Raw genomic sequence first — 57,671 nt, 5'->3', positions numbered from 1 at the left:
CTTGTCCTGTTACCCAAATTGCACCTATAATTTTGGTGTTAAATTCAGCGGTATAAACTGTGGTATATTGCTGTAGATCTTGTTCAAGTTGCTGCATAGCATCTTGCCCATCGCCAAACTCTGGGCTGGTATCGTAAAGTCGCTCTAGCTGGGTACGAATCCCTAGATTATCTAGGGAACTGTAAGCATGTACGCTAATAGGCATTGATTAACCCTCCTGAGCAAACTATGATGCTGTCACTTTTTCGTCACAGCGAAATATTGGTTTTTAATTCAATCATTTTTGACGTTTTTTGAGGAACGTGTCCATGACGCAACGTATCAGTGAAGTGGTAAGAAATACCAACGAAACAAAAATTCGAGTTCGTCTCAATCTCGATGGTACTGGTCAAGGCACACTCAACACTGGAGTTCCATTTTTAGACCATATGATTGATCAAATCAAGCGCCATGGTCTATTTGATATCGATATTCATTGCGATGGTGATCTAGAAATTGATGATCATCACACCGTTGAAGATTGTGGAATCACCTTGGGGCAAGCTTTTGCGCAAGCTTTGGGTGATAAAAAAGGCTTACGTCGCTATGGTCATTTTTATGCACCACTTGATGAAGCACTTTCTCGTGTTGTAGTAGACCTATCTGGTCGTCCGGGTTTATTTATGGATATTCCATTTACTCGTGCGCGTATAGGAACTTTTGATGTGGACTTGTTTTCGGAATTTTTCCAAGGTTTCGTCAACCATGCATTACTGACATTGCATATTGACAATCTCAAAGGCAAAAATAGTCATCACCAGATTGAAAGCGTGTTCAAAGCAATGGCACGTGCTTTGCGTATGGCATGTGAAATTGATCCACGTGCAGAAAACAGTATTGCTTCGACCAAAGGTAGTTTGTAATGACCCGTATTGCTTTACTCGATTATGGTATGGGTAATTTGCACTCTGCGGCGAAAGCCTTAGAACACGTTGGTGCTACTGTTGATGTGACGAATGATCCTAAATTAATTGCCAAAGCGGATAAAATTGTTTTCCCTGGTGTGGGTGCAATGCGTGATTGCATGCAAGGTATGCATGAAGCAGGCATTGATGAGGTCGTCCGTCAAGCTGCCTTCAACAAACCTGTTTTAGCGATTTGTGTCGGTATGCAAGCCCTACTACAAAGCTCTGAAGAAAATGGTGGTGTCGATGCTTTGGGAATTTTTGATGGTGTTGTTAAACACTTCCCAGAAATTCCAAATTTGAAAGTACCACACATGGGTTGGAATCAAGTGCATCAACTTGATCCAAGTCATCCAATGTGGAACAACATTGAACAAGATGCGCGCTTCTATTTCGTACATAGCTACTATGTAGAACCAAAAGATGCTGCTATTACTGCGGCAACTTGTGATTATGGAGTGAATTTTTGCACTGCGATTCATAAAGACAATTTGTTTGCAACGCAGTTCCATCCTGAAAAAAGTCATACCGCTGGGTTACAGCTGTTAAAGAACTTTGTGGAATGGAAAATTTAATCACTTGAATGAATTTAGTTTCTGAAAATAAAGCCAATTTTAAATTGGCTTTATTTTTTAATTTTCTTTTTATTTATTTCTAATTACTTTTTGCATATCATGCAAACGTTTTGAATAAAAATCAAACAGCACATCGTTTCAAAATTAATTTTAAAAATCAGTGACTACAGGAAAATAATATGTCATCTCATTTTCAAACCAATGATTCAGGTTTTAGTGCAAATGGTCGTTTCGGCAGACTGTCTTACTTAGGCTGGAATATGTTACTTATGGTCTTCGTATTCATTTTAGGTATTATCGCAGCATTTCTAGTCCCTACTTTTAGCAGCTCATCAACAGGCTCATCGTTGTATGTATTCGGTGGACTCTTTATCATTGTTTATATTGCAATGATCTACTTTAGCTTCGTTTTTTCAATTCGTCGTTTGCATGACCGCAATCAAACTGGTTGGTTATCACTTGTAATGCTTGTTCCATTGATCAATTTTTTATTTTTTATTTATTTAAGTTGTGCAAAAGGTGATGAAAACACAAATAATTATGGGTTGCCTCGTATTACTCAAGGTTGGGAAAAGGTTTTAGCTTGGATTTATATTATCGTCTTCCCAATCAGTATTTTAGCAATTGCAGCAACAGCAATTCCTGCATATCAAAGCTATATAGAGAAAAGTCAGCAAATGCAAATTGAACAGCAGCTTAATCAAGCTGAATAAGTTCAAATAAAAGCCAAGTTTCCAAACTTGGCTTTTTCATTTCAATAAAAACGTTTAAGCTCAAACCAAAGTTTTGAGTTTCGTTATAATGGAAATGCCACAGCAAACAACGCTTTTAAGCAAAGAATACATCCGTGCATTACCCGCATTTCAAAACTTAGATACCGATAAGATTTTAGTGATTCAAACACCACAACAATGCTTATCTATTCAAAATGAACTCTATCAAACACCTATTTTTGGTTTTGATACTGAGTCTAAACCTACTTTCAAGGTCGGAGAAAAATCGACTGGACCGCATCTTATTCAGCTTGCAACACTTGAAAAAGCTTATTTATTTCAAGTTACTCCAGAAATCTTAGTATTTTTAAAGCCTATTTTAGAAAATGAACATCAACTTAAAGTTGGTTTTGGCTTAAAAAATGATCTGAGTAGTTTCCGCCGTAAAGGGATTGAACCAAAATCACTGATTGAACTTTCCAAAAGTTTTTCGAGTTTTGGTTACAACGCTCAAGTCGGTGTACAAACAGCAATTGCCCTGCTCTTCCAACGCTATTTTGTCAAAAGTAAAAAAATCAGCACTTCAAACTGGTCTGTCAAACAGCTCAGTCCTCAGCAAATCAATTATGCTGCAGCAGATGCTTATGCCGCATTGTTGATATGCCAACAGCTATATCATCAGAAAATATTGTCCACTCAAATTCAACAACAAATTGCAAGAATACTTGAAGGTTCAACAGACAAGGCTTAGCGATTGATCAATACTTTGCTAATATGTAGCCAATTTAAACTTTATGATGATGCAAGGAGCGAAAGCATGCTAATCATCCCTGCAATTGACCTGAAAGATGGCAAATGTGTCCGTTTAAAACAAGGCCGTATGGAAGACGATACCGTTTTCTCTGATGATCCTGTGGCAACTGCACAACATTGGGTTGATGAAGGCGCACGTCGTTTACATTTAGTTGATTTGAATGGTGCTTTCGCAGGTACACCAATTCATAAACCCGTGGTTGAAGCAATTGCTCGCGCGCAACCAGAGCTTCCAATCCAAATTGGCGGCGGTATCCGTTCGCTTGAAACGATTGAACATTATTTAGAAGCAGGCGTATCTTTTGTTATTATCGGCACCAAAGCCGTACAAGAACCTGAATTTGTTGAAGAAGCATGTAAGCGTTTTGCAGGTCACATCATTGTCGGTATCGATGCCATCAATGGTATGGTTGCTACCGATGGTTGGGCCAATGTCACTGACGTTAAAGCAACTGATCTTGCCAAACGTTTTGCTGATGCAGGTGTATCTAGCATTGTATACACTGATATTGCACGTGATGGCATGATGCAAGGTGTCAATGTTGAACAAACTGTTCAATTAGCACAATACTCTGGCTTGCCTGTGATCGCATCTGGTGGTGTGACCAACCTTGATGATGTTCGTAACTTAAAAGGTCAAAAAGGCATTTTAGGTGCAATTACTGGTCGTGCAATTTATGAAGGCACATTGAGCCTTCGCGAAGCACAACTGTTGTTAGATGAACAATCACTTTAGTCATTCACAGCTCTAGCAATTTAAATAATAGCTAGAGCTTTTTTAGCTTAAATGTTATCCTTGCTTCGATTTTCGTCTCGACTCTCAATTTTATAATGACACTTACGCCACCCTAGTTTTTACAGTCCCCTCGTGTAAATAACTCATCACTGTCTAGTGATGTGGTGTAGTCGTGTGTTTTTATATATCACATCACTAGCCTTTAAAATATTTTTCAAAAAATAGGCTATTTCTATGTTTTCCAATATAAGAGAACAATGGTTCTCTAACATCCGGGCCGATGTATTGGCTGGTCTCGTGGTGGGATTGGCGCTGATTCCCGAAGCAATTGCATTTTCAATTATCGCGGGAGTTGACCCTAAAGTCGGTTTATATGCTTCATTTTGTATTGCAGTCGTTATTTCATTTGTTGGCGGTCGTCCTGCAATGATTTCAGCAGCGACGGGTGCAATGGCTTTGGTGATGGCGAGTCTGGTAAAGGAGCACGGCTTACAATATCTACTTGCTGCAACGCTTTTAACAGGCGTATTGCAAATTTTGGCAGGTTATCTAAAACTCGCAAAACTCATGCGCTTTGTCTCAAAATCTGTGGTGATCGGCTTTGTTAATGCGCTCGCTATCCTCATTTTTATGGCGCAATTGCCTGAATTGGTTCATGTGACATGGCATGTGTATGCACTGGTTGGATTAGGCTTGGCAATCATCTATTTATTTCCACTCCTACCTAAAATTGGAAAAATCCTGCCGTCCCCCTTGGTCTGTATCATTGCCATTACATTGATAGCAATCAGTTTAGGTGTTGATATTCGTACCGTAGGCGACATGGGTGCATTACCAGATACATTGCCTGTATTTTTACTGCCTGATATTCCTTTAAATCTTGAAACCTTAACAATAATCTTACCTTATTCAATTGCATTAGCGGCAGTCGGCCTACTTGAGTCAATGATGACAGCCACCATTATTGATGAAATGACGGATACGCCAAGTGATAAATTCCAAGAATGCAAAGGTCAAGGCATTGCCAATATCGCATCTAGTTTCATGGGCGGAATGGCGGGCTGCGCCATGATTGGTCAATCAATGATTAATGTAAAATCTGGTGGTCTGACTCGTTTATCAACTTTTTCAGCAGGCGTATTTTTGCTGATCTTAGTCGTCTTTATTAGTGACTGGTTAAAAGTCATCCCTATGGCAGCTTTGGTTGCTGTGATGATTATGGTTTCAATTAGCACATTTGAATGGAAATCTTTGACCAACTTTAAAGCCAATCCCAAAACGAGCAATGTGGTTATGCTTGCCACTGTTATTGTCGTGGTTGCAACCCATAACTTGGCACTTGGAGTACTCACAGGTGTATTACTTTCTGCTTTATTCCTCGCTAATAAATTAGAGAACGACATTCGTGTTGAAAGCTATTTTGAAAATAACGCCCGTGTTTATGATCTGAAAGGACAAATCTTTTTTAGTTCATCAGAAAAATTCATGCCGAGTTTTAATTTTCAAGAATCTGTATCTGAAGTGATTATTGATTTAACTCATTCACATATTTGGGATGTGACTTCAGTGGCAATGCTCGATTCTGTCGTGAATAAATTTCAAAGGAATGGAATCAACGTCACCGTACGTGGATTAAATGAAGCCAGCTCAATCATGATTGATAAATATGGAACGCATAGTAAACATCAGTTTGAAATGATTTAGCTCAACAGACTGTCAGAATTAAGCAGATAAAAGAGCCAGACATTAATGTTTGGCTCTTTTGACATCAATAAATCACATTACGAATAAAGCGAAGTATGCCTGTACCTTGATTGCTATAGCGATAGGTTGAAGAACTATCAAATAAAAATGATGTACCCGCTACAACCAAATGTGTTCCAGAAATTAATTCAAGACTGAGTTCACCTTCAATCACATAGATCAATTCCTGCCACCCTTGTTGATCAGGTTCAGCAACATAAGTCTCTCCACTAGCCAAGGACCATGTCCATAATTCGACTTGACTGCATGCAGCTACGGATGCATGTAAAGTCGCTTGGCTTTCAATATGATCCCCCTGCCATGCTAAAGTCTTTACGATGGCCGAATCTGCAAGCTCTGGTACAGTGACAAGCTGCTTAAAATTCACACTCAAAGCATGAGCAATTGCATCAAGTTTGGTCAAACTAATATTTACCATCCCTGTTTCTAAAGACGCAATGGTACGTCGACTCACGCCAGCCCGTTCTGCAAGCTCTTGCTGACTCAATTGGTGCTGGTTTCGATAAAATCGAATATTCTGCCCTACATATTGCAGTACCGCATCAGGTTGATTCATGCAACTTCACTCTCATTTGGTAGTGCGCAATATATTGCACAAATGCATAAATTAATGCAACATGTGCAGTATATTGCACTTTGATTTGGAATTTGGTTTTGATAGCGTTCTCTCAATCGCCTAGAGCAGCACAATTTGCATTGATTTTTATTACCATGATTTGGGGCGGAACTTTTTTGGCAGTGCAATATGCACTTAATTTTAGTAGCCCAATGTTCTTTGTCGGTTGCCGTTTTGCTGTTGCAGCTTTGGCAATCTTTTTAATCTCGATTCGATCTATTCGTGGATTAACTTTAAAAGAAGTGATGGCAGGGACAGCAATCGGTGTAGTGATAGCGATTGGTTATGGAACTCAAACAATTGCTTTACAAAGTATTCTGAGCAGTGAATCTGCATTTCTGACCGCTCTTTATGTTCCTCTCGTCCCAGTTTTAATGTGGGCTATTTTTCAGAAGCGCCCTTCTTTAATGACATGGATCGGCACAGCACTGGCTTTTATTGGTTTAGTTCTTCTGACTGGCAATGGTATTTCCACAATCAGTTTAAGCTACGGACAAACGCTGACGTTAATTTGTGCTTTTGTGATCGCGCTTGAAATTATTTTAATTGGCTACTTTGCAGGAAAAGTGAATTTAAGACGAGTTACGGTTATTCAATTAGCCGTTGCTTCTTTATTATCATTTTGCAGTATGCCCTTAGTCGGTGAACATTCGATACCCGCATTTTCATGGCAATTACTTGTTGTAGCGCTTGGTTTAGGTCTGGCGAGTGCACTGATTCAATTTGTGATGAATTGGGCACAGAGAATGGTCGATCCGACCCGAGCAGCGATTATATATGCAGGCGAACCTGTTTGGGCAGGTGTATTTGGACGCATTGCAGGTGAACGACTACCTTTATTAGCCCTATTGGGTGGATGTCTCGTTGTGCTTGGCGTTTTAGTGAGTGAGTTGAAACTAAAAATACTCAACCAGTCACCAAAGAATAAAGATGCTTAAATTAGGGTCTGTTGACATTTGCTGTGCAAAAAAATAGCGAGAAAGTAAAATTCAATCGCCAAACCAAATTTACTCCTCGCTATGACTCGTACAATGCTGAATGATCAACACTGGTTAAAGCTGAAATCTATTGTCCACAATTTGGGGATCTACCTCAAACATAATCTTCGAAATTTTATTGAAGCCATTCTCTATAGAATTAGAACAGGTTGTCCTTGGCGAGATTTACCTGAATCTTTTGGTAAGTCCAACACCATATTTAAACGATTCACCAGGTGGTCTAAAGATAATAAGCTACTAAAAATATTTAAATTATTATCAAAACATGCTGATCTAGAATGGGTGTTTATTGATGCTAGCCATATTCGAGCACATCAACATGCTACAGGACTCAAGGATCAAGCTATTTCAAGAAGCATCGGTGGAAACAGTACTAAAATCCATTTAGCTGTGGATTCAAATGGGAACCCAATCCAATTTCTCATTCATGATGGCACCACCCATGATGTGAGTGTTGCACCTGCATTAGTCGATAGCATTGATTTAAAAGATACCGATGTGCTTTGTGCAGATAAAGGATATGACTCAGAATTATTGAGAGAGCAGATAGAAAAAACAGCGACTAAAGCAAATATTCCAAAGAAATCCAATACACGATCGAACAATGATTATATGGACTGGCACTTATATAAAATCAGGCACTTAGTGGAGAATACCTTTGCTAGACTCAAGCAATTTAGGGGAATTGCAACACGTTATGACAAGCTAAAGCGGAACTACGAAAATTCAGTTGCTTTAGCCTGTATATTTATTTGGCTACCGCTATGAAATGTCAACACACCCTAATCTTTTTTTGTTGAAGGCTCATTCTTCTTTAATAACATCTGCGGTTGATAATACTCAACTTTTGGCATTGGGTCATAGAATGGATGTAACAATGCTTTCCATTCTTGATAAGCCTCCGACTTTCTAAAGCCTTCTGTATGATCTTCGATACAATCCCAAAATATCATCAGGATATAGCGATGATCATCTTGAACATTTTTGATCAGTTGAACGGCGTTTAATCCCGCCATCGGATAAATAATCGCTTTGGCTTTTTGAAATGCTGCCTCAAATGCCTGACTTTGATTGGGTTTAATTGTTAAATGCACATGCTCAATAATCATGATCCAACCTGCTTGAGTTAGACGTTTAAATTCTATATTTTTATAAATAAATCAATTTTTTATTAGGGTCTGTTGACATTTGCTGTGCAAAAAAATAGCGAGAAAGTAAAATTCAATCGCCAAACCAAATTTACTCCTCGCTATGACTCGTACAATGCTGAATGATCAACACTGGTTAAAGCTGAAATCTATTGTCCACAATTTGGGGATCTACCTCAAACATAATCTTCGAAATTTTATTGAAGCCATTCTCTATAGAATTAGAACAGGTTGTCCTTGGCGAGATTTACCTGAATCTTTTGGTAAGTCCAACACCATATTTAAACGATTCACCAGGTGGTCTAAAGATAATAAGCTACTAAAAATATTTAAATTATTATCAAAACATGCTGATCTAGAATGGGTGTTTATTGATGCTAGCCATATTCGAGCACATCAACATGCTACAGGACTCAAGGATCAAGCTATTTCAAGAAGCATCGGTGGAAACAGTACTAAAATCCATTTAGCTGTGGATTCAAATGGGAACCCAATCCAATTTCTCATTCATGATGGCACCACCCATGATGTGAGTGTTGCACCTGCATTAGTCGATAGCATTGATTTAAAAGATACCGATGTGCTTTGTGCAGATAAAGGATATGACTCAGAATTATTGAGAGAGCAGATAGAAAAAACAGCGACTAAAGCAAATATTCCAAAGAAATCCAATACACGATCGAACAATGATTATATGGACTGGCACTTATATAAAATCAGGCACTTAGTGGAGAATACCTTTGCTAGACTCAAGCAATTTAGGGGAATTGCAACACGTTATGACAAGCTAAAGCGGAACTACGAAAATTCAGTTGCTTTAGCCTGTATATTTATTTGGCTACCGCTATGAAATGTCAACACACCCTAATCAAATGAACCGATATTTAAATTCTATTTAGAAATGCGGATGAGCTATTCATCCGCATTCTAGTCATCTTATTGATACATAGGTTTATTGTCATTGAGAGCAATCAAGCCACGTATTGCACGATAAACAATCCAAATCCATGCAATAAAGATGACTGCAACACAGAAAACGGTTCCTGATAATGCAACACCCGCAAAGGCATTCGGATTATCTCCAGTAAAGAACAAAAAGAAAAATGGAATGAATGCGATAATATTCCAAGCGAGATACCACCAAAAGGTACGAATTTGCCAAGTAAAATGACTTTCAAAAATCGAGCCTTGTACATCACTGCGTTTTACATAGTTGATAATCAAAGCAATGATTGCCAATAGACCACCGGAAAAAATCGCAATGATATAAAGCACATACAGTACCAAAGTCAAAGTACGATTTGGATCTTGATCAACGGAATAATTCATTTTTATTTAATCTCCAGAAACAAACTCCCTCAATTAATAAAACACATTGAGTGGAGAAATTAACCAACATATCAATAATATATGGAAGACTATGGTACAGAAATAAATCTTACGAAACGGTTGTTTTTGTGTTTTATGTCTCAGTTTTTGCTGGGCAAGCCAACCACCGCACCATCCACCCAAAGAATCTACAATATGCAAAGTCTGCTCTGGAATGCGTCGATTTCCCAATTGTGCTGCCTCTTTATCTTGAGCATACAGCCAATAACTCAGAACATTCATTAAACTCACAAATAACAAGGTATAAGGAGGTAATAGCTTGCTAAAACCAGCAATCAGCATAAAAACTGCATAAATCGCAATCGCAATTTTCATTGCAGACCAGCTTTTGGCTTGCTTGGGAGTTGCTGGTTTCGCTTTATGCTCAATGACTTGGGATGCTTTTAAATAGCTTGCTTGCTGTGCACGATAACGACCACGTTCATCCAAAATGACCAAATACTCTAAAGCACAACCGACGATAGGACGAGGTCCCGTACGAGCAAAGTCTTTGATATGGATAAAAACACGCTCCTTATACATATCATTGGGTTGAATAAAGCCATAACCTTTATCATCAAACCATTCTACTAAACGACCTTGATCTCGCATCTCTTTTCCTTAAGCTGTGATTCGTTGTAAACGATCTTGTAGCATCATTCGCATTTCTAACGGATCTTTCTGTGAAATATCCTCACCAGTGCGACCTTGTTCTGCATTTTTCTGAGCGACTTGCAAACGCATACTCCAAAAGCGACACGTAGCCATCGCTAAGAAGATATTTAAACAAGCCAATTCATCATCTGTTAGCTGACGAATAGTTTGGTATGCAGCAAGAAAAGCATCGGCTTTGGCTTGATCTAAATGGGCTTGTGGATAAGCGGTACAAAAGTCATTGATACTAATCGCAATATCAAATAAAAACTCATCTTGATTTAACTCATAAAAATCAAGAATACCTTGTAATTGATCGCCCTCAAACAGCGTATTGTCTCTAAATAAATCAGAATGAATAAAGCCTATTGGACGATTTGGATGCTGTTGCGTAATGTGTGCAAACTGTTGAAACACTTGATCCAATAAAGATTGATCATCTTCATTCATGTTTGGTCTTAGTTGCTCTGCTACATCTGACCAGTACTGATGATTACGATTAAAATCACGCTCTAAAGGAAAATCTTTTAAAGCCAAATGCATTTTTGCTTGTGCTTGAGCAATCGCTTTTATTTGTACTAATGTTGCTTCTTCAGGATGCTCACCCATTAACCGAGGCGCGATTTGTGCAGGTTTATCAGCTATCGTATGAATTGCCTGACCTTGATACTTTAGTGGCACTGCCACAGGCACATCTGCCTCACCTAAGCAATCCAGCACAGGTACTAATTCACCTGCCCCTTCCGCATCTAACTCTTCAAACACTGTTAACACATATTGTTTCTGTGATTGATCCACCAAAAAATAGTTGGTGTTTTGGATACCGCCTTGGATTGGAATTAGATCAATCACTGCTAAACCATAAGGCTCAGCAAAGGCTTGAACTTCTTCTAAACTCAACGGGGTATAAACCGACATGGAAAACCTGCAAAAAATAGCTGTGAAGTTTGATAGAATACCTGTTCCCTCCATGAAGGTGTAGCACCCCTTTCTTTATTGGCGATTTTTTGGAATATTTTATGCTCGCAAAACGTATTATCCCTTGCTTAGATGTTGATAATGGTCGAGTCGTCAAAGGCGTTCAATTTCTTGATATTCGTGACGCAGGTGACCCAGTAGAAGTTGCCCGTCGTTATAACGAACAAGGTGCCGATGAAATTACCTTTTTAGATATTACTGCTACCCATCATGGACGCGACACCACTTACCGTACTGTTGAGCGTATGGCAGAAAGCGTTTTCGTTCCTCTCACCGTTGGTGGTGGTGTGCGTAAAGTTGAAGATATTCGTTTATTATTGAATGCAGGCGCAGACAAAGTTAGCATCAACTCAGCAGCGGTATTTACTCCTGAGTTTGTGCAAGAAGCCTCTCAACGTTTTGGCGCACAATGTATCGTGGTTGCAATCGATGCGAAAAAAACAGGTGAGAATAAGTGGGAAATTTTCACCCACGGTGGACGTAAGCCAACAGGTATTGATGCAATAGAATGGGCAGTGAAAATGGCTGACTTCGGTGCAGGTGAACTGTTGATTACCAGTATGGATGCCGATGGAACCAAAGCAGGTTATGACATTGCCTTGATGCGTCAGATCAATGACCGTGTAAATATCCCGACCATTGCTTCAGGTGGCGTTGGTAATTTACAACATTTAGCCGATGGTATTTTAAAAGGCGGTGCAGATGCTGTACTTGCCGCTTCTATTTTCCACTTTGGTCAACATAGCATTCCAGAAGCTAAACAGTATCTTGCTGCACAAGGCATTGAAATGCGTTTGTAAACAGAATGACAGGTGTAACTAGATTCTAGGTTACACCTGTGTTCTTAATAGAAGAAAAAAAATGAATGAAACTTTAGTTTGGATTGTTCTTTTCGGTTGTCTAGGCCTGATTATCTATTGGCTCAAACATCAGGAATCTGTTTTTCTCAGTGTTGTAATTTCTCTTATAAGTGTTCCCAGTATCATTTTTTTATACGTTTATGCTCATCAAATTTACTATTATTTTGCAGTGAATAACCCCAAGCAAGAACACCACTGTGGAATTTTTAATCAATACCAAAGCATTGAGCATTATTCAAGGAATGGTAATTGGACTCAAATCCTATATGAATTTAAAACAGAACAAGGACAGATTTTTGTTTTTGCACGTAATCGTGCTGTTGCTAAAAATTTGCCAATCATGGCTCAAATTCAACCTAATCAGAAAATATGCTTCCAGTATTCACCCAATTTTAAAGATAGTAATACACGCTATCTTTTGACAGGTTTGAGTTTACAAAACGAATAGACAAAAAAATACCTTGCTAGGCAAGGTATGGAAACTGCGTTTGTACAACGCTAGAGGGTAAACATGAATTTTGAGCATCAAAAATGCTTGAACCAAAATAGCCATAAAGTGATCAAAAATATTGACATTAAAAACCGATTTTATTGACAATTCACGACATAGCTTTTTATGCATCGTCGTAAATTGTCAAAACAGTTGTACTTTATGGACACACTTCACATTTAAGCTTTTATGCAACCGACTCTTGTTGCTGTTCGTCTTCTACTTGTGCTGCCACAAGTTTAGGCTTTTGCTCAACCCACTTTGCAGGAAAGACTGATTCAATCGCTTGCGTCAAAACTTTAGATAAAGCTCTAGGTAAAGGAAGACCTAGTGGATTGGCTTCTTTTAAATCAGCCGAAGATACAACGCGTGTACCCATAACATAATCAAACCATGGTCGGGTCACACACCAGTTGGCATCTTGATTCGAATTCATATGATGATCATAGTGCCAAGGAATAGTACGTCTCGCCCAATCAGGCTCAAGATGTGCACGGCGGTGTACATAATAATAATTGCCCGCACTATACAGTGCTGCCAAAGACATCCCTTTTGAAATTGGATAAAACGCTACACTTGCAACACCTGCTACGACAGCCAATGACATGATTTCATTACGCGTACGCCAGTGTTCCACCCCTTCAACATAACAGTCATCTGAGAATTCTTGTTTACGAACTTCGCGGTGATGTGCCCAATGAGATTCCATGCTTTTTGGCACAGGACTGTAACGAGGTTGTCCTGGACGATGAACACCATGCAAAATGTATTTATGTGCAAACCATTCAAATGCATTCGCTACAGCCAAACCTGCGATTAAACCCTTCAACATGGTTCTCTCCAAAAGTATCCTTATTTTTATTTAAGATATAAATTTTTGTAGGCGAAGTATTGACGATACGATATATTTATATTGACAAAACACGACAAGAATAGGAATACACAAGATGTCTCAACTCAAGAACTATATTGGCTCTGTTTTTGGTGGTTTGGGGCATTTATTAAAAGCTTACTGTGAAGCTGAACATATTGCTGTTCCTGAACAATTACAGCTCGTTCAAAACCAAGAGCGCTTTGACTATGTCATTTGGCGCGATCTGCTTGAAGACCTTAATCGGTTACATCCTAAAACGGGTTTAGGTTTAGAAATTGCAGAATATGTACAACCCAAACACTTAGGTATTATTGCTTACCTCGCACTATCTTGTGAAAATTTAGGCGAAGCTTTGGCACGTTATCATGATTTTCATCGCTTGATTTATGATGGCAGTCCTTTAGTCGTTGAATTTAACGAACCATATGTTTCGATCCGCTGGGAAGCACCTGAACCCCACCCAACACAACTCACTGATGAAATTGCAATTGCGCTCATGGTGCAGTTTCTTAAGTTATTTATGTCTGGCGAGACCATTCATTTACACGAAGTTCATTTCGTCAATATCGCGCCGAAAAACATCAGTGTTTATGAGCAATATTTCCATTGCAAAGTTCGTTTTGAACAACCGAGAACTCAGCTCTTATTACCTGTAGCAGAAGCTTTTAAACCATTAAAAACAGGTGATCACACCCTACAGCAATTGTTATTACAACAAGCACAAGCCCTATTAGATAAGCTTCCAAATTCGACCCAGCTCGACCAACGGTTACAGCATGCGATTTTGACTGGACTGCAAAAGAACCAATATCAAATCGACTTCATAGCAGAAAAACTAGGACTTTCGGTTCGGCAGTTACAACGCCATCTTCAACAACAAAACACCACCTTTCAGGAACGCGTACAACAAGTGCGTTTTATGTTAGCAACCGAATATCTAAAAGATCCGCATCTAAGCCTACAAGAAATTGCCCTATTGCTGTGTTATTCAGAACAGAGTGCTTTTCAGCGTGCCTTCAAACTTTGGACCGATGTCACCCCTCAACAATGGCGAAAGAACAACACAATTTACAATTCTTAATAAAACTAAAGTTAAACTTACTGTTTCACAACTGTTGATTATTTTTACAGCATTTATACAAGATCATAGATCCTGTGTGAACTAATTCACATTTTCTTCACAGGTCATCAGAAAATCCATAATAAATTTTTTGGATATTTTTTAGTTTTTTATAAATGTTTTGGTGATAAAAATGAATAAATATTTAGCAGAGTTTCTAGGTACCTTTTGGCTTGTCTTTGGTGGTTGTGGCAGTGCAGTGCTTGCCGCTGCTTTTCCAGAACTTGGGATTGGTTTCTTAGGTGTTGCATTTGCATTTGGTTTAACCGTACTAACGGGTGCCTACGCATTCGGTCATATTTCTGGCGCACATTTCAACCCCGCAGTCAGTGTAGGCTTATGGGTAGGTGGTCGTTTAGAAGCAAAAGATTTAGCCCCATATATTATTTCTCAAGTGGTCGGTGCAACTTTTGCGGCATTTGTTCTCTATATTATTGTACAGGGTCAAGCAGGATTTACAGGAACAGGAGGTTTTGCTACGAATGGTTATGGTGAGCTTTCGCCCAATCATTTTTCCATCGCTTCTGCATTTTTAATTGAAGTTGTACTCACAGCCATATTCTTGATAATTATCTTATTATCAACGCATAGAAATGCACCTGCTGGTTTTGCTCCGATTGCTATTGGTTTAACACTCACTGTTATTCACTTAATCAGTATTCCTGTCACCAATACCTCCGTAAACCCTGCTCGTAGTACTGGTGTTGCCTTTTTTGCAGAGACCGCAGCACTAAGCCAATTATGGCTATTTTGGGTTGCTCCCATTTTAGGTGCTGTCATTGGTGCGATTATTTATAAAGTCGTCGCAACCGAAAAAGACTAAACGTTTAAAATAAAAAACAGCCTTCCATGGGCTGTTTTTTTATGAATTATAGAAATGGATTCTCAATTTCCTGTTCAGGCTTTCGTTCGATTTGTGCAGGTAATTCTTCTTTTTCTAAAGCGATCACCACGTCATTGATAAACTGCTGTAAAGCTTTTGCTGTTTTCAAACCTGCTTGATCTTTAGTGATTTGTAAATTGCCATATAAACTCACACAATCAAGCTGATTTTCCAACGTCAAATCATATATTGCTGAGGACTCATTGCCATTTTCAAAAGGTTTAAACATTTTTTCCTCTAATTGTTCTAGTATTCATCACAACATGAGCCAAACATGATCACTTTGCAAGGTACTCTACATTATCTCAACATTTGTAAAAAATACTGAACCAAAGCATCAACCAATTGCTTAATTAAAGCCTGCTTAGTTTCTTCATCAATTTGTGGAAATTTGCTTTCTGCTGGCTGTGATTGTCCTGAACTAAATTGTTTTTGTTGCGTTTGAATCGCTTCATTTGTGGCTTCTTCAGCACACTGACTCTGACCATCCCAATGCGAATAGCTAATGTCTTTATTTGCTTTCACATGTTGTGAGGATAATGGCAGATGATAGATATTACGCTTCTGTTGTTCAGTGAGTTGTGGGAACAAGTTAATTCCTAACTTTTCTTCTAAATAACACACACTGACGACTTTAACTTGCTGCGAATTATCATTCGGCGCGTAATAAGCACCAATAATCCCCTGCTTAGGGAGATAAACTGCTTTGTAGACGGCTGTTGGAACGATCACGCCACTACCAATCGTTTTTAATCGTTTACCTTCAAAAATAGGACCTGTGAGCACATAAGCATCTTTATGATGTTTCGTTACCACTGCTCGAACAGCTTCTTCTAATTTACGCCATACTTCCTGATTATTTTTAGGAGCTTGTGGAACCATATTGGCAAGAGAAAAACTATCATATTGCGCTGCGGTATTGTTCATATCACCATTCGGTGCCATATGCCCGCGATCATATCCAGAGCCTCGATAATCTGATAATAATGCTCGATGCGCTTGCTGTACGCGAGTTTCCTCATGGAAATTATCTTCGCGTTTAATCTTTATGCTTAAACGTTCAGGTGTTAGATATTCTGCCGTCCATAAAGGTGTTTTTGATACACCTGAATACATCACGTTAAAATCGTTAAAACATAAGGCATAGTTATTATTTTTTAGACTTTCTTTATTCAATAATGGCGGAACATCACGATAAAACTGTTTTAAGCAACCGCTATTACTTGATTGTAATGGAATGAATTTAGAGATTTTTTCATTACCAAATGCGATCGCAAAACTTCCTGTCGCAATCAAAGCTAAAATAATTTTCCCAAAATTTTGGCTTAAAAGAGTAAAAGGAGACTTACTCTTTCTGGTTGTTCTCTTCGCCATAACTACATCAAAATCAATATGAACGCGCAGCTTAACAACTCAAAAGTCCACTGTATATTGCGTTTCAGCCTAGAACGACATTTTATGTCGCAATTCTGTTCAATTAAACACCCACTCGTAAAAATGGCGCTCTAGAGCGCCATTTAGAATGATGTGTGCTACTGCTAAATTTCTATTTGACTACCCAATTCCACGACACGGTTGGTTGGAATTTGATAGAAATCGCTGACAGGACTGGTATTCCGCTGCATCGAAATAAATAGTTTTTCACGCCACGGCGACATCCCATCACCCACTGTATGCACAATACGGTCTCTTGAAATAAAGAAACTCATTTGCATCATATCAAATTCAAAATCTAGCTCTTTATAAGCTTGTTCCAAAGCATTCGGAATATTCGGTTGATCCTTAAAACCATAGTAGACAAAGATGCGATAGAAATGATCCTCAAGTTTTTCTACTTTTAATCGGTCAGCCGCGGCAACATAAGGAATATCTTGCGTATATACCGTGAGCATCACATTACGATCATGCAGCACTTTATTATGTTTAATATTATGCAACATCGCATGTGGAACAATATTTGGAGTACCTGTTAAAAAGATGGCTTCACCAGGAACAAAATGTGTCTCTTTGCTCATGCCAATGCTTTTTATGAATAACTCGATCGGTAATGCATTGGTTTCCATACGGTTATATACAATTTCACGCCCACGTTTCCATGTCATCAAAATCGTATAAACCACGACACCAATTAAAATTGGCACCCATCCACCCGCTAAGATTTTAAGCGATGTTGATGCAACAAAAACTAAATCAAGGAATAAGAATGGTATCGTAAATAATGCGACTTTCCACCACGCCCAACGCCAAACCCCATAGGCTAATGTTGAGATTAAAATCGTACCGCATAACATGGTCATAGTTACCGCGACACCATATGCACTCGCAAGCTCGGCACTACTTTCAAAAAGTAAAATCAGAATCACCACAGAGATAAATAATACCCAATTAATAAAAGGTAAATAAATCTGCCCTTGCTCTACGTCTGATGTATGGTGAACTGTCAATCGGGGTAAATAGCGCAATTGAATTGCCTGATTAGCAACTGAAAATACGCCTGTAATCACGGCTTGCGAGGCAATCACTGCCGCAGCTGTAGCCAATCCAATCATTGGAAACAAAGCCCATTCTGGAACTAAGATATAGAATGGATTTTCAATCGCTTGAGGATTACGCAATAACAATGCACCCTGACCTGCATAATTCAACAATAGACATGGCAATACAATAATGAACCACGCCAATTTAATTGGCATACGTCCAAAGTGCCCCATATCAGCATATAGCGCCTCACCACCTGTCATCGTCAGTACAACAGCACCCATGGTGATAAAAGCAATGGCTGGTTGTTCAAACACGAAATTCAGTGCCCAGTAAGGATTAATCATCATCAATACGTATGGTGTTTGGATAATACTCCACAGACCAATCAAGCCGATAGAAATAAACCAAAGCAAGGTAATTGGACCAAAGAATTTCCCCATTGTCGCTGTACCATGTCGCTGTACCATAAACAATGCGGTTAAAATTCCTAAGGCAATTGGAACCAACCATTGATCTAAAGCCGGTGTAATTAGACTCAAACCTTCAATCGCAGAAAGTACAGAAATTGCAGGTGTAATGATGCCATCGCCAAAAAATAAGGATGCGCCAATAAATCCAAGTGCAATCAGATAGATCTTATTTTTATCTGAAAAAACTGTAGAACGGAGATTTAACGCCAACAGCGATATGATCCCCCCTTCACCATTGTTATCAGCTCGCATAATGACGGAAACATATTTATAGCTGATACTCAAATTCATACACCAAAAAATCAGTGACAATATACCTAAAACAGATGCTTCGTTAATTGGCATATGCCCCGTTCTGAAACACTCACGTATGGCATACAATGGACTTGTTCCAATGTCTCCAAAGACCACCCCTAAGGCTGCCAGTGTCATGACTGGCAATGCGGCTTTTTTTGCAGTGCTTTGCATATTTTGTCTTCAAAATAGAACGTTATATGCCGCAATATTATCACTAGCTAGAAAGTTTTTCTGCAAATCTGTTTGACTACAACTTGGCATGATACTTTTTTTTAGTTACTATCGCACACCTTGGTGAGGTGTCCGAGTGGCTGAAGGAGCACGCCTGGAAAGTGTGTAAACGTTTATAGCGTTTCGAGGGTTCGAATCCCTCTCTCACCGCCAAATATACTTTCTATGATATCTCATAGAGTCCTAAAAGCTTAAATCTAAAGGGTTTAAGCTTTTTTTATTGCCTTATGCTTTCCAATAAATACTATTGAATCCTGAGATAGTTGGGGGTATAACTGGGGGTAAAATAATTTACCCCTATTTTTTTACCCCCAAATTTCTACGGAATGAACGACAATGCTTACAGATGCGCAAGTCAGAAAGATCAAACCATTAGAAAAAAAGACCAAATATGCTGATGAAAAAGGCATGTATTTAGAAGTTACACCATCAGGTGGTATGCATTGGCGTATGAAATTTCGTCTGAATGGGAAAGAAAATATTTTTAGTATTGGTACATATCCTGAGACTACACTGGCTCAAGCAAGAAGAATTCGTGACGAAGCTCGCTTACAGATAAAAGATGGCATTAATCCGAATGAAGTAAAAAAACAAAAAAAATTACAGGCAGATGAAAGTACACTCTTTAAAGTACTAGCAATGCAATGGATGCAAGATCGTAAAGATGCGATTACTGAAGGCACTTACTTACGTGATTTATCTGTTTTTGAAAAAGATCTCTTCCCTGCTCTAGGCGATATACCAATTGATCAAATTAAAGGGAAAGACATATTAGCTTGTGCCAAAAAAATTGAAGAGCGTGGCGCATTGGAAATGGCAAAACGCTCCATTCCTTTAACTGGTCGAATTTTTCGCTATGCAATACGTAAAGACATTATTGAGAATGATCCGACCCCTCATCTACAGGAGGCATTAAAGCCACGTAAAGTAAAGCATATGGCTCGTTTGGATATTTCTGAGTTCCCACCATTTTTAGAGCGTATGGATCGTTATCACGGCAGTATTTTGGTTAAAACAGCATTACAACTAATGACATTAACATTTGTGAGAACTGCTGAACTAATCAACATGGAGTGGAATGAGATTGATTTTGATAATCATTTATGGAGGATACCTGCATACAAAATGAAAATGGCTCTACCTCATATTGTTCCTTTATCAAGACAAGCCGTTGAGTTAATTGAGGGACTAAAACCAATCACAGGTAACAAGCAATTCGTTTTTTATAATCACAGTAAAGCCAAACCATTAAGTAATAATGCTCTTTTAAGTGCCATTCGAACAATGGGTTATATGGGAAAAATGACTGGACATGGTTTCCGAGGACTTGCATCTACAACCTTACATGAGCAAGGTTATATGCATGATGCGATTGAAATTCAATTAGCGCACACCGTTGGAAACTCGGTTTCTCAGGCTTATAACCATGCACAACACTTAGAATATCGAATAAAGATGATGCAGGAATGGTCTGACTTTATTGATGGGTTGAGAAATAAAATTAAAGGCTGATTATCAAGATTATGGAGTTAAAGAACTTTCTACTTGAATAAATTTATAGGATACCCTACAATCGAAATAATGCAGGATATCCTACATTATTTGATATAAAAATTTAAAAGGGTCCCTTTTATGGTAAAAACTAGAACTGAAATTAATCAAGAGAGCAATGAACGTCGTGGAATAGTTAACAAAGCATTTAAGTTACATCAAAGTACAGTTGACGCTATTCGCAACTTTGCTGATGATTCAGAAAAGTCGCAAGCTCAACTTGTAACTAATGCGTTTGATGGATTTTATACTCCATTACCTTCAGGTTATGAAAATGAAGATGGTAAATATGTTTCAGCAGATGTCTATATATATCATCCGTATAGCTTAGAAACTTGGCTTATTATCACCAACGTAAGTGAGGAATATGATGAAGAAAGAGAAATTGATTTTTATCAAATTAACTTTGAGGACATGATTAATTACTTTATTAGCCAGCATTTGCCAGGTCTTCATATCAATCATATCAAGATTTTCTACACCCCAATACTCGGCTCAGGTGAGTTCTACAGACCAGATTTCTCTAAATTAAAACAGGAAATGTATAAAGAATCCGTATCTTTCTTTTTTGACCTATTCCATGAAATGCCAACCCTATTCCGATACAAAAATCTTGAAATGGTTCCGATGTCGAAAGATTCAAAAGAATTTGATAAATTAGTAAAGCTCTATTGATTCTCTAAGACATATCATCGCTTTCAATTAATATAAAAAGAGAGCTTACTAAGGTAGCAACCTCTCTTTATTAAAATGCTAAAACTTGTGATTTATCAAAGAATATGCTGTCCTAATTCTCAAAGCTAGCATATTTGTGAATTTTTCAAAATAAACTCTTTTAAAAAGGCAGCAACTTTCACATTGACTTTGAAAGGGGGTATCGCCTTCCCATCCCCCTGCTCAAAATATTGCTTTGCTTTTGTCTTATCTATAGTATTCAATAACGCATCAAAGCGTGCAAATTCATTGATATTATTTTCATTGACATGCGCGCTGATCAACTGTCTTAGTTTGGACTCATCTAAACCAAAAGAGGTCGAGATAGCATGTATTTCATCTTCTTTGGCTTTAAATTGATACTCTGTAATATAGTCTCTAAATGACTTAGCTTCTTGCAATTTCACGTCACCACGTTGAACGTCGTGTAGAAAGATATTCGCAATTCTTTGCTCATCATGCGTTAAAGCTGCAAAACTCTTATGCAGTTCATTTAATGCTTCTTCAACCGAGATTGTCTTTTCACCGTCATGCAATGCCTTTAAATATTTGGTGAAGCGACTGTTCATGTAATCTGAATCAATTTTATCGGTATCAATTTCAGTCAAATAACCGTCTATCTCAAATGGAACACTGCCCCCACCGCCACCACTTCCACCTTCAGCAAATAATTCCTTATAACGTAAAGCAAGAATAAGGTATGTTTGCTCATCTATTGCAAACTGAAATGGTAGTTTACTCGCATCATTGTCGTCAAAGTGATATGTCAGTGTGTTCCACTTAAAGCCTTGGATTTTTGCAGCTTCTAGATGCTCATTGAATTGTTTAAATAATTTTGCAAACTGACCACAAGCCTCTTTGTCTTCAGGTAACTTTTCAAAGTTTTCGATACCCGCATTTTTAAACAATTGCTCTATATCAATAAAAATAGAATTTAATTTATTTAGGTTGTCTTGCAGTTTATCTACAAATAAAGCCAAAGGTTTATCGCCTGAATACAACTTAACTGCTGCATCAATATTACGTTTCATCGTATGCGGACGTCGGTAATATCGAATGATACCAAACGGTTTATCTTTACCAAATAAGCGGTTGGTACGTGAGAATGCTTGAATCAAGTTTGCATACTCAAGCATCTTATCCAAGTACAAAGTATTGACCCATTTAGAGTCAAAACCTGTTAGCATTTGATCCACAACAATCAATAGATCAAGCTGTTTTTCAGGGGTATATTCTACACGCTTATACAATTCTTTATGCGCTAAACGGTCAGCAATATCACGCTTCATTTTGGCGTGGGTAGCTAAACTGAACTCCATGCCATAATGATTGTTATAGTCGCTAATGATCTCAACTAAGCCATCCTCTTTAAATTTAGCATTTTCATTATTATCAATATTTGGATCAAACAGTGCCGTAATTTTTAACTCAGGCTTAATTTTTTTAAATAAACGATAATATTCAATCGCTTCAGCAATACTACTGGTCGCAAAAATTCCATGAAATTTATTATTTTGGCTATATTGAATCCAGTTCTCTAAAATATCCTCAACCACTTTCTTTTGGTGCGCTGGACGAAGATACTGCGCTGTTGGCAAGTAATCTTCAATTCCTCTGACATAGTTATTGGATTTGTCCCAATGACCAGCCATAGACACCTGACTTTTATCCATAAAACGTGAATAAATTTCTTTCTTTTTAGGGTCAGCCAAAGCTTCTTGGACCGTCTTTGCTTTTGCTTCATCTAAAGCAATAAATTCTCTTAACTTTGAGTCTTTATAAGTTGAAATCAGGTAAGGATCAAAACCGAGTACGTTTTTATCTCGAATACCATCTGCAATACTGTAACGGTGCAACTCATGACCGAATACTGTCGCTGTGGTATTCATATTCTTTTCGTTTTCGTCTTGAATCGGTGTCCCTGTAAAACCAAAGAAGACTGCCTGAGGAAAGGTTTCTTTAATGGTAATGAGCATATCACCAAAGGTCGAACGGTGTGCTTCATCTACAATAATAGCGATGCGCTTTTTCTGCATCTGCTCAATATCATGGGCTTTGAGTCCACCCTCTTCTTGCTTGATATTACTCATTTTTTGAATTGAGCTAACAATCAGAACTTCGTTCGGATTGGTACTTTTAAGTTTGCTAATCAGCGCATGAGTATTTTCAGTGGATTGTACAAAGTCGTCCGTGTCTGCAAAGTTATTATATTGTTCTAATGACTGCGTACCGAGTTCAATACGATCCATGAGGAAAATGACTTTATCAGCATCTTTAGAGGTGGCGATGAGGTAGGCTGATTTAAAACTGGTCATGGTTTTACCCGAACCAGTGGTATGCCAGATATAACCACCTAAACGATCTCTTCCATCCCACTCGATACGTGCTACACGGTCGGAAATAGCGCGGACTGCAAAGTACTGGTAACTACGCATAACCTTTAACACGCCATCAGTTTTATCCGCTACGGTATAGAAACCTATGAGCTGATGTGCCATCGGAATAGACAGCAAATGCGCAGCAATGTCTTTCCAATAATTCATTGGTTCGTTGTTAAAATCTGCCCAGTTAAAATAGTAGTCTGAATTAAATTTGCCTTCAGGCCCAGGATTAGCAAAGTATTTGGTTTCTTCAGGGTTCATCGCCACAAAGATTTGTACCAATGAAAATAGTCCTGAGAAAATGCCTGAACGAGCATAGTTTTCGATTTGATGTGCTGCCTGACTGATAGGGACGCCTGAGCGTTTCAATTCGATATGAAAAAGTGGCATACCATTGATCAGCAACATAATGTCGCCACGTCGGTCGTTTAAAATCGGTGAAGACGTTGGGAATTTGGGTTGTTGTACGATTTGGTAACGGCTTTCGCCTGCCGCAATTTGTTGTCGGTCATAGATGCTGAGGCTGATTTCTTTACCCAAGTGTGCTGCATCATTAGGATTATCTCGTTTGATGGAAACGGTTTTACCATTAATAAAGCCATTGAGTGCCAACGGTGTACGCAAGTTTTTGATTTGTTCGAGTATTTGCGCCATTTCAGAGTCAGTAAGTGGCTGACCATTCAGCCGATCTATACCGCTGTTATTTTCAAATAAAATTTTTGCCCAGTTGTTGATTAAATCCTGTTCCGTTGGATTTTTTAGAACCGTACTTTCCCATCCCTTGTTAAAAAGAGTTTCGATAAATGCCTGTTCAAATGCTGCTTCGTTCTTAAATGTCATGGTCTATTTGCTTTTATTAAGTCAATTTATAAAAAGTCTCCCTTTCTAAAAGGTGAGCCGCGATTAAAGCGGCGCAAGGGAGAGATTCAAACAAACATCTTTTCTAAAAATGCCTGTTTTAAGTTTTTTAAGGCCTGAAGCTGTTGCTGTTGTAGAGCAAGTGTTTCTTCAATTTGTTTGAAGAATTGACCGATTTTTAATTGCTCACCAATACTAGGAAGCTCTACAATAGTTTCACCAACTTCTTGTTGTCCAATTGTAGTCATTGTCGTACTTTTTCCACCTAAAATTAATTGAGTTCTAACTTTTGATGACTTCAAACAAAAATTTAAAAAAATCGGATCAATTAACTCTAAATTTGGACTTAACTTAATTAAATGACCATCATAAGTTATGTCATTACTTTGACCCAAATATACATTTGAAAATGCGATTCCTTCTTTGACTAAAGAAGAACGAGTAAAAAAAACATCTCCATATTTAACTTTATTCTGTTCAAATTCTTTACGGTCTAAATCCAACAGAGTTAATTTTTTTTCATCTATAGATGTTTCTATATACATATCTAGAACATTAATTAACTTATAACCCTTTCCTACTTTGTTCTGATCATTAAAAACACCATTGTTTAATTGTTGATTTTGAGCAAGACTAAAAATACTACAACTATCCCAATCCCCATTAAACCCTCTTAAACGAATTTCAGGCTGCTTACTTCCTTCTTTGGGAAACATTTTTTCCAACATCGCCTTTTTTAGGTTTTGTGTTTGGCTAAGTTTCTTTTCATGTAAAGCAATGGACTGGTCTAGGTTTTGGAAAAATTTGCCAATTTGGATTTGTTCAGTTAAAACAGGAATATGAATAATTTTACCTTCCATTTCACCTTTAGTTACATGAATCATTGTTGAACCATTTGTATTATTGGTTAAACTGATTTCATCGGCTTTTAAAAAATGAAATGTAAATAGTTTATCTAACTTTTTAGATAATTCGACCTTCCAAATATGATAGTGATAAATTACTTTTTCACCTTTCCAAATATAAGGTGAAAAAATGGTCGACCATGTATAAAGTAAATCTCCGTCTTCTGCATAATACTTTTCACCAAGCTCTAAATCTGAATAATACCAATGGCTATTTGTATTAAAATTTCCAACACGTAGTACAGGATATTTTCCTTTTTTAAGCAACTCCTCTTGGCTATAAGCTCGACCATTTATAAAAGTTGTTATATCTCCGAGGATATTTTTTTTCCAATTAAGATCAAACTCTTTAAACCTAATTTCAGGACATTTTTGCTTTTCCACATTACGCCCCTTTTAACAACGTTTGAAACTGAGCTAAACCTTGCATATCAAAATCATCACCTGTTAAGTCATCAATCAGACTCGCAAGACTATGCTCTGCCTCTGTCAGCTTTTGCGTGGTTTCGGTATAGGTCACTGCATACTTATCCGCCAAAGCCTGTACCACATCAGTCAAATGCTCAATCACTTCATTTGGTAATGCTAAAATTGCAGAAACAATCGGTTGTACCCACTTCACTTCCAACAATTCTAAAACCTGTGAATCTTGCAAGGCTTCAATCGTGGCTTTAGTCAACAAATGTAAAGCATTGGCATCGGCTTTAATCTCAGCTTTCAGTTCTTTTTCCTGTGCAAGCAAATCTTCAACTTGGAACAACTTAGCTTCCAAAGAATCTTCAGCAAAAGTAAAATTGGCTTGTAAGGTTTTTAAATAGGCTTTGACTTTACCTACTGCATAAGTACCATTTTTATTGGCTTCAATATTTGTCCACTGTACTTCAGGATGTGCCTGTACAAACTGTTCCTGCTCAGGCTTTTTCGCTTTATTCGCAAGTAATTCTAACAATTCATTGATCGCACGAATTTCAGGCGTTTCAATATCTTCAAAAGCCTGTTTCAATGCTTTGGTAATTTCTGCGGTTACAAAAGCGTCATTGGCATCGTTCAATAAAGTGTCTTTTTCTTCCTCAGACAACGAATCCATGATCGCTTCGATTTCAGCACTGGCTTCAGTTAAAGCACGTTCTTTACTTTGTAAAGCGGTGAGTTCATCAATGAGTAAATGCTGTTGTACCAAGTCAAATGGCAACACATAACCCACCCATCCGTCTTGAACTTCCTGCTCTTTACCATCTTTCTTCTTAATGACGATATTAGGATTTACAATCTTTGCAGCCGCTAAACCTTCAGACTGAATAATCTCTAAGTCCCCTGCGATGCTTTGCCATTGATCATCCAAGGCTTGATAGGCTTGATACTTGTCAACTAGAGGAATATTTTCCAGACGCTTGAAAATATCCTGACTTAAAACATTTTCCTGTTGTCCAATATGCAAAGTCTGCATCTTGCCAATCAACTCAGCTTTTAAATAATCATGGAAATTAGCAAAAGCCGTATTAAATTGCGTTTTAAATGTTTGAACATTGGCATGCTGATAAATAGCGTTACTGATTTCTGTCGTGGCTAAATCGACATAAGGCGTGTCGCTGTCAGTAAATAAGTCTTGGCGTAACTGCGGGAATGCCTTCCAATACTCGACATGCACATCAATTTCTTTTTTCGGGATACCACCAAACATGGTGGCATAAATATCCCATGTTTCAGCCGTTGCAGAAGAGTCCACATAACGAGGAATATTTAAGTTGTAGCCTTGCTCACGAATTTCTTCCAAGCTAACCAATTTAGAAAATTGCTCAATATCTTTACGCTGTACCACAGTATCAACAATTTTCTTAATATTCGATGCTTGTAGATGGTTATTTTTACCAACTTTCACAAAGCCTTTGGATGCATCAACAATAAGTACATCACTGCTTTGGCGACGCTGTTTTAAAATAATAATAACCGTTGGAATACCTGTACCAAAGAAAATATTGGCAGGTAAACCGATGATTGCATCAATATGCTTATTTTCAAGCAAGTTTTTACGAATACGTTCTTCTTCACCACCACGGAACAATACGCCATGTGGCAGAACAATCGCCATGATGCCATTAGGTTTTAAGTGATAAAGATCATGCAGTAAGAACGCATAGTCTGCTTTAGTTTTAGGTGCTAAACCAAAACGAGCATAACGTGGATCAGATTCTTTATTTACTGAATCCCATGCTTGTGAGTAAGGTGGATTAGATACCACTGCATCGACATACAACGGCTCGTAGGTATTGATCGGATCATTGTCATCAAAATACGGCCAATCATCCTCTAAGGTATCGGCATTACGAGCCACAATATTGGCAGGGAGAATACCACGCATCACCAAGTTCATACGGGTCAAGTTATAGGTATTTTCCTTTAACTCTTGTGCGTAATATTTGATTTTATTTTCATCTTTGACATGTTTGGCAACTGAACTACCAATGTTAATCAGTAATGACCCCGACCCACTGGTTGGGTCATAAATTTTGATTTCTTGCTGATCTTTTAAATGATGCGCAATGATTTCAGACATCAACACCGATACTTCATGCGGTGTATAAAACTCACCAGCTTTCTTACCTGCATTTGCAGCAAACGAACCAATTAAATATTCATAAATAAAACCAAGAACATCATAGTCTTGTTTATTATTCATCGGAATAACTTTGATCAATTGCAATAAATCACTGATGGCTTTGGTTTGACTGTTTGAGTTATCACCCAATTTACTTAAACCTGTTTCCAGTGTTTTAAAAATGCCATCGAATACTTTTTTATGTGATGGGCTGATTAGACGTGCAAAAGCAGAAAGCCCATCACGAACATTAGCAACGTTAAAATCATTGCCTTTTTTCAACCATGTTGAAAACAGGTTGTCATAGGCAATAAAATAACCTATACCATCTTTAATAAATTCAACAGTTTCAGGATCTTCTTCTGTGAGTGCTTCAATATCAGCCTGACTAAAATCGTTAGCTTTTAAAAATGCTTGCTCTTTGTCTGATAAAAACTTGTAAAACATGAACCCTAAGATATAGTCTTTATATTCATTTGCCTCAATTTTTGAGCGCATCTTATTTGCTGAGTCCCAAATTTTGGAAGCGAGTTGTTGCTTGTTCATAGGTTGTCTACAGTTAATTAAAATTGACCAAAAATAAACCAAAACTCTTTAGCATGAGTGCTCAGTACCATTGTCAGGAGCTTTAGTCTGTGACATTCTCACTAATTTGATCAAGGTTCTCAACTTATAGTTTTTATTTTTACCGTATCAACAAAAAACAGATCAAAAATCAATACGAATATCTAAACAGCAATGTCGTATGCGGTAAGGATCACCTGACCGATGATGAGTATGCTGAGAATAAAAAATTGAACTCGTATCTTCATCAAACTTTGAATCAAAATTTACTAATCTATTATTTGGATCTTTTGCCAATTCTTTTAGATGAGCATCCCAACTTTGCATCACATCTTTAACTGAATACTGTGTCTTGTTCAAATAAATGAGCACACCACCACTTTCAAATTTTCCTCCACTTGAGTAATCATTTATCAACTGATACAAGCCTTTTTGATGGTATCTGTTTCCATCGTACAATTTGGCTTCACCGATCCATTTAAATTTTTTTGACTGATTTTGTACTAAGATATCAACGTGACCCTTATTATTCGGATCATGTGAAGATACAAAACCTTTTGCATCAAGGTGATCAACTATCCTACAAGAAATATCATCTTCTAACTTTTTTTGTAATAAAACTATATGTTTCTTTAACTCATCAACATCCTTAATATTTTTTTCAGCAGATTCGCATAAATCTTTAAAAGTACTAACTACAGAATTTTTATTAAGGCTAGAATAGATACGCTCAGCAGCCTCATTCAAGACTTCTTCGAGCAACTCTAGAAATTCATCGTACTTTTTTACATTTCGAATTTTATATAACTGCAACACAAAAGGATCTTTCATACTAATACGTGTCATTTTTATGATCCAAAAAATTCTGTGTTACACCGAAAAAAGATATGACCTCATCATAAAACTGTTCTTCAGTTAAATCCTCACCAGTAAAGGGATGTGAAAAAATATTTGACTCAATCATGGTGTTTACTTTATCAAATCTTACTGGAACATATCTTGCTTCTACTTCTCTCCACGCAGAGAAACCTTGCTCAAGAATGTCAATATCCTCTCGTGTCAAATAAAAAACACTCGAAACAAAATCTTCATCACTAACACTACGATCCACTTTCTCACGCAGCTCATCAAAGCTAAAAGTGACCTCCAGATCTCTTCCAGCAACAATTAAATAATCTAATAAAAAAAGACAACTTAACTTTATATCAGAGTATTCAGAGAACTTCCGACTTTCAATTACTTGATGAAAATAGCTATCTCTTAATAAAGATTTCATGTGACTGTTCTGTTCACTAAGATCTTATCGATGATGAATATATAATCATCATAAGATTTGATATCAAAAATATGTGCTTCATATAAACTCTTTTCCCCTGATATAGCTTTATTAAAATAACGATAATGCACACCTGTATAAACTTGAGGCCATGTATTGGTAATTCGCTCAAAACGCTTACTTATCCGATATGGACGAATTTTACCTCCTAAGGCTTCTTCAGCAGCTTTACCTCTAAGATGATATTCAGCTTTACGAATATCACGAGCTCTATCTCTTAAAGTCTCATGATGATTATTTTTTGAGGTAGAAAATGATGCTTTTGTAACCTCTCCTTCCTCATTATCATAAAAGTTTTGAAGCGTAGTATAAAGATTCAAGAATTGTGCTTTTTCTGGAACACGACAATTAGTGACGCCCAATTTACGAAAAGCCTTATTAATACTTACTCTTAAATTCTGGAAAAACTTATCAACGGCATTTGCCAAAACAATACTACCGAGATCTAGTTGTAAAATTAAACGTTTATTTTTAATATCAATAGCCAAGGCATCAAAACATGTTATTTTTACAGGGCGGTAACCTATTATTCGACTGTACTGACCCAATACATCTTCTGCTAAATTACCTAAGTCACTCATAGTCAACTCCTTACGTTCGGAAACCTCACGGACTATTTTAAAGTTATAGAGAATTAGGTTCTCAGTAACTTCATGACAAGTGTCTGCTGTGTATTCTGTTCCCTCAAAAGAAGTACTGTCACTATAAACTTTAATAAAAGCATTAATGAATTCGTGAATATCATCGTCAGTAAGATGGTTAAAAACCATAATTAATTTATTATCATAGCGAATATGATTTTCTAAAAGTGTTGATATCTTTTCTTCTATTTGTGAAGCTTTTGTATCACTACATCTTATAGCTTCGCTAGTTAGCGCCCCCCATCTATGAGCGACATCAACCCCAGCCCTTTCAAATATATCTTCAACAATATCAAGATCTATCCGTCGCCCCTCACAAAATTTAATTTTATCTACTAAACTCCTACGTGGATGCTCATTGTTTTCATCTATTTTAATAGCTAATTGTGCTGTCATTTTTCAACTTTTTAAAATATAACTTTTGTTAAATTAATATACTTTCACAAAAAAAAATAGCTTAATTCGACTAAATACTAGATGCGAAAAATAAACTATCTCCAAATTAGAAGCCAAAGCCCTACTTTAAAGATAGTTTCAAAGCCCCATTACTCTCGTTCTTCCATCTTAGACTCAATCCATTGATGGATTTCCCAAGCAGACCAACCAATACGCATTTCTGTTAAACGTATAGGTTGAGGAAATGTCGGATCATAATATTTGGATTTCTTGTTTATCATCTCATAGATTTTTGATTTGCTTAGCGCCGTAAATTCAACGACATGCTTAATGTTAATGATTTGATTCATCTGAAAAGTTTGACCTTTGAACGCATTCATGAAGTTTTTCTCCTAATCATTGATGCGAGCGGCAATTCGCTCAAATCATAGAGCGCTTTGTAAGAAAAAACTTTTGGCTTTCCTCCAATCAATTTAGAGCCTGCACCGACTGCTGCAACCCTTTCTGAATATCCTGAACATGTTTCAGATCATGCGTTTGCTGATGCCTTTCTGATTTGGATTCATCCGTGTAAAATTCCTCCACGATATCCAAACCTTCTTCTGCTCCCACCTCAAAACTGGCATTGCCATAGCCCTGTCTTGCCACATGATCCAACGCCTCCTGATAAAATCCTGCCGCCTTGCTTTGTTCATCTATCTGTTTGGCTGAAGTAATTGCTTCCTGCAAATTAATACCATCCCGTAAAGTTAAATCCACGTAATAGATTGGGGTACGGTAGCTTTGTGTTGTGCTCTTTCCTCTTAAAGTCAGTTGTAAAGGCAAACATGATAGTAAATCACCTGAAGCCGCATGGTAATAACTCAATCGTGCAGCCAAAGTTCGAATGCTATTAAAACCTGTGGTTCTAAAAATGAAGGTTCCTAACTCGTCCGATTCATCTAAGTTGACGTAAAGCCTGCCGTAGGGTTTGCACAGCCCACCTTTTGCCAGTGGACATAAGTCAGGTGATGGACATGGATGTTGTTCAACCCCGTTTTGTCCAAGGCGCTGACAAGTTTCGCCATTACCTGAGCAGATTAAGCGTCCTGTTTGTCGGTCAAATAGGCTGTACTCAGCGCGTAAGCTGAGTTCAGGATCATTAAAGATCATACGCACTGGAATCGTTCTAAGCTTTTGGTTTTGATTGGGTGCTTTGGCACGTAGCTGTTCATCCAGTGGATGTTTAATCCAGCCATCCTTATTCTGAATCTGACTGGTGATGGTAAATTGGTCGTCTTTTTCAGGGATGCGTTTGCCATTCTTTTCCACGATCTTGCCAATGCTGATACGACCAAGTACAGGTGGTGTAATTGCTAGACCTTTAATCATGTTGAAATCCTCTTTGGTAGTTTTTGACTGATGCCCCTTTCATATGAGTAAGAAGCAATCTTTTTTTGAAATGCATATAAATCTCGCAAGGCAGTCCATTTGCTCTCTATAGGTACGTTTCTTCAACGTGCTTATAGGGAGCGGGGGCTGTTTTGCGCTTTTTTGATGAATTGGGGATTGAGTGGGGTAGGTAAATAGGCTTGAGTAGGTTGAAAATGTTTGGTCAGTTGAGTTCGTCTGCTTAGGCTAATTTATTTGGACTGATCATCATCTGCATAAATCTGAAAACGCCGTGTGCCCTGCTTGTTTTGCGGGAACTGTTGTAAAAACTCAGGATGCTGTTGCAATAGAGCTTTACTGTCTAAGCTGACCGAGTCTTTTGATCTTTTCCAAGTGACTGACCCTGTTTTAAAAGTTGCTCGTTCAGCATCTTGCATCTTGGCTTGGATTTGATGTTTCAGTTGATCAAAGCTCGCTTGATGCTGCTCAATCAAATGACGTTGTTGCAGTAATTGCTCAAAGTCTTGATTGGCTTTTTGGTCTTTAGATAAATCCGTACTGCTCAGCGGTACATGAACTGGATATAACAGTTGTAAGGCTTTGGCTGCTGATTCCGAAGCATCCACATCAGGCGGTACATCTTTTTCCACACATTCCCAGAAATAACGTTCAGCATCTACGATGTATTTGATCACCGTTTCACTGCGCGTCACTTTAAAGATTCGGGTTTCATGTCCACAGATCAAGGCACAGATATGTGCTGCCTGTTTACCTGTGACTGCCAGTTGATGTTGTACTTGGCAAAGAACATACAGCGGTACGCCATCTCGCCATAACTTTGCGCCGTATTCACCTACGGTTTTGCATTCCAAGATTTGAACTTCGTCATTGCCCACAACGGCATAATCAAGATTAGCCAACATAAAATGTTTGTCTTCATCAGGATGCTGCAACACGGCATTGACGCGACGGACTTTGTGGTTAGTGTGCATGCTGTAGTACTGCGCTACCAACGGTTCCAACTGCTTGCCCCAATATAAAGGTGCGTGTCCTGCACTTTCGTCTTCAATGTTTTGTTGTATTCGACCTGTCTTGATCATCCACAGTTCAAGCATCGACATATACGGATTGAGTCCACATGCGGTGGCTGCATCACTGCTGCCAATTCCCTGTTTCCGAACTTCCAACCATTGTTGGTAATTCAACTGTTTAGTGTTGGCGAGACGTTTTGCTGAAGGTAGTTGAGTGGTTTTCTTTGGCGTTTTCTTAGTTCGTGTTCCGACTTCAGCTTTATGTTCTGTCTCGATCTTGATGGGATAAGGTTGTAAGGGTGGATGGTTAAGTGTGTTCTGAATTTGGGTATGACTATTCATTGTAAAAGTTCCTGTATAGCTAAAATCGTTAAGTTAAATTTTGGGCATAAAAAAACCACGTCGGGGTAGACGTGGCGAAAGCGTGAATGACTATGTCAGGGCATCAATATGTGATTAATGCCCTTTTCATTTAAGACTAACTTTTAGCAATATTATTGAGTAGTTCAGGTTCAAGCATAAAAAACTCTCGACCAAAGTTTTCTAATGGAATATTGGAAACATTTATTTGATATTCAATGTCTCCATTAAAGAAGCTTTGTGACTTTTGTATAGATCGTTCCCAACCAAAGGTTGTGCCACATTGCACCAATAAATACTGATAGACCTTTGCATCATTAATTTTTAATAGGAACGCATTATCAGCTAATTGCTGAATCGAGACATTTTCGGAATATTGCACATCAATCATGATCTACCTCCTAGAATGAATGACCAAGTGAAGTATAGTTATCATTAAAGATAATTGGTTTTATTTCAACCAATTTTTAATATTTATTTATAACTATGAATAACTTAAGTCATATTTTTAACATATATAACCACATCCGTTTTGATGTGGCGAAAAGTGTCACTTGGTCGATTGGCTGCTTACGATGGCTTAGGCTAATACTTCTAACGGACCATTCGTAAGGCTTGCTCAAGTCCTCGTTGTTTAATCGCTGCACCCGCTCCAAACCATGCAGAATCTAAACGATGATCTGTACTCATCGCTCGACGCTCATGGTCACAGAACTCGGTAATCGAGCACAGTAATCCATAGGCCGTGTCTTTGGCTGAAGTCAGTTCTGCACCTCGTCCATGTCCGTTAAACATGGTCATGACTTTCGACATGGCTCGTCCATTCGGTTCAGTTTTGGATGAATTTGTTTGATTTGGCATGGCGGCATTACGGTAAAACTGGATGATGCTTTCATCCTGCTCAGCCATACTCAGATTAGTATTGTTGAATACAGCATCAAAATAAGCAGCGGCTTCCTGTTGTGTCACCTTACGCTGACTGAGTTGCTTCATTTCATACATGTGTTCATCCCATGCACGGACTGAAATACCGAGTTGTTGTTTGACTTTCTCGGCATCGAACTTGGTGCTATGCGGAACTTTAACTACACCTGCACTGGTATTTTGTCCTTTGAGGGCAATGGCTAAAGTGTTATTACACACCACACGGATAGAGGTAAATTGAGCTGTCGTTGCCAATGTGCCATCACAGGCTGTTGCTAAAAGAATGTAGCCATTGCTGACATCTTTGCCTTTTAAGGCAGATGTCTGTCCTGTTTTAGCCAAAGCCCAGAATTTCTTGCCACCTTTGAGCACCCCTGCGGTTTCCAGCTCAAAGCCTGATTGTTCAGTCAGATCACGATAGAAGTGTAAAATTTCCATCGGTTGTACTTCCTGAAAGCGTTGGCTCACAACTGATAACGGTACATGGGTATCAGAACGATAAAGTACCCGCTGTTCTTCAAAGGGCATAATCATGTTTTGCCCGCGTTGGTTTTGCGCCATATAACTGACATCGGAAGATTCAATCCGCCAGTCCATGCCTGCCTGCTGTGCCCAAACTTCTATAGGTTGATTCGGTGTCAATTGATTGCCTAAACCATGCCAAGGGGTTTGTCCAACGAATGCCATTGTTTCAACTAAATGTGCCATAAGATGTATCCTTTATTCTGATTTGAATGATGTCTTGCTCAGTATTTATGTGTGCTGATGCTTGATCGGGTTTGATCTGCCAGTACTAAAATCACACCACCTAATGCAGCCCCTGCCACGCCACCGAGCATCGGTGAAAAGCCGATGGACTTGGCAAGGTTCATACCCAGCACTGCCAAAGTCGTCGGTGCGCTGGCAAGGCTGAGTTGCAGTGGTTGTGGTTCTCTAAAGCGAGGGCTATACGGTTCTTCTTCTGTGTCCAAATACGACATGGTGTTTCTCCAATGTTTAAGAAATGAATGTTTAAAACGCCTTGATTGAGATCATCAATTCAATGCTTGGCGTTGCTTCATTTCCGTAATATGTATTTGAAATAATTTGGAATCGTATGCCTGTTCATTTTTTACTGAGTTGTACAAATCAGCAGGACAAATCGAATTGACCTATGAAATCGTTATGATTATGATGAGCTTGCTGACCTACATCGTCAGTCGGTTTTAGCAGACCGTATCCTAAGTGCACTAAAAGATTCGTTCTTTTGGTGTGAACCCTCGTGCTCCCTCTGCGGTAGAACGGGAGGGGGACACCTTCGGGTGTGCTGATTCTTAGGTTCAGTCTGCTAACCCCTTTTCGTTCTGCCACCATTATTTAGCAGTAATTGGTAGAACTTCTTAAATACCTAAGGAGTCAATCATGACTGTTTTCTTTATTTCTCAGTATTCCCCGCCCTTGCCTATTTATTCTGGCGCGTCCTTTGATCGACTCGATCTTTTGATTCGGTAAATTCATTTCGTCATACAGCCGCTTTGTTGTTATTTGGGCATGTCTCTACTGCCAATCTTCAATGATGGATATGCATCGTTGATAACTGACCACGCCTAATTATCTGCAATTCAGTCTGTACGCATTCTAAAAAATCATAAACAACAAGAATCAGGAATACATTTGAATGAACAATCGAATCCACGCATTTATAAAATGCAGTGCTGTTGCAGCCTGTCTATCATTGTCTAGCCTGAGCCATGCTGATGTGAAAAGCATGAATCAGTTTTATAACAATCCAGCCAGTGCTCCCAAAGTCACACGTTGTAAAGGTGATGTGTATTGCAACGCCTTTTATGCACTGTCTAAACAATGGCAAGTCATTCCCAAGAATTACAAATTAAGTGGTTATCAACTCATAAGCTTTATTGAAGACAATGACGGTGAAGGTTTAAGCCGTGGCTTTGCCCCACCGCAACAAGATCGTGCTTATCAGATTCTAGAAGCGGGTGAAAAAGTCTTTAATGAAAAAGCTCGTAATGATGCTGATCGACTGGTGTATGTCAAAGGACTCGCGGTACTTCATTACATCGATCGTGGTCAAAACAGCAAATAATAAAAAGGAAGCTATTTATGAATTATTCAATTAAAACTTTGCTGCAAGGAACTGCGGTCGCAAGTTGTACGCTATTTACAAGTTTAAGTCATGCGGATATGAGTCAAGTCATGGCACTGATCAACGATCCTGCAACTGCACCAGCGGTGCGTCGTTGTGACAACAATCCAAACTGTAATGCCTTTGTCGCAATCAGTAAGCAGTGGCAAGTGATTCCGAAAGACGATCCATTACGCTATTACATTTACAGTGGTGATTTGAATGCCTTGATCATCGAAGGCAAAGATTTGCATGATCCTAAATTGCAAGAAATCGATGATTTGGCGTATCAGATCTTTGACTACAATGCGGAGAATTTTAATGACAGGTGGCTGTACATCAAAGGCTTAACTGTACTGAAGTACGTTCAGCGTATGCAATCAACACAGTAATCAGCCCTCCGACTTGATACCGCCATTATTGATTTAATAGGACTCCACGCCATGAAGAGACTCATACTCGCGGCTGTAATTATAGCTAGCCTCACTGCATGTAATAAAAAGCCTGTTGAAGAATCTGCTGCTGCAAGCGATATCGCCAACACTGATTTATCAGAACTGAAAACACAAGAAAGTAGCAATCAACCCGACTGGCCTTTGGATGCAGCCAAAGAGCAAAAAGCAGAAGCTGCTGCGATTGCTCATGATCAATATGACCCAGACAGTATTTATACAGGCGCGAATAATATTGCCATTCCCCCACCACAACTTAAGAAGAGACTTCGACCTGGCGAATCCGTTGAAGTGAAATTCCGACCTGTAGATTCATATCCAATTTTTAAAGTCATCGCCAGTACAGCCAACAATACCACTCGCTTAAGAGTCGTTTCTGAAGTTGAAGACGTGATCGACAAAGTTGAAATGAATCATGGCGAATGCACCATTCAGCGAATTGAACCAAATACAGTGAAGTTTCCAAAATTGATGTACTACGGTGCAGTCTTCGATCTAGTACTCAACCACTGTACCTCAGAACAAATTCAGCAGGTTGATCTTTACACCACGCGTGGCAAATTGGCTTACACGCCAATTGTTGAAGAATAGCTGATACAGGAATTAATCATGAAAACACGTTTACTGATTTTAATGTGCAGCTCAATCGTATTATTCGGCTGTAACAAGAACAATGCATCTCAATCCAACCAAAATTCAGCTGAAAATACTCTAACTGCAAGTGAAACAGCTCAGATTGATGCCGATCGTCAACAATTAATGGATGAACTGGCAGAGTATAAAGACAATCCAAATCTACAGCCTGTGCAACTGAAATTAGCCAATGCCTATTATGAAATGCTCAAAACAGGTGCTGGTGATCTAGACGAGATTCGTGCTTTTATTAGTGAACTTCAAGAAACTGAACAAGCTGTGGTCGAACAAGCAGCCCAACCAACTGACTCAGCTAATGAACAATTTGAAATTCGACTCACCGCAAAGCCGTTGCCTGATGCTACAGCACATTATGCGGCAACCATTATTAATCGACTTGAAGTGATCTCGCTCAATGATACGAGTACGGCAATCACGTCGGTGAAAGTCAATCGAGGCAATTGCCCTGTAGGTGGTGGTGAAAATTACAAGAATATGCAGTACGGCACTGTTGCTGAAATCATTATTCGCTGTGATGCCAGTCAAGTTCGTGAAGTCACTTTAAGTACAGCCAAGGGTGAATATACTTTTGATATGAATGGACAGTAATCAGTAAGAGAAGTACTGGCTTGTCGTACTTCTCTGTATTACATTTCAATCATCGTAATGATTTTAAGGTACGTAAATGTCTTGAATTGAGTACTCAAATACGCCATCTGTTTCAAATACCCTGATAGACAGAATTAAATCGCTACGCCCTTCTCGTTCTGTAAACAAATCAAGAATGACATCCCAACAAAATCCCATCCATAATGCTTGTGAAGTTACCCAAGTTTCATCAGGCAAACTCACCAAAGTTTCACCATAATCAGTGATATTTTCTGCAATCTCTTGAAGATTTTCTAATTCAATATTTTGAACACCTTCAATACGACTAATAGCTGATAAATCATTATTTTTAAAGGCTTCCACAATTCTAATAAGTGTCTCTCTCCAAACAGTAGGCACTTGGGTTGCAGTCTCATCATCATATACAACAGGAATATCTGTGGCCATTATCGAATACCATTTATATTTTTTGAATTATAACAACTATCCATATCGATACTAAAATTCTCCACTACGATTAGCATATGATACTTTAATGATATATATTAATAATCAAATAGTTGCAAGGAGCGTTTAAAGTGAAATTCTTCTTTCTTTTAAACTGTGCTACAGACTTTTATGGCAATAAAGATCAAACCTAAGATTGTTTTTAAGATCTAAAAGTAAATAAATTAAGGGAAACCAATGACACATTCTCTAACAGCAAAAGAACAATCTTTGGCGAAAATTTTTAGTGACGATTATGTATTTACAATACCTGGTTATCAAAGACCTTATTCATGGGGCAAAGAGCAAGCCCAAGAACTTTTAGATGATTTGTTAGGGGCATTATCATTAACCACTTCAGATATAAGTAAGGCTGCTCCCTACTTTTTGGGTAGTATTGTACTAATCAAAGCTGAAAACTCGCCAGAAGCAACTGTAGTTGATGGTCAACAACGTTTGACAACACTAACCTTATTACTATCTGCTGTTCGTGCTGTAGTAGAAAACCCTGACGTTCAGGCTGGGATAACAAAGCGTATCTATGAACATGGTGATGTGGTATCTAATACTCAAGCACGCTATCGTTTGTCTTTACGTGATAGAGACCGTGATTTTTTCCGCCAACATGTACAGCATGAAAAAAGTCTAATAAATTTACTTGAACACAATAGTCCTCTACCTGACGCACAAGCTCGCTTAAAAGCGAACGCACAAATATTTGTGGAAAGATTAAGTCAATTGTCACAGCCTGAACTAGTCAAACTTGTTCAATTCATCATCACTCGTTGCTACTTAGTCACAGTAGCCACTCCTGATCTTGATTCGGCATATCGCATCTTTGGTGTTATGAATAGCCGCGGAATGGATTTGAGCGCAACTGATATTCTTAAGGCAGAAGCAATTGGTGGCATTAATCCCTCATTACGAGAGATTTATACAAATAAATGGGAAGAAGAAGAAGAAAACCTGGGACGACATGCATTTGGTGAATTATTTAGCCATATTCGTATGGTTTATCGTAAAGCCAAACCTCAAGGAACTTTACTTAAAGAATTCAAAGACCATGTAACACTTTTTAGTGATCCACAAACTTTTATAGATAGTGTTCTCTTACCTATGGCTCTGGCTTTCAGCCAAATTAATGGTGCAGATTACGTAAGTAACAAACATGCTGAACAAGTAAACAAGCATCTACATTGGTTGAATCGTTTAGAATTCAAAGATTGGGTACCACCATCGCTTGTTTATTTAGCAAAGTATCGGGAAGAACCCGATATGATTAAATCATTCTTTAGTGACATGGAACGCTTAGCTTTTTCAATGCTTGTACGCAAAGTAGGTGTTAATGATCGTATTGAACGTTTCTCATCGCTTACAAAATCAATTGAGCAAAATGCTGATCTAACCGATATCAAATCGCCCCTCCAATTAACTCTACCTGAACAATACGATACGTACTCCATGCTAAATGGAGCTCTGTATGATACCCATGCACCTCGAGCATTAGCACTTTTACTTTTAAGATTAGACCACCTTCTATCAGATGGAAGTGCATCTTATCAATATGATGTTGTGTCTGTTGAACATGTTATGCCTCAACAACCAGCACCAAATAGCCAATGGAGCCAATGGGTACCAGATAAGTCGATATATCAAGAATGGGTACATCGACTTGGTAATCTAGCTTTATTAAGTCGCCGTAAAAATAGCTCAGCCAGCAACCGTGATTTCACATGGAAAAAAACAACATATTTTACTAGAGGTGGAGTCAGTAGTTTTGCTCTAACAACGCAAGTACTGCAACATTCAGAATGGTCAACTACTGTCATGCAAAAGCGGCAAAATGATATGTTGCAGGCATTTGAAACTCATTGGAAATTACAAGATCGTAAAAGCAAAACTGAGTTAGCAGAAGCGAGACTACATGAACTTGGACTATCATCTCTTACTTACTTTGAACTAGAAAGCGCTAAACACGGTCTTAGCGCAGTTGCATTTGAAAATGGTACTGTATTCACCGTTCAAGAAGGTTCACAGGCAAAATTAGATTGGACAGGACAACCCCATTCTTACATGACCTTACGGGAGGAGCTACTTCAAAAAGGTTTACTCATAATGTCTGATGATAAATCTCATTTTTTATTTACTAAAGATATTGACTTTAATAGTCCTAGTGCAGCATCTGCAACAGTATTGGGACGTACAGATAATGGGCGTAATTCATGGCGCATACAAGGAACATCTATAAGCTATGCTGCATGGCAAGAAAATCTACCTAAAGACCAAAAAGTCACAGGTCAAAATGAAAATGCTTAGGATTAATTATCCAATAGTGAATGTATTAGATGAGTGATTTAAACCTTCAAAAATTTAAGGAAGCATTAGCTTCCTTAAAATTTCCAAGCCCCCGCCAAAAAACTTTTTTAGAAATAATTGATTTACATCGTATTGAGTCCGTTAGCTCCAAAGTCTTAGCTTATTTATTAGATAGCGAGGCTAATCATGGACTAGGAAACTTGGGGCTATTAGCGTTAATACGAGCTGCAAAAATAAAAAATAAACGTATACCCAAAAGCCTAAAAGTCAGTACTGAGTATCCTTGCGATGGGAACAAAGGACGAATCGATATCGTTGTTGAGATGCAAGATCAACTAATTATTATCGAGAACAAAATAGCTCACTCTTTAAATAACCCTTTTGATTTATATGTAAGACAGTGTATTAAAGACTTCAGGCATATCAACCCCGACCAAAGGCTTTACATATTAATGGGGAATCACCTTCCTAAAAATTTACCAAAACCTTTCATGTTTGTTAGTCATTCAGATTTTGGAAAGGCCCTTGTCTCACTCATGCATAAAAATGAGAATACTCTGCTGCAAGATAATTATTACTCTACCTTTATTTTGGACTATATTACAGCTATGGAAAGTATGAATAAAAAATCCGTCAGCACAGAAGAACAAAATCTCCTAGAGTTTTGCGTAGATAATTATGAAATTTTGGAAACATTAGATTCCCAACGAGAAGTAATCCGCCAACATGCAAAAAAAATGCTTATAGAAACAATTGAGCATTTAGATGCAACAATAGCTGGAAATCTTTTTCCAAGTAGCAATTTGAAGTTATATAAAAGTGATTATTGGCGGTGGTTAGGGGCCTACAGTATTTCTATTCCAATTAAAACCAAAGGTATTCGGTACTATATTTACCTTTCAATTGAATGGTACTTGAAAGATGCTTATGTAGTTATAGAATTCTGGAAACGATCACCAGAATATCAGGTAGCTTCTGATGATGTTATAAATATGCTAAAAGATAAGGGATTTAAAAATATTATGCTTAATGAGCGTAATGAAGTTACTCTCTATCAACACCCTACTAAAAATCTAAATGTGGAAAAATTTGCTAAGGAAATTAGTAAAATACACAATCGTATCATGCAAGAAATAGTGTGAACTTACACTATCTTTCATGTAAAAGCTAAATTGTAAGTATCAATTAAGAGAAGTCATTTCTTCACACATGACTTCTTTTCCTCATTAATAAACGACGATTCCCTTTCTCATACTGAGCAACACCAAACGTCCGCATACCAGGTATTTTAGACCTCAAATACTGAAATTCCTTTTCAGGATTGACCAAGTACTTAGCTGCATTAATTGCATTAGCAACCTGCTGAGGATTGTTACGATGAATCATACCAATACCCAGTGTGCCCTCTCGCTCAAACTTCTTAATGTATTCAGTATCATGGCAATTAAAGTACATGCCTGTACTCCCTGTGATTTCCAACCAAGCATCACCAATCAACTTAGCTAAACCAAAACCTTGTTGATGTTTATGCCCATCATAGATCAATAGAATATGTGCATGTAGACCTTTGGTAGCACCTTCTTCCAGTGCCCATGCATAACCTTGTAGGTCACTAAAACACCCGTCCTGATTGGCTAAACGCTGTCTAAAGGTATCCATGTGTTGCTGAAAGACACTGACATCAACTTGATACTGCTGTTCTTTTAAATAGCCCAAATCAACACGAACAAACAATAGCTTGGAATAGTGCTCAGTTAAATCTGTTAGGTATTGCTGTATACGTTTCTGATTTCTTTTTTCTTGATTTTGATGGCGTGTCATGAAATCCTGCATATCTTGTAGACTCTCATAAAACATGATCTTGAGGTATGAAATATCCTCATGGTTGAAATGAATAATCTGATCATAGGACTGAGGCATTAGGATTGTATCTATTTTAGCAATGACATTCATAAAGCCTTGAATACTTGGTACATAGCTTAAATTATTCTGATTTAACACTTTAAATGCTGGTACTAAATCAGCCAAAGCATACTTTAAGTCCTCATTATCAATCTGATCGTTATAGACCTGATGCACTAAATGATCAATAGCTGTTAATACACTAGATGGATTGAGTGGTACTTTATCGAAATTTATCATGAACTTCACTACGACAATTGAATCATAGTAAATAGACTCGTGTGATAATTTACTTATGTCAGATTTATATGAATAAAGATATAATTCTAGTCTATTGATTAATATAAATAATCTTAGATATATACTAAGGATATATATAGACTTATAAATGAATATTAGATTAGTGATATGTTCATTTCATAATATTAATAACCTGTTCATTTGAGCACATAGACCCACGATGTCGTGGCGGCAGCCCCATCACCGAATCCACCTTAGCTAAGACAAAATTGGAAATTATCCAGTAAGCTAGAGTTACGTATCTCTCAGCTACTTTGACTTGATTACTGAACCTTTAGAAAACAACTTTTTCTTTTGAATGTTAGATGCAAGAAAATAATGCCTAAAGGTAAAATAAGGGACAATATTATGATAAATATCTTGCTTGAGTCTGTGATCAGATGCCTCCACTGCAACGAAATATTGCGTTAACGAAGATGTTGCAAGAGATAAGACCGCATCCTGTTTAACACAAGGATTAGCATCTTGAATATGCCACTGTAGTTTTTGTAATTTATTTTCAATAAATTCTTTCCACTGGTTATCTAGCTGGAAGATGAAATCTTTACCCCCATAACTTTTATGGTATTGCAAGATAAAAATTACATCTACAACTGGCAACCCATCACTATCTAGCAACCAAACCAAGAAATATCCTTTCAAGCCTTTTAAAATAGCCTTCGAACGATAGATTCGTAAGAAATCAGTGAGGTTTTTAGAGAAAAAATCTAAATTAGTTATGGTCGTACAATAAAACTGAGCACGAGTGATAAAACTGTCTTCTTTAAATAGGTTCTTTACATACTTCTGCGTATTTAAAGTCTGGTTGATAAAGTATGAAATATTCTTATCTACGGTTGGAGAAGTGTTTTTCAGGATTTGATCACTTGGACCATACGCTATTGTTCGAACAGAAAATACTCCCTTTTCATCTCTAAAAACACTTTTTTTCAGAATGTCATTAAAAAATGCCAATTTTTTCAAATTAAGTAAAATACTATGAGCTTCGTCTTGACCAACTATATTTTTAGTGATGAGAATCGTATTCCATAAATCACTGTAGAAAAGTTGATTCAACACCCCGCCTCGCATGTTGTTATAAAAATCTATACTTCCAATAGAAACAGTCTTTTGTTTAAAGTATTTATATAAAAATAAAAGTTGATTACCTAAACGGGTCACTCTTATTTGATTTTTCTTTTTCGTCGTTGCTGCGACATCAAATCTAAAAAAGGGTTCATTAGAGTGCTTAAGTGAATCGATAAAAATTTCCAAATACTGCAAAACACGCTTAGCATCTAAATCAAAATTTGGGATATTGATCTCATTAACAAAGACATTAAGATATTGATGCTTTTGTATTAAGGCTTCTGGTAAATGCTCGACTTTCCAAACTGCTTTGGAATCGCTACTATAATTTTGTAGAGCATGATATTGAATCAATTGTTCTTGATCTATATTGCTCCCTATAAATTGAAGATCAATATTCCATTCATGACTATGTATGTGATTAATCTTTAAAGCATACTGATCCTGAACAATAGGATTTAAACCAATATAGAAATCATATAAGTAATAGTATCCTACGTGCCAATGGCAAAAAGCTTGTAATTTTTCTAGAGTATCGATTGTACCTGATGTTTTCATACCAGCCACAGAATCTATAGGTATACTCCTATCATGCATTTCTGCAAGGGTATTGGCGATCACTGGTTTTAATTGATTTTCTATAACTTGTTTTGTTATGCCAGCTTCCTTAGGATAGACCAAAATGCAGCTATAATTCAGACCATATCGCCCATCATCTTCAAGCTTAAAAAACCCTTTTACCAATCGCTGATCATCATGCAAGCTTAACTGAACTCTTTCCAGAATAGGTTTAATATTATTGATGAATCGATCATAACCTTCCTCCCCACGATGATCATTCGGGAAATGAATTTCTATGTTCAACACTTCCAGCAGAGCATAGCGATGAAACAATTTTTCCATCTCTAGATAAGCTTTTTCGATATTCAGGATTACTATATTTTCCCTTGTTTTCCCAGCATGATTAAAGCTGTTATTCATTTCCATAGAAAATGATGATTGCAAAAAATCAGGAAGATGCTCTAAAGAAAAATTACCATCCTGATAAATTCGATACTTTTTAAAATATTCTCTCAGAAATTCATAACCGTCATATCGAATTGAATCAACAAGGTTGTTTTGCCGACAAAAAAAGTGATTTATCACATTTTTCTCATCGGAGGAAAATGACTTAAATGCATCAACCCATCCATTTCTACCAACCCAATATTCCAACCTAAGATCGTAAAATTTTTCTATCTCTCGAATTTTTTCTATAAATTTTATCTGTTCAAGCGGAAGCGAGTACTGCTCCCATAAACTTTCCCGCACACCCACAAGATGTGTATTATATTTATATCTCAATAATGAAAAAAAAGAATAATCGCTAATAATTTTATTTTTATCTAAAATCATATCAAGAGCCATATATTTTATAGTGTATAAATTATAAATAAAAACTATTATTCATGATATCAAAATTATTAATTAAGTACTTAAATCTATTAATTAAGCTTTTATTAAATATAAATCAAAACCAAATATAGATCAATTTTCAATCAATTTTTACTATTTCATCTACACGAACTGAAAATATCCCACTTGAATAAAAATTATGAGTCAAAGATATAAAAAATATGTCATTAAAAAATATGGTGCATGAAAGACAGATAACCTTTCTCAATCAAGAAAAATTACTTTCTTTTTACTTTAATTTTTTATATTAATTTATTCACGAATTAAAATTATCTAGACAAGTACTCAAAGCAATGTTTTCTGTACAATAGAGATTTTGAGCTAACTAAATAGCTTAAGACTTTATTGGGTATACAAAGAACATTTATAAGAATTTCTTATTTAAATTTTAATGATTAGTTATTTTACATGTATGTTTATAAAATTAAAAAATGTATTGAAAGAAAGACCCTATAACAACACCTCACTTTTACAGATTAATATTTAGCCGTTTTATTGGTTTTTTGGTATGTCATTTTACTATTTCACAACAGCAGAGACACTGATCCTCCCATTGCTCCTTAAACGATTTTCAGGAAAATAAACCTCCTGACAAGGCTTGCCTCATAGAGCTAATAATAAACAGCAATTCATTTACACCTAGCATCCTAATCACACTTAGAACATCGACACATCCTAACTCTTATGTCGATGTTTTTTATTTTTATCGACATGACGCCCTATTCATGTTTATGCTATCGACATAACTTATTCTCATGTCGATTTTTTCAATTCGCATCGACATAACAATAAATAATGGAAGAAATACGATGACCCAATGGCAAGCAACTGAACCGTATAACGATCTGCCCCCTTTACCGCCAGAACAGGATGTAGAGACCAAGACAGTACTCAAGTTATGTATTGAAGCTAGAGCAGCCTTGGCTGAATTAAAGCAGGCAGGTGAACTCATTCCGAATCAAACAATCCTAATTAATATCATCCCATTGTTAGAGGCAAAGGACAGTTCTGAAATTGAGAATATTATCACCACAACAGATAAGCTATTCCAACATGCACAAGGCCCTGACGATCAAGCAGATCATGCCACTAAAGAAGCTCTAAGATACAGAACAGCACTATATCAAGGCGTACAGTCCATTCAGGAACGCCCTTTAAATACACGTACCGCTATCGGGATATGTCAGACGATTAAAGGTGTGGATTTGGATATCCGTGCAACTACAGGCACAGCGTTAAAAAATAGCTATACAGGAGCAGTCATCTACACACCACCTGATAGGCAGGAAACGATCCGTAACTTATTATCCAACTTAGATCAGTTCCTACATTACAATGAAGACATAGATCCGTTAATCAAGATGGCAGTGGCTCATTACCAATTTGAAGCGATTCACCCTTTTGTTGACGGTAATGGACGTACAGGGCGGATTCTTAATATTCTGTATTTGATGGATCAACAACTACTGACTTTGCCTATTCTTTATCTGAGTCGTTTTATCATTCAAAATAAAGCTAAATACTACGAACTGCTATTAAGTGTGACTACACAAGAAAATTGGCAAGAATGGATTTTATTCATGCTACAAGCAGTGAAGAATAGTAGTGAGTGGACAATCGCCAAAATCAAAGCAATCCGAAACTTGCATGAACATAGCATCGAATACATTAAAAACCATGCTGAAAAGATTTACTCAAGAGAATTGGTCGATGTGATTTTTGAACAACCCTATTGCCGTATTTCTAACCTAGTCGAAAAAGACATAGCTAAAAGACAGGCTGCATCCACCTATCTAAAAAAATTAGTTGAGTTAGGGGTACTGGAAGAAATCGCTGTCGGCAAAGAAAAATTATTTCTACATCCAAAGTTGTTGCATCTGCTAACGAGTGATGAAAACCAGTTTAGCCTTTACAGTGATCAATAAGCGAAACCTCTGATGTTTTATCTTAATAGCAGTAAAATGAATCAAGGCTTCCATGTTATAGTAAGAACAATAGCTATATAGCTAAAGAAGTACCCTCATACAGCTGGGGGTATAACTGGGGGTAAAACATAAAAAATGTTTTCTAATTTTAATTAATTATCATACACTTAAATTAAAAAGTTTACTCCCTCTCTCGCCAAATATACTTTCTATGATATCTCATAGAGTCCTAAAAGCTTAAATCTAAAGGGTTTAGGCTTTTTTTATTGCCTTATGTTTTCCAATTGACCCTATTGGATCCTGAAGTAGTTGGGGGTAAAATAATTTACCCTTATTTTTTACTCCCCAATTTCGATAAAATTAGCTTCAAACTTTAAGTTGAAGGCTATTTAAAAACATTGATTGATTGGAATTTACTACGATCAATTCGAGTAGAATTGATAAAAAATCAACAATCAAATTGAAATTATCTATTTGCTCACTTTTTCGCTTGTTTTTTAAATTAGATTCTGTAAAATTCTCGCCACGTTGCCGGCATAGCTCAGTTGGTAGAGCAACTGACTTGTAATCAGTAGGTCCACAGTTCGAATCCGTGTGCCGGCACCATCAAATTCAAAAAAGGTTTAAACTTTCAGGTTTAAGCCTTTTTTATTGCCTAGTTTTTCACTGCACTAATTTGAATATAACGAACTAAACCATCTTGGTAGAGTTTTCGGCATAGCTTCGCTGTCATTTCGATTTTTATTTGCGGCAAGTCAAAACGTTTCTGCTCAATTGTTCTGTTTTCAATATATGTCGCAAAACCATTTAAAACAGGTTCGGAAAAATCTTGAATTTCAACCTCAGCATATCCTTGTTCCGATAGGGTTCGCGTCAGTTGTTGCTCATTCATTAAATTTTGCCAATTCACATCAGCACTTTTGAGCAAATAACGGTATTGTTGTTTTTTAAACTTTGAACAATCTTGCCAAGTATCTGACCACATTAAATAATGAAAGGTCAAATGACCTTTTGAATTCAAAACTGGAGATACTGAACTGAGAAATGAATTTAAATCACTGTGATATGCCGCATCAACACATAGTACTGCATCAAATGAATTTAAAAGTTTCAGTGCTTTTAAATTTAAAAAAGATTCGCAATAACTATGTATCTCAGGTAATTGTGTTTGAATCCGTTTTACACAATTCGGTTGTAATTCAACCGCACTGAGTTGTTCGATAGAATAGTGATTTATCCAATGTAATAAGCTGGCACCTTGACCACATCCAATGTCTAGAACACGATCATTTTTTTTTAATTGCGCTGAAATTGCAATTTGATCTGCAAGACTTTGGCAAGCCAAACGATAATCATGATGTTGGTCTTGCCAATATCCTAAATTACTCCAAGCAAGTAAAGAATCATCACCGAGACGTGTTGCATCAATTGCATACTTATGTCCGAAAACTTTTTCAATCCATCCTTGCTTGGGGTTAGGCATTTTTAATAACCAAGTTCAGGAGCGACATTTACTTTTGGTTTAAGTCCCACAAATGGCACTGAAGCTCCTAAAATTTCAGAGATGTGCATGGCTGAAGTTACCGCTGATTCTAAAATTGGCAAACCATCACATGACCATGAACCACAATAGAACACCTTACGATTTTGTTCCAAATGTCGTTCTTGTATTTTCTTATTCAACGCAACAGTTTCGATATCAACCACTGCCCGAGTAAGGTTAACTTTAGAAATAATTTTCTTTGGATCAATATCAATTACAGGACACCATGTTTGGAATACGGCATTTTTACCGACCAATGAAGGTTCTACAGCATTAATCCACACCGTAAACTGTTGTCGTGTGAATTTACGATCCATCATATAACTGAGTACCGCCCAATCTTTACGGCGTTGCGGCATCACAATTGGATCGGTATGAATGACTAAATCACCTTGTTCAAATCTAAATTTCTTTAACAAGGCAATATCTTCAGCGAACTGAGGCTGTTTCAAGAAATTTTCAATTGCAGGAGTCGGTGTCGCTATCACGACTCGATCAAACAACTGACTCTCACCTTGTTCATTGGCAACTAAAATTTTATCGCCTTGTTCTTCGACTTTTTGAACAGGTGAGCCACTATGAATTTCAATACCTTCAATCAAACGATTGACTAAAGCTGGTGTACCGCCTTTCATACGAAGTAGCGCTTCACCTTCAGTTAACTGGCGAATAAATTCTAATAATGGTTTTGCTGGCCACTCACCTATGGTTTTAGGATGACATGTGCAAATCGTATAGAGTACAGGCATCACCGTTCCATGCCAAAATACTTCCTCAATATGATATTGATTCATAAATTCAGCCAAGGTGATATCTTGATTGTCTGATTTAAAGAATTGATGCACAGCCGTTTTGAGTTGCAACATCCCTTTGACTAGACGCCAACCATATTGTTGAATGCCTTTGCGATTGTTAATAATCGGAAAATTACCAATACGACTACGCGATGTAGTTAACCATGTATCTGTTTTATCTTCAAATAACCAACTGCATGCCATGAAGGTACGCACTGGAAAAGTTTCTATGCCTAAATAACTGGCCAAACTGAGCGTGTTTTTCCAAAGTTTAGGATTCATCACACGTAAAGGTGCATCAATTATGCCACCATCAAAATCGATACTGTGACTATCCATGCCTCGTCCAGCGAGTGCTTCGAATATCGTTACTTTATGTCCTGCATCATGTAGGATTCTGGCTGAGGCAAGTCCTGCCATTCCACTGCCGATAATTGCAATATCCAAAATTATGTCCCATCAGTTGATGATTTTTCTTGATTATGACTGATAGTTAACTCAAACACCGTATTAAAAAATACCAGATTCAGCATTTAAGTCAGACTTTTGTCGTAACACCCCTGTTCATTTATTGTTACATTTTATCACAACTTGTTTTTTTAGCTTAACTCAATGAAATTATTATATTTAGTATCGTAAATCCAACAATACTATACAGAACATTCTATATTTTTTCATTTTTAGGGTGTTAAGGGCTTTGCAAAGTAAAAAAATCGCGCTATTCTGATTACACAACAATGAGAACCGAGTCACATAATAAACTGTATAATAATAAGTGACCTAATATTAAAAAAATCAATAGAGGAACCTTACAGCGAAACCCCATAACTTTAAAGGAGTTATGGGGTTTCTTATATAAATAAATGATTTTTAATGAATTAGCCTTGCACTACACCAAACTTACCACTATTGAAATCATGTACTGCTTCAACAATTTCAGCTTTGCTATTCATTACAAACGGTCCATAACCTTCGATTGGTTCATTTAAAGGCTGACCAGTTAAAATCAGGAATTTACTGTCTTGTTCGGCTTTAACATTAAAGTCAATTTCTTCACGACTTAACACCACCAAACTTGGAGCTTCTATCCGCTGGTTATCATTCAAAATCACCTCACCAGAGAGCACGACCAATAATGTGGTATGTCCTTCAGTCACATAAAATGTGTGGGCCTGACCTGCCACAATTTTGCCATCCCAAACATTGACTGGACTAAACGTTGTAGCTGCACCCACTGTATCTTGATATTGACCAGCAATCACACGTAATTCACTACCAACATCATCTAAGTCAATGCTTTGAATTTGAGTTGATTCAATTGCTTGATATTTTGCAGGCGTCATTTTTGAATGCGCTGGCAAATTGACCCAGAGTTGAACCATTTCAAACAAACCACCATCATGAGCAAACTCAGGCGAATGAAATTCTTGGTGCAAAATACCACCACCCGCAGTCATCCATTGCACATCACCTGCTTTAATCGTACCACCGCCACCCGCTGAGTCTTTGTGTGTTACTTCACCTTGATAAGCAATTGTAACTGTCTCAAAACCACGATGTGGATGTGTTCCTACGCCATGTTGCGCATTGGTTGGCTCAAAGCGATAAGGTGCTGCATAATCCAACAATAAAAATGGACTAATTGTTTGCCCTAAACGATCATAAGAGAATAAGTTATAAACAGGAAAACCATCGCCAACCCAATGCATGTGTTTGTTTTGGTACACACCAACAACTTTCTTCATTTTGTTTCTCCTCTACGGTAGAAATTCTTTTCTTGAGCTTATTCTACGCTTCGGTAAGCAACACTTATAGAGATGGATTGGCAACACATTATTCTATATATAGGACAATGAAGCATTTTTAATACAACTGATATCTATAATTTGGCTATCATCCTATTTTTAATATTGTTTATCTCATTTTTTGTACTTCTGACCTTTAAATTTTTTCTTTAGCATTATTTCAAATAACACTTCCCATGAAGTAACGATTAATAAATTTTTTCCACAAACCACAAGGATATATTCATGGCTCAAAATTACATTCGCTTAGACAAAGACAATGCCGCTGTTTTACTGGTTGATCATCAAACTGGATTGCTTTCTTTGGTTCGCGACATCGACCCAGATAAATTTAAAAATAATGTGTTAGCGCTTGCAGATGCTGCGAAATATTTTAATTTACCGACAATCTTAACAACAAGTTTTGAAAATGGTCCAAACGGTCCACTTGTTCCTGAACTTAAAGAAATGTTCCCCGATGCACCTTATATTGCGCGTCCAGGTCAAATCAATGCATGGGACAATGAAGACTTTGTTAAAGCAGTCAAAGCAACAGGCAAAAAACAATTGATTATTGCAGGTGTTGTGACAGAGGTTTGCGTTGCTTTTCCTGCACTATCGGCACTTGCAGAAGAATTTGAAGTTTTTGTCATTACCGATGCCTCAGGTACATTTAATGCGTTAACCCGTGATGCAGCTTGGGATCGCATGTCTCAAGCAGGCGCTCAATTAATGACGTGGTTTGGTATGGCGTGTGAGTTACATCGTGACTGGCGTAATGATATCGAAGGCTTGGGTGCATTATTCTCAAATCATATTCCTGATTATCGCAACCTGATCAATAGCTATAATCAAAACACTGCACAAAAATAAATCGTTCACTGAAGATTAGAAAAGTTAATGCTATTCTAATCTTCATCTGAATATAGGACTAAAGCTGCCTTGATGAACTCATTTGATGATTTTCATTATTTTTATCTCGTGGTGAAACACGGTGGTTTTAGTGCTGCCAGTGAAGCAGAAAATATCAGTAAATCTAAATTGAGCCGTCGTATTATTGAGCTTGAAAATAAATTTAATGTGAATCTCATCCAACGAACCACACGGCATTTTAAAGTAACTGAACTGGGACAAGAGTTCTATGACGAATGTTGTAAAGTGATTGCTCAAGTTGAATGTGCAGAAAATGTATTACTCAAACAGAAAAGCGAACCGCAAGGTTTAGTCAAAGTTAGCTGTCCACCGTTGATGATGCATTTTCAAATTCGCAAATTATTAAATCAATTTTTAAAAACTTACCCTAAAGTTGAAATTGCCTTGGAGTTGACCAGTCGGCGTGTTGACGTGTTACATGATGATATTGATATTGCAATACGTACCAGTTTTGAACCCAACGAAGACTCTAGTTTAATCATACGCGATGTGATTCAAACTGAACATTGTTTGGTCGCTGCACCTGAACTTTTACAGGGTAAACAAATCACACACTACTCTGAATTATCAGGTTATCCAAGTGTAGCTTTAGGGATTCAAAAAAACCAATATATATGGCATTTATGTGGTGTCAATCATGATGAAACGGTCGATGTGCCTTATTCGCCGCGAGTACGAAGCAACGATTTGGCTGGTGTTTATTATGCTGTCAGTGATGGTTTGGGTATCGCAGATTTGCCCTATTTAACGGTTCAAGCTGACATTGAAAAAGGAAAGCTGATCCATATTTTGCCCGAATGGAAGTCTAATCGAGGTACAGTGCAATTAGTCTATGCCTCGCGCAAAGGACAGCGTCTAGTGGTTGAAAAATTGCTTGAAATGCTGATTGAAAATTTAAGACGTTTGCCTGAAAGCCATCACGGCTATAGCCCGACCTAACAAATAAAAAACGATCATGAATGGGCATGATCGTTTTTTATTAAACAGATTTGAGTGTTCAACCACCCAAGATTTACTCAGATAAATCCATACACAAGTACTTCATTTCGAGATATTCATCGATACCAAACTTTGAGCCTTCACGGCCTAAGCCTGATTGTTTAACACCGCCGAATGGCGCAACTTCATTTGAAATTGCTCCCGTGTTAATTCCAACCATGCCGTATTCAAGCGCCTCGCCCACTCGCCATTGACGAGCTGCGCTTTGAGTAAACACATACGCCGCCAAACCAAATTCAGTGTCATTTGCCATTGCCACTGCGTCATCTTCAGTTTTGAAACGGAATAACGGCGCAAGTGGACCAAAGGTTTCCTCTTTTGACACTTTCATATCTTGAGTAACATTGGTGAGTACTGTTGGTTCAAAGAAAGTACCACCTAACACTGAACGCTGACCACCAATACGGACTGTCGCGCCTTTTGCAGTCGCATCAGCAATATGTGACTGAACTTTGGCAATTGCATCTTCATCAATCAATGGACCTTGGGTTGATGTTTCCTGACGACCATCACCGACTTGTAGCTTAGACACAGCTTCGACTAAACGATCTGCCAAAGCATCATAGATACCATCTTGCACATAAATTCGATTCGCACAGACGCAAGTCTGACCACTATTGCGATATTTGCTCGCCATAATGCCCTGAACGGCTTGATCGAGATTGGCATCATCAAACACCAACACAGGTGCATTACCACCCAATTCGAGCGATAGTTTCTTAATCGTCGGCGCACATTGCTGCATTAAAATGCGACCCACTTGGGTTGAACCTGTAAAGCTCAGCTTGCGCACAATATCGCTCTCGCACAGCGTTTTACCGACTTCAATCGCATCACCGCTAATATTTAACAAAATATCGGCAGGCAAACCTGCTTTTAAAGCTAATACTTCTAGTGCATACGCGGTCAAAGGCGTTTGTTCTGCTGGTTTGACCAACATCGAACAACCCGCAGCTATTGCTGGCGCAGCTTTGCGTGTGATCATCGCCGCAGGGAAATTCCACGGCGTAATTGCAGCTGTTACCCCGATCGCTTGTTTAATCACAAGCAAACGTTGGTTTGGCAATGTTGGCGTTAATACCTCACCATCAATACGACGAGCCTGTTCTGCAAACCAACGAATGAATGAAGCAGCATAACCAATCTCACCACGTGCTTCAGCCAATGGTTTACCTTGCTCAGCAGTTAAAATCTGTGCGAGATTTTCTTTATGCTCAAGCATCAATTGATACCATGCAAACAACACATCAGCACGAACTAAAGCAGTTTGCTTTTTCCATGTAGCTTGCGCTTGGGCTGAACGCTGAATCGCTGCTTCAACACCAGCACGGTCATAACTTTTCACCCATGCCAGTATTTCACCTGTCGCAGCATCTTTCACTTCGATATCGTTATGCGCGGCTGGTGCAGCTAGTGAAATATCGGGATGCTGTAATAAATACTGCAAATTGTTTTGAATCATGCAGATTGCTCCACTGCTTGTGCACTGTCTGCTGTTAATGCTGCAAAACCTTGTTTTAAAATATCGAGACCTTGACGGAATTGCTCAGCAGGAATGGTTAACGGATATAGGAAACGAATGACATTACCGTATTTACCACAAGTGAGAATCAATAAACCATGTTCCATGGCATAACTTTGTACTGCTTTTGCTTGTTCAGCTGTTTCTAGCTCGGCAGCAACCATTGAACCCAAAGCACGAATTTGAGTGACAACATCGCCTGAAGTTTCTTGAATTTCTTTTAAAACAGCGACCAACTCTGCACCAAGCTCATTAGCACGATCACACAAGTTTTCTTCTTCAATTGCATCAATCACAGCATGCGCAGCAGCAACTGCGATTGGACTACCTGCATAAGTACCTCCCAAACCGCCTGGGTTTGGTGCATCCATCACTTCGGCACGTCCCACTACACCTGAGATTGGGAAGCCTCCACCTAAGCTTTTCGCCATCGTGATCAAATCTGCTTTTGTTTCATAATGATTCATGGCAAATAATTTGCCTGTGCGCGCAAAACCAGATTGCACTTCATCAGCGACCAATAAAATACCGTGCTTATCACACAAAGCACGTAAGCGTTTTAAGAATTCGGCTGGTACAACGTTGAAACCGCCTTCCCCTTGTACAGGTTCAAGTACAATTGCCGCAACGTCATGTGGTGCAATATCTTCACTAAAAATATCTTCAACGCTATCAATCGCCGCTGCAACCGAGATACCTTTTTCTGGCACTGGATAACGAGCATGGAATACGCCAGCTGGCATTACACCAAAATCACGTTTATAGGGTGCAGTTTTACCTGTCATTGCCATCGTCATAAATGAACGACCATGGAAACCGTTACCAAAAGTAATGATGCCGTGACGACCTGTATATGAACGTGCAATCTTCACTGCATTTTCAACTGCTTCTGCACCTGTGGTAAAAAATGCTGTTTTTGCTGCACCTTCAATTGGCGCACGCTGATTAATACGTTCAGCTAAAGACACATAACTTTCATAAGGTGTCACTTGATAAGCGGTATGGGTAAATTTAGTCAGTTGCTCTGTTACCGCAGCGATCACTTTCGGATGACGATGCCCAGTATTGAGTACTGCAATACCACCTGCAAAATCGATATATTGCTTGCCTTCCTTGTCCCAAATGGTTGCATTTTCGGCTTTTTCTGCATACCACTGACACATCACACCTACGCCACGTGGGGTTGCTTGCTGTTTACGAACATTAAGTGCAGAATGTTGAGTGTCCATTTTATTCCCTCATATTTCATCATCAGTTACAGCTTTAGTCTTACATCCCAAGGGTCGATTTTTAGGATGCGATACAATGACTGCCTATAGCTGTAATTTCGCTCGTCTGAAGGCAAGTGACGAGAGCCATTTTTAAAGTCTGGGAGAGAGCCAATTGCGTAGTTTACTTGGAGATCATTTGCTACAAAGACTCCAACAGGACACTGAGGGAAAACTGCATCAGCGCCTTTTCCGCTGTTTACGCGCTGCTATTATTGACGGCGTGGTTCAACCGATGACACGGTTGCCTGCTTCGCGGGATTTGGCCAGCGAAATTCACGTCTCACGAAACACCGTTTTAACGGCGTATGAACAATTACAAGCAGAAGGTTATTTAGAAGCGCGGACAGGGCATGGCACATGGGTCGCAGAAAAACTGCCTGAAAGTTTCTTAAATACCAAGAATAAAAAGAAAGCTCCTGAGCTGACAAAAGTTCAAAGCTCATACGTGCTATCACAACGCGGCTCAAACTTATTGGGTTATGCTGCTGCATCACCGCATCAATGGGGAGCCTTTGTGCCTGGTGCACCAGATGTAACCGAATTTCCTCATCATATTTTTAGTCGTATACAAGCGCGTTTAAGTCGCGAACCTGATGTCAATCGACTCATTTATAGCAATGCAGGTGGCTGCATTGAACTACGCAGTGCCTTGGCTGATTATTTACGTGTTGCTCGTTCAGTACAATGTGATGCAGACCAAATCATTATTACTGAGGGGATTCATCAAGCGATTGATTTAGTATCTCGCGCGCTCAGCGATATTGGTGATCATATTTGGATTGAAGATCCTGCTTATTGGGGAATGCGGAATACGTTACGAATTAATGGCGTACACATTCAACCCATGCCTGTAGATGCGGAAGGTATTATTCCTGAACAACAGCCAAAACAGCCCCCTAAATTAATTTTTGTG

The 57,671-nt window shown here is 38.0% G+C and carries 55 protein-coding genes and 2 tRNA genes (2 of these 57 only partly in view); 27 read left to right on the top strand and 30 right to left on the bottom strand.

Annotated elements, in window-relative coordinates:
* Positions 1-205, bottom strand: partial view of a GNAT family N-acetyltransferase gene (locus tag NGC85_RS01335; RefSeq protein WP_005052309.1) — the 5' portion only. Its footprint begins 173 nt before the window's first position; 205 of the gene's 378 nt are visible here — the first part of the coding sequence; the start codon lies at positions 203-205; the stop codon falls past the left edge of the window.
* Between the two features lie 103 nt (positions 206-308).
* Between NGC85_RS01335 and hisB the strand changes: the two genes are divergently transcribed.
* The 6 genes from hisB (at position 309) to NGC85_RS01305 (ending at position 5,485) form a co-directional block, all read left to right on the top strand.
* On the top strand, positions 309-902 hold the full coding sequence (hisB, locus tag NGC85_RS01330; RefSeq protein ID WP_254804606.1) for an imidazoleglycerol-phosphate dehydratase HisB: 594 nt from the start codon (positions 309-311) through the stop codon (positions 900-902).
* A complete protein-coding gene (gene hisH / locus NGC85_RS01325; RefSeq protein ID WP_169109006.1) occupies positions 902-1,519 on the top strand; it encodes an imidazole glycerol phosphate synthase subunit HisH in 618 nt (205 codons plus the stop codon). The genes hisB and hisH overlap by 1 nt, the downstream gene beginning before the upstream one ends.
* A gap of 179 nt (positions 1,520-1,698) precedes the next feature.
* Positions 1,699-2,232 (top strand): DUF805 domain-containing protein, encoded by a 534-nt coding sequence (locus NGC85_RS01320; RefSeq protein ID WP_254804605.1) that lies wholly within the window; start codon positions 1,699-1,701, stop codon positions 2,230-2,232.
* 88 nt (positions 2,233-2,320) lie between these two features.
* The gene (locus NGC85_RS01315) at positions 2,321-2,983 is read left to right on the top strand and encodes a 3'-5' exonuclease (RefSeq protein ID WP_254804604.1); all 663 of its coding nucleotides are present in this window, start codon (positions 2,321-2,323) and stop codon (positions 2,981-2,983) included.
* A gap of 66 nt (positions 2,984-3,049) precedes the next feature.
* Positions 3,050-3,781, top strand: coding sequence for a 1-(5-phosphoribosyl)-5-[(5-phosphoribosylamino)methylideneamino]imidazole-4-carboxamide isomerase (gene hisA / locus NGC85_RS01310; protein ID WP_005060027.1), 732 nt, complete (start codon positions 3,050-3,052; stop codon positions 3,779-3,781).
* 234 nt (positions 3,782-4,015) lie between these two features.
* Positions 4,016-5,485 carry a SulP family inorganic anion transporter gene (locus tag NGC85_RS01305; RefSeq protein WP_254804603.1) on the top strand — a complete coding sequence of 490 codons (1,470 nt, stop codon included), beginning with the start codon at positions 4,016-4,018 and terminating at the stop codon, positions 5,483-5,485.
* Positions 5,486-5,549: 64 nt separating this feature from the next.
* Here the strand turns inward: NGC85_RS01305 and NGC85_RS01300 are convergent, their stop codons facing one another.
* A complete protein-coding gene (locus tag NGC85_RS01300; RefSeq protein ID WP_254804602.1) occupies positions 5,550-6,101 on the bottom strand; it encodes a helix-turn-helix domain-containing protein in 552 nt (183 codons plus the stop codon).
* 98 nt (positions 6,102-6,199) lie between these two features.
* Here NGC85_RS01300 and NGC85_RS01295 point away from each other — a divergent pair, with 98 nt between their 5' ends.
* Together NGC85_RS01295 and NGC85_RS01290 are read left to right on the top strand one after the other, a co-directional pair.
* Positions 6,200-7,099: a DMT family transporter gene (locus NGC85_RS01295; protein WP_254804601.1), complete on the top strand. Its 900-nt coding sequence runs from the start codon at positions 6,200-6,202 to the stop codon at positions 7,097-7,099.
* An 81-nt stretch (positions 7,100-7,180) separates the two neighbouring features.
* Entirely contained in the window at positions 7,181-7,927 is a 747-nt protein-coding gene (locus tag NGC85_RS01290; RefSeq protein WP_254730381.1) for an IS5 family transposase, read from the top strand.
* Between the two features lie 14 nt (positions 7,928-7,941).
* Here NGC85_RS01290 and NGC85_RS01285 read toward each other — a convergent pair whose 3' ends face one another.
* Positions 7,942-8,268 carry an antibiotic biosynthesis monooxygenase gene (locus NGC85_RS01285; RefSeq protein WP_254804600.1) on the bottom strand — a complete coding sequence of 109 codons (327 nt, stop codon included), beginning with the start codon at positions 8,266-8,268 and terminating at the stop codon, positions 7,942-7,944.
* Positions 8,269-8,410: 142 nt separating this feature from the next.
* On the opposite strand from NGC85_RS01285, the gene NGC85_RS01280 reads away from it, so the two are divergent.
* Positions 8,411-9,157: an IS5 family transposase gene (locus NGC85_RS01280; RefSeq protein ID WP_254730381.1), complete on the top strand. Its 747-nt coding sequence runs from the start codon at positions 8,411-8,413 to the stop codon at positions 9,155-9,157.
* A gap of 86 nt (positions 9,158-9,243) precedes the next feature.
* Here NGC85_RS01280 and NGC85_RS01275 read toward each other — a convergent pair whose 3' ends face one another.
* Genes NGC85_RS01275 through NGC85_RS01265 form a run of 3 tightly spaced genes read right to left on the bottom strand, consistent with a single transcriptional unit; the run spans position 9,244 to position 11,247 of the window.
* The gene (locus tag NGC85_RS01275) at positions 9,244-9,636 is read right to left on the bottom strand and encodes a hypothetical protein (RefSeq protein WP_005060037.1); all 393 of its coding nucleotides are present in this window, start codon (positions 9,634-9,636) and stop codon (positions 9,244-9,246) included.
* Between the two features lie 33 nt (positions 9,637-9,669).
* Positions 9,670-10,287, bottom strand: coding sequence for a DUF1294 domain-containing protein (locus tag NGC85_RS01270; protein WP_254804599.1), 618 nt, complete (start codon positions 10,285-10,287; stop codon positions 9,670-9,672).
* 9 nt (positions 10,288-10,296) lie between these two features.
* Positions 10,297-11,247 (bottom strand): homoserine kinase, encoded by a 951-nt coding sequence (locus NGC85_RS01265; RefSeq protein ID WP_254804598.1) that lies wholly within the window; start codon positions 11,245-11,247, stop codon positions 10,297-10,299.
* A 101-nt stretch (positions 11,248-11,348) separates the two neighbouring features.
* Between NGC85_RS01265 and hisF the strand changes: the two genes are divergently transcribed.
* Positions 11,349-12,107, top strand: a complete 759-nt coding sequence (gene hisF, locus NGC85_RS01260; protein WP_005052338.1) for an imidazole glycerol phosphate synthase subunit HisF — start codon at positions 11,349-11,351, stop codon at positions 12,105-12,107.
* A gap of 61 nt (positions 12,108-12,168) precedes the next feature.
* A complete protein-coding gene (locus tag NGC85_RS01255; RefSeq protein ID WP_254804597.1) occupies positions 12,169-12,615 on the top strand; it encodes a hypothetical protein in 447 nt (148 codons plus the stop codon).
* A gap of 229 nt (positions 12,616-12,844) precedes the next feature.
* Here NGC85_RS01255 and NGC85_RS01250 read toward each other — a convergent pair whose 3' ends face one another.
* On the bottom strand, positions 12,845-13,489 hold the full coding sequence (locus NGC85_RS01250) for a sterol desaturase family protein (protein WP_254804596.1): 645 nt from the start codon (positions 13,487-13,489) through the stop codon (positions 12,845-12,847).
* Between the two features lie 115 nt (positions 13,490-13,604).
* On the opposite strand from NGC85_RS01250, the gene NGC85_RS01245 reads away from it, so the two are divergent.
* Positions 13,605-14,612 (top strand): AraC family transcriptional regulator, encoded by a 1,008-nt coding sequence (locus tag NGC85_RS01245; protein WP_254804595.1) that lies wholly within the window; start codon positions 13,605-13,607, stop codon positions 14,610-14,612.
* Positions 14,613-14,784: 172 nt separating this feature from the next.
* Positions 14,785-15,474 carry an aquaporin Z gene (aqpZ, locus tag NGC85_RS01240; protein ID WP_254804594.1) on the top strand — a complete coding sequence of 230 codons (690 nt, stop codon included), beginning with the start codon at positions 14,785-14,787 and terminating at the stop codon, positions 15,472-15,474.
* Between the two features lie 46 nt (positions 15,475-15,520).
* Here aqpZ and NGC85_RS01235 read toward each other — a convergent pair whose 3' ends face one another.
* The 3 genes from NGC85_RS01235 to NGC85_RS01225 all read right to left on the bottom strand — a co-directional run bounded on the left by NGC85_RS01235 (position 15,521) and on the right by NGC85_RS01225 (position 18,953).
* The gene (locus NGC85_RS01235; RefSeq protein WP_254804593.1) at positions 15,521-15,763 is read right to left on the bottom strand and encodes a hypothetical protein; all 243 of its coding nucleotides are present in this window, start codon (positions 15,761-15,763) and stop codon (positions 15,521-15,523) included.
* A 71-nt stretch (positions 15,764-15,834) separates the two neighbouring features.
* On the bottom strand, positions 15,835-16,908 hold the full coding sequence (locus NGC85_RS01230; RefSeq protein ID WP_254804592.1) for a DNA/RNA non-specific endonuclease: 1,074 nt from the start codon (positions 16,906-16,908) through the stop codon (positions 15,835-15,837).
* Between the two features lie 164 nt (positions 16,909-17,072).
* The gene (locus tag NGC85_RS01225) at positions 17,073-18,953 is read right to left on the bottom strand and encodes a potassium transporter Kup (protein WP_005060055.1); all 1,881 of its coding nucleotides are present in this window, start codon (positions 18,951-18,953) and stop codon (positions 17,073-17,075) included.
* 122 nt (positions 18,954-19,075) lie between these two features.
* On the opposite strand from NGC85_RS01225, the gene NGC85_RS01220 reads away from it, so the two are divergent.
* The 3 genes from NGC85_RS01220 to NGC85_RS01210 all read left to right on the top strand — a co-directional run bounded on the left by NGC85_RS01220 (position 19,076) and on the right by NGC85_RS01210 (position 21,239).
* A tRNA-Ser gene (locus NGC85_RS01220) sits at positions 19,076-19,166 on the top strand.
* A gap of 183 nt (positions 19,167-19,349) precedes the next feature.
* The gene (locus tag NGC85_RS01215; RefSeq protein ID WP_254804591.1) at positions 19,350-20,525 is read left to right on the top strand and encodes an integrase arm-type DNA-binding domain-containing protein; all 1,176 of its coding nucleotides are present in this window, start codon (positions 19,350-19,352) and stop codon (positions 20,523-20,525) included.
* 120 nt (positions 20,526-20,645) lie between these two features.
* Positions 20,646-21,239 (top strand): hypothetical protein, encoded by a 594-nt coding sequence (locus NGC85_RS01210; protein WP_254804590.1) that lies wholly within the window; start codon positions 20,646-20,648, stop codon positions 21,237-21,239.
* Between the two features lie 125 nt (positions 21,240-21,364).
* Here the strand turns inward: NGC85_RS01210 and NGC85_RS01205 are convergent, their stop codons facing one another.
* The 12 genes from NGC85_RS01205 to NGC85_RS01150 all read right to left on the bottom strand — a co-directional run bounded on the left by NGC85_RS01205 (position 21,365) and on the right by NGC85_RS01150 (position 35,621).
* Positions 21,365-24,499: a type I restriction endonuclease subunit R gene (locus NGC85_RS01205; protein ID WP_254804589.1), complete on the bottom strand. Its 3,135-nt coding sequence runs from the start codon at positions 24,497-24,499 to the stop codon at positions 21,365-21,367.
* 86 nt (positions 24,500-24,585) lie between these two features.
* On the bottom strand, positions 24,586-25,806 hold the full coding sequence (locus tag NGC85_RS01200; protein WP_254804588.1) for a restriction endonuclease subunit S: 1,221 nt from the start codon (positions 25,804-25,806) through the stop codon (positions 24,586-24,588).
* A gap of 1 nt (position 25,807) precedes the next feature.
* Positions 25,808-28,564: a type I restriction-modification system subunit M gene (locus NGC85_RS01195; RefSeq protein ID WP_254804587.1), complete on the bottom strand. Its 2,757-nt coding sequence runs from the start codon at positions 28,562-28,564 to the stop codon at positions 25,808-25,810.
* Between the two features lie 162 nt (positions 28,565-28,726).
* Positions 28,727-29,428 carry a hypothetical protein gene (locus tag NGC85_RS01190; protein ID WP_254804586.1) on the bottom strand — a complete coding sequence of 234 codons (702 nt, stop codon included), beginning with the start codon at positions 29,426-29,428 and terminating at the stop codon, positions 28,727-28,729.
* Positions 29,415-29,858: a hypothetical protein gene (locus NGC85_RS01185; protein WP_254804585.1), complete on the bottom strand. Its 444-nt coding sequence runs from the start codon at positions 29,856-29,858 to the stop codon at positions 29,415-29,417. The genes NGC85_RS01190 and NGC85_RS01185 overlap by 14 nt, the downstream gene beginning before the upstream one ends.
* Positions 29,855-30,955 carry a hypothetical protein gene (locus NGC85_RS01180; protein ID WP_254804584.1) on the bottom strand — a complete coding sequence of 367 codons (1,101 nt, stop codon included), beginning with the start codon at positions 30,953-30,955 and terminating at the stop codon, positions 29,855-29,857. Before NGC85_RS01180 ends, NGC85_RS01185 begins: the two co-directional genes overlap by 4 nt.
* A 149-nt stretch (positions 30,956-31,104) precedes the next feature.
* Positions 31,105-31,335 carry an AlpA family transcriptional regulator gene (locus NGC85_RS01175; RefSeq protein ID WP_254804583.1) on the bottom strand — a complete coding sequence of 77 codons (231 nt, stop codon included), beginning with the start codon at positions 31,333-31,335 and terminating at the stop codon, positions 31,105-31,107.
* Positions 31,336-31,423: 88 nt separating this feature from the next.
* Positions 31,424-32,326, bottom strand: coding sequence for a hydrolase or metal-binding protein (locus tag NGC85_RS01170; protein WP_254804582.1), 903 nt, complete (start codon positions 32,324-32,326; stop codon positions 31,424-31,426).
* Between the two features lie 251 nt (positions 32,327-32,577).
* Positions 32,578-33,699 carry a YqaJ viral recombinase family protein gene (locus NGC85_RS01165; RefSeq protein WP_254804581.1) on the bottom strand — a complete coding sequence of 374 codons (1,122 nt, stop codon included), beginning with the start codon at positions 33,697-33,699 and terminating at the stop codon, positions 32,578-32,580.
* Positions 33,700-33,835: 136 nt separating this feature from the next.
* Positions 33,836-34,108, bottom strand: a complete 273-nt coding sequence (locus tag NGC85_RS01160) for a hypothetical protein (protein WP_005053260.1) — start codon at positions 34,106-34,108, stop codon at positions 33,836-33,838.
* Between the two features lie 203 nt (positions 34,109-34,311).
* Positions 34,312-35,349, bottom strand: coding sequence for a DUF932 domain-containing protein (locus NGC85_RS01155; RefSeq protein WP_254804580.1), 1,038 nt, complete (start codon positions 35,347-35,349; stop codon positions 34,312-34,314).
* Positions 35,350-35,387: 38 nt separating this feature from the next.
* On the bottom strand, positions 35,388-35,621 hold the full coding sequence (locus tag NGC85_RS01150) for a hypothetical protein (protein WP_254804579.1): 234 nt from the start codon (positions 35,619-35,621) through the stop codon (positions 35,388-35,390).
* A 677-nt stretch (positions 35,622-36,298) separates the two neighbouring features.
* Between NGC85_RS01150 and NGC85_RS01145 the strand changes: the two genes are divergently transcribed.
* The 4 genes from NGC85_RS01145 to NGC85_RS01130 are packed head-to-tail and all read left to right on the top strand — an operon-like array spanning position 36,299 to position 38,460.
* Positions 36,299-36,727: a hypothetical protein gene (locus tag NGC85_RS01145; protein WP_254804578.1), complete on the top strand. Its 429-nt coding sequence runs from the start codon at positions 36,299-36,301 to the stop codon at positions 36,725-36,727.
* A gap of 17 nt (positions 36,728-36,744) precedes the next feature.
* Positions 36,745-37,158, top strand: coding sequence for a hypothetical protein (locus tag NGC85_RS01140; RefSeq protein ID WP_254804577.1), 414 nt, complete (start codon positions 36,745-36,747; stop codon positions 37,156-37,158).
* 51 nt (positions 37,159-37,209) lie between these two features.
* The gene (locus NGC85_RS01135; protein WP_254804576.1) at positions 37,210-37,809 is read left to right on the top strand and encodes a hypothetical protein; all 600 of its coding nucleotides are present in this window, start codon (positions 37,210-37,212) and stop codon (positions 37,807-37,809) included.
* Between the two features lie 18 nt (positions 37,810-37,827).
* The gene (locus tag NGC85_RS01130) at positions 37,828-38,460 is read left to right on the top strand and encodes a hypothetical protein (RefSeq protein WP_254804575.1); all 633 of its coding nucleotides are present in this window, start codon (positions 37,828-37,830) and stop codon (positions 38,458-38,460) included.
* A 63-nt stretch (positions 38,461-38,523) separates the two neighbouring features.
* Here the strand turns inward: NGC85_RS01130 and NGC85_RS01125 are convergent, their stop codons facing one another.
* Complete coding sequence (locus NGC85_RS01125) at positions 38,524-38,907, bottom strand: hypothetical protein (RefSeq protein ID WP_005052395.1); 384 nt, start codon at positions 38,905-38,907, stop codon at positions 38,524-38,526.
* 237 nt (positions 38,908-39,144) lie between these two features.
* Between NGC85_RS01125 and NGC85_RS01120 the strand changes: the two genes are divergently transcribed.
* Together NGC85_RS01120 and NGC85_RS01115 are read left to right on the top strand one after the other, a co-directional pair.
* The gene (locus NGC85_RS01120) at positions 39,145-41,262 is read left to right on the top strand and encodes a DUF4357 domain-containing protein (RefSeq protein ID WP_254804574.1); all 2,118 of its coding nucleotides are present in this window, start codon (positions 39,145-39,147) and stop codon (positions 41,260-41,262) included.
* A 29-nt stretch (positions 41,263-41,291) separates the two neighbouring features.
* Positions 41,292-42,404, top strand: a complete 1,113-nt coding sequence (locus NGC85_RS01115; protein ID WP_254804573.1) for a PD-(D/E)XK nuclease family protein — start codon at positions 41,292-41,294, stop codon at positions 42,402-42,404.
* A 61-nt stretch (positions 42,405-42,465) separates the two neighbouring features.
* Here NGC85_RS01115 and NGC85_RS01110 read toward each other — a convergent pair whose 3' ends face one another.
* Together NGC85_RS01110 and NGC85_RS01105 are read right to left on the bottom strand one after the other, a co-directional pair.
* Complete coding sequence (locus NGC85_RS01110; RefSeq protein WP_005052401.1) at positions 42,466-43,404, bottom strand: inovirus-type Gp2 protein; 939 nt, start codon at positions 43,402-43,404, stop codon at positions 42,466-42,468.
* 309 nt (positions 43,405-43,713) lie between these two features.
* A complete protein-coding gene (locus NGC85_RS01105; protein ID WP_254804572.1) occupies positions 43,714-45,927 on the bottom strand; it encodes a hypothetical protein in 2,214 nt (737 codons plus the stop codon).
* A gap of 869 nt (positions 45,928-46,796) precedes the next feature.
* Between NGC85_RS01105 and fic the strand changes: the two genes are divergently transcribed.
* Together fic and NGC85_RS01095 are read left to right on the top strand one after the other, a co-directional pair.
* Positions 46,797-47,912 carry a protein adenylyltransferase Fic gene (fic, locus tag NGC85_RS01100; protein WP_005060096.1) on the top strand — a complete coding sequence of 372 codons (1,116 nt, stop codon included), beginning with the start codon at positions 46,797-46,799 and terminating at the stop codon, positions 47,910-47,912.
* 530 nt (positions 47,913-48,442) lie between these two features.
* A tRNA-Thr gene (locus NGC85_RS01095) sits at positions 48,443-48,518 on the top strand.
* 49 nt (positions 48,519-48,567) lie between these two features.
* Here the strand turns inward: NGC85_RS01095 and NGC85_RS01090 are convergent.
* From NGC85_RS01090 to NGC85_RS01080, 3 genes are all read right to left on the bottom strand, one after another.
* The gene (locus tag NGC85_RS01090; RefSeq protein ID WP_254804571.1) at positions 48,568-49,395 is read right to left on the bottom strand and encodes a cyclopropane-fatty-acyl-phospholipid synthase family protein; all 828 of its coding nucleotides are present in this window, start codon (positions 49,393-49,395) and stop codon (positions 48,568-48,570) included.
* Between the two features lie 2 nt (positions 49,396-49,397).
* Positions 49,398-50,696, bottom strand: a complete 1,299-nt coding sequence (locus NGC85_RS01085) for an FAD-dependent oxidoreductase (RefSeq protein ID WP_005052408.1) — start codon at positions 50,694-50,696, stop codon at positions 49,398-49,400.
* A 431-nt stretch (positions 50,697-51,127) separates the two neighbouring features.
* A complete protein-coding gene (locus NGC85_RS01080) occupies positions 51,128-51,994 on the bottom strand; it encodes a pirin family protein (RefSeq protein WP_254804570.1) in 867 nt (288 codons plus the stop codon).
* A gap of 285 nt (positions 51,995-52,279) precedes the next feature.
* Here NGC85_RS01080 and ycaC point away from each other — a divergent pair, with 285 nt between their 5' ends.
* Entirely contained in the window at positions 52,280-52,906 is a 627-nt protein-coding gene (gene ycaC / locus NGC85_RS01075) for an isochorismate family cysteine hydrolase YcaC (protein ID WP_254804569.1), read from the top strand.
* A 72-nt stretch (positions 52,907-52,978) separates the two neighbouring features.
* Positions 52,979-53,905 carry a LysR substrate-binding domain-containing protein gene (locus NGC85_RS01070; RefSeq protein WP_254804568.1) on the top strand — a complete coding sequence of 309 codons (927 nt, stop codon included), beginning with the start codon at positions 52,979-52,981 and terminating at the stop codon, positions 53,903-53,905.
* Positions 53,906-53,978: 73 nt separating this feature from the next.
* On the opposite strand, the gene NGC85_RS01065 is transcribed toward NGC85_RS01070, so the two are convergent.
* Together NGC85_RS01065 and gabT are read right to left on the bottom strand one after the other, a co-directional pair.
* Positions 53,979-55,427, bottom strand: coding sequence for an NAD-dependent succinate-semialdehyde dehydrogenase (locus NGC85_RS01065; protein WP_254804567.1), 1,449 nt, complete (start codon positions 55,425-55,427; stop codon positions 53,979-53,981).
* Entirely contained in the window at positions 55,424-56,716 is a 1,293-nt protein-coding gene (gene gabT, locus NGC85_RS01060) for a 4-aminobutyrate--2-oxoglutarate transaminase (RefSeq protein ID WP_254804566.1), read from the bottom strand. Before gabT ends, NGC85_RS01065 begins: the two co-directional genes overlap by 4 nt.
* Positions 56,717-56,870: 154 nt before the next feature.
* Here gabT and NGC85_RS01055 point away from each other — a divergent pair, with 154 nt between their 5' ends.
* A protein-coding gene (locus tag NGC85_RS01055; RefSeq protein ID WP_254804565.1) for a PLP-dependent aminotransferase family protein crosses the window boundary here: on the top strand, positions 56,871-57,671 show its 5' portion. It continues 699 nt past the right edge of the window; 801 of the gene's 1,500 nt are visible here — the first part of the coding sequence; it begins with the start codon at positions 56,871-56,873; its stop codon lies off the right edge, out of view.

This window comes from Acinetobacter sp. Z1 (assembly GCF_024296945.1).
Lineage (GTDB): Bacteria > Pseudomonadota > Gammaproteobacteria > Pseudomonadales > Moraxellaceae > Acinetobacter > Acinetobacter beijerinckii.
Note: the sequence above shows the minus strand (reverse complement) of the source record. Positions and strands in the feature narration are given on the sequence as shown.

Bases quoted from the DNA above. Each gene is read 5' to 3' on its own strand.
- NGC85_RS01150 (WP_254804579.1), bottom strand. From the start codon at position 35,621: ATGTCGTATTTGGACACAGAAGAAGAACCGTATAGCCCTCGCTTTAGA.
- hisF (WP_005052338.1), top strand. From the start codon at position 11,349: ATGCTCGCAAAACGTATTATCCCTTGCTTAGATGTTGATAATGGTCGA.
- NGC85_RS01070 (WP_254804568.1), top strand. From the start codon at position 52,979: ATGAACTCATTTGATGATTTTCATTATTTTTATCTCGTGGTGAAACAC.
- ycaC (WP_254804569.1), top strand. From the start codon at position 52,280: ATGGCTCAAAATTACATTCGCTTAGACAAAGACAATGCCGCTGTTTTA.
- NGC85_RS01130 (WP_254804575.1), top strand. From the start codon at position 37,828: ATGAAAACACGTTTACTGATTTTAATGTGCAGCTCAATCGTATTATTC.
- NGC85_RS01140 (WP_254804577.1), top strand. From the start codon at position 36,745: ATGAATTATTCAATTAAAACTTTGCTGCAAGGAACTGCGGTCGCAAGT.
- NGC85_RS01155 (WP_254804580.1), bottom strand. From the start codon at position 35,349: ATGGCACATTTAGTTGAAACAATGGCATTCGTTGGACAAACCCCTTGG.
- NGC85_RS01235 (WP_254804593.1), bottom strand. From the start codon at position 15,763: ATGTTTAAACCTTTTGAAAATGGCAATGAGTCCTCAGCAATATATGAT.
- NGC85_RS01250 (WP_254804596.1), bottom strand. From the start codon at position 13,489: ATGTTGAAGGGTTTAATCGCAGGTTTGGCTGTAGCGAATGCATTTGAA.
- NGC85_RS01320 (WP_254804605.1), top strand. From the start codon at position 1,699: ATGTCATCTCATTTTCAAACCAATGATTCAGGTTTTAGTGCAAATGGT.
- NGC85_RS01255 (WP_254804597.1), top strand. From the start codon at position 12,169: ATGAATGAAACTTTAGTTTGGATTGTTCTTTTCGGTTGTCTAGGCCTG.
- NGC85_RS01165 (WP_254804581.1), bottom strand. From the start codon at position 33,699: ATGAATAGTCATACCCAAATTCAGAACACACTTAACCATCCACCCTTA.
- NGC85_RS01175 (WP_254804583.1), bottom strand. From the start codon at position 31,335: ATGAATGCGTTCAAAGGTCAAACTTTTCAGATGAATCAAATCATTAAC.
- NGC85_RS01145 (WP_254804578.1), top strand. From the start codon at position 36,299: ATGAACAATCGAATCCACGCATTTATAAAATGCAGTGCTGTTGCAGCC.
- fic (WP_005060096.1), top strand. From the start codon at position 46,797: ATGACCCAATGGCAAGCAACTGAACCGTATAACGATCTGCCCCCTTTA.
- NGC85_RS01290 (WP_254730381.1), top strand. From the start codon at position 7,181: ATGACTCGTACAATGCTGAATGATCAACACTGGTTAAAGCTGAAATCT.
- NGC85_RS01080 (WP_254804570.1), bottom strand. From the start codon at position 51,994: ATGAAGAAAGTTGTTGGTGTGTACCAAAACAAACACATGCATTGGGTT.
- NGC85_RS01120 (WP_254804574.1), top strand. From the start codon at position 39,145: ATGACACATTCTCTAACAGCAAAAGAACAATCTTTGGCGAAAATTTTT.
- NGC85_RS01190 (WP_254804586.1), bottom strand. From the start codon at position 29,428: ATGACACGTATTAGTATGAAAGATCCTTTTGTGTTGCAGTTATATAAA.
- NGC85_RS01230 (WP_254804592.1), bottom strand. From the start codon at position 16,908: ATGGCGAAGAGAACAACCAGAAAGAGTAAGTCTCCTTTTACTCTTTTA.
- hisH (WP_169109006.1), top strand. From the start codon at position 902: ATGACCCGTATTGCTTTACTCGATTATGGTATGGGTAATTTGCACTCT.
- NGC85_RS01210 (WP_254804590.1), top strand. From the start codon at position 20,646: ATGGTAAAAACTAGAACTGAAATTAATCAAGAGAGCAATGAACGTCGT.
- NGC85_RS01105 (WP_254804572.1), bottom strand. From the start codon at position 45,927: ATGATTTTAGATAAAAATAAAATTATTAGCGATTATTCTTTTTTTTCA.
- NGC85_RS01115 (WP_254804573.1), top strand. From the start codon at position 41,292: ATGAGTGATTTAAACCTTCAAAAATTTAAGGAAGCATTAGCTTCCTTA.
- NGC85_RS01225 (WP_005060055.1), bottom strand. From the start codon at position 18,953: ATGCAAAGCACTGCAAAAAAAGCCGCATTGCCAGTCATGACACTGGCA.
- NGC85_RS01110 (WP_005052401.1), bottom strand. From the start codon at position 43,404: ATGATAAATTTCGATAAAGTACCACTCAATCCATCTAGTGTATTAACA.
- NGC85_RS01125 (WP_005052395.1), bottom strand. From the start codon at position 38,907: ATGGCCACAGATATTCCTGTTGTATATGATGATGAGACTGCAACCCAA.
- NGC85_RS01275 (WP_005060037.1), bottom strand. From the start codon at position 9,636: ATGAATTATTCCGTTGATCAAGATCCAAATCGTACTTTGACTTTGGTA.
- hisA (WP_005060027.1), top strand. From the start codon at position 3,050: ATGCTAATCATCCCTGCAATTGACCTGAAAGATGGCAAATGTGTCCGT.
- NGC85_RS01265 (WP_254804598.1), bottom strand. From the start codon at position 11,247: ATGTCGGTTTATACCCCGTTGAGTTTAGAAGAAGTTCAAGCCTTTGCT.
- NGC85_RS01285 (WP_254804600.1), bottom strand. From the start codon at position 8,268: ATGATTATTGAGCATGTGCATTTAACAATTAAACCCAATCAAAGTCAG.
- NGC85_RS01180 (WP_254804584.1), bottom strand. From the start codon at position 30,955: ATGACAGCACAATTAGCTATTAAAATAGATGAAAACAATGAGCATCCA.
- aqpZ (WP_254804594.1), top strand. From the start codon at position 14,785: ATGAATAAATATTTAGCAGAGTTTCTAGGTACCTTTTGGCTTGTCTTT.
- NGC85_RS01090 (WP_254804571.1), bottom strand. From the start codon at position 49,395: ATGCCTAACCCCAAGCAAGGATGGATTGAAAAAGTTTTCGGACATAAG.
- NGC85_RS01280 (WP_254730381.1), top strand. From the start codon at position 8,411: ATGACTCGTACAATGCTGAATGATCAACACTGGTTAAAGCTGAAATCT.
- gabT (WP_254804566.1), bottom strand. From the start codon at position 56,716: ATGGACACTCAACATTCTGCACTTAATGTTCGTAAACAGCAAGCAACC.
- NGC85_RS01195 (WP_254804587.1), bottom strand. From the start codon at position 28,564: ATGAACAAGCAACAACTCGCTTCCAAAATTTGGGACTCAGCAAATAAG.
- NGC85_RS01160 (WP_005053260.1), bottom strand. From the start codon at position 34,108: ATGATTGATGTGCAATATTCCGAAAATGTCTCGATTCAGCAATTAGCT.
- NGC85_RS01065 (WP_254804567.1), bottom strand. From the start codon at position 55,427: ATGATTCAAAACAATTTGCAGTATTTATTACAGCATCCCGATATTTCA.
- NGC85_RS01305 (WP_254804603.1), top strand. From the start codon at position 4,016: ATGTTTTCCAATATAAGAGAACAATGGTTCTCTAACATCCGGGCCGAT.
- NGC85_RS01205 (WP_254804589.1), bottom strand. From the start codon at position 24,499: ATGACATTTAAGAACGAAGCAGCATTTGAACAGGCATTTATCGAAACT.
- NGC85_RS01245 (WP_254804595.1), top strand. From the start codon at position 13,605: ATGTCTCAACTCAAGAACTATATTGGCTCTGTTTTTGGTGGTTTGGGG.
- hisB (WP_254804606.1), top strand. From the start codon at position 309: ATGACGCAACGTATCAGTGAAGTGGTAAGAAATACCAACGAAACAAAA.
- NGC85_RS01315 (WP_254804604.1), top strand. From the start codon at position 2,321: ATGGAAATGCCACAGCAAACAACGCTTTTAAGCAAAGAATACATCCGT.
- NGC85_RS01215 (WP_254804591.1), top strand. From the start codon at position 19,350: ATGCTTACAGATGCGCAAGTCAGAAAGATCAAACCATTAGAAAAAAAG.
- NGC85_RS01270 (WP_254804599.1), bottom strand. From the start codon at position 10,287: ATGCGAGATCAAGGTCGTTTAGTAGAATGGTTTGATGATAAAGGTTAT.
- NGC85_RS01300 (WP_254804602.1), bottom strand. From the start codon at position 6,101: ATGAATCAACCTGATGCGGTACTGCAATATGTAGGGCAGAATATTCGA.
- NGC85_RS01185 (WP_254804585.1), bottom strand. From the start codon at position 29,858: ATGAAATCTTTATTAAGAGATAGCTATTTTCATCAAGTAATTGAAAGT.
- NGC85_RS01170 (WP_254804582.1), bottom strand. From the start codon at position 32,326: ATGATTAAAGGTCTAGCAATTACACCACCTGTACTTGGTCGTATCAGC.
- NGC85_RS01135 (WP_254804576.1), top strand. From the start codon at position 37,210: ATGAAGAGACTCATACTCGCGGCTGTAATTATAGCTAGCCTCACTGCA.